Genomic DNA, 55264 nt, shown 5'->3' on the forward strand with positions numbered 1-55264 from the left:
CTCACCATCTGTGATCACCAAAATCGTCTCGCCACCTGGCTTGGTTTGCCCAGAGGCTTTGTGCTGAAAATATCGGTCAGTCGCATCTTTCAGCACAGCCGCAAGGTTTGTGGTCCCTGCTGGGTCATTTTCTTGAAAAATTTGTGCAACCTTACTAGAAGTCACATTGTCGTAGCGTTTGAAGCGGCTTGAAAATACATACACAGTAATGCCATCTGGGTCAAACTGTTCGCATTTTCTCGCCAATGCCAGGGTAGATTCCTGTGCGGCATCCCAACGACTTCTTCCACCCAATTGATCAGGAGTGGACATACTGCCGCTTTTGTCAATTATTAGTGTGTAATCTCGGTTTTGCACAGTAAAAGCCTCCTTCGAGGAAAAAAATCAAGGCAATAGGCTAACTTACTTCCTACAGTACTTGCCACTTAAGCAAGTCAAAACAAGCGTGGTAGCAAGACTCCTGATGCCTATCTGTAGGCAAATTAAATGTGGCATAGCTGACCATTGGTACTCGATTGTGCATACTTGAGGTAACCAATGGTCAAAGCTAGTTCTTAGTCATTGATGGCATTTAGCAACACTTCCGCCAAAGTCAGGTTCTCCATGTCATCCAGGGTAATTGTGTCAACAATATCAAATTTTGCTCCAGCTCCTTGGAGTTCATCATCCAATGCTTTGAGAAACCGAGTTGCTGTAGCATCACTACCAACCTGGATTAGCGAAATTGCTAGTTCTTCATCCCGATCCATATGCCGCGAGGCTTCAATGATCACTCGCATCACCGCTTTACGATCGTCCGGTTCCCCATCCGTTATAACCAAAATCGTTTCCCCATTTGGTTTTGTCTCCCCTGCTGCCTTGCGTTGAAAGTACTTGTCAGTCGCATCCTTCAGGACACTTGCAAGGTCAGTGGTACCCATTGGATCGTTTTCTTGAAAGATTTGGTTGACCTTATCGGAAGTTACATTGTCGTAACGTTTAAAACGACCAGAAAATAGATAAACAGTAATGCCATCCGGGTCAAACTGTTCACATTTTCGTGCCAATGCCAGGGTAGACTCTTGGGCTGTCTGCCAGCGGTTTCTTCCACCAGGTTGGTCTGGTGTTGACATACTGCCGCTTTTGTCAATGATTAGTGTGTAGTCGCGATCTTCCATAATTGAACCTCCCATTCAAAGAACAACCCCCTACAATCGTCAGCATTGCATTCCTGATCTAAGCCTATACGACTCTCCAACCAACCTGTCGGTTTCAATAGAGTGAGATACTCTTATGAACTATCAGTTCTTGCTAAATTGCTGTCATAGTTATCATCCTTGACGCTCCAATTTATGCAAGAAGCCTAATTTAGGAGAATTAAAAATAAAACGTCGATGCTGTTTGCGATCGGCTATCAGTTTTTTTCACTTCTAATGTTTGACGATTACCGATGAGTTTCTCGTAAAGCTTGCAGATAATCAATAGCTGCTTCTAGTTTGGAGGAATAGGAATAAGAAAAATCTTCAAACCACAGTCCTTCTTCTGAACGAGGATTGAGATTTTTTAGCCACTCTGTTGCTTCTTGAGTGAGTGCCTCCCGTTGCCTTTTCTTCCTCTGCTCAGCTCGATGTTGTTCTTCTCGAAGTTGTTGCTCTTTTCGGAGTTGTTCTTCTCTGAGTTGCTGCTGTTTTTGGAGTTCCTCAGCTTGCTGTTTTTCTTCAAACTCAGATTTAACCTGTGACAACAAACTGTCCTGGGCAGGAGATACCCAACTTTGTTGCAAAGGTTGAGATTGATAAGTCGGTGCAGCCGGTGGAGGCGATTTAAATTCTTCCTCGTTGAAGAGAGGCTTTTTCTTGGGTTTTATCCCTTGGTCTTGTTCCTGATACTCGGCTTTAACTTGTGCCAATAAATCATCTATAGATTCCATTGTTTGACCCTCAGTTAATAGAGATTCTCCTAATCAACAATTGCCTTGAGCAACACTTCCTTCAGGGTCATATTCTCCATATCATCGAAGGTAACTGTATCTACAATGTCAAACTTTGCACCAATCCCTCTCAGTTGATCGTCCAACGCCTTGAAAAACCTGGTAACTTTCGGATCAGATCCCACTTGAATGAAAGAAATAGCGAGTTCTTCAGCCCGCTCGATTCGCCCAGAAGCCCCAAGAATCGCGTCAGTTACACCCATCCGATTGTGTGGCTCTCCATCTGTAATCACTATGATTGTCTCTCCATTCGGCTTCGTCTGACCATCAGCTTTACGTTGAAAGTAGTTGTTGATGGCATCTTGCAAAACGTTGCCTAGATTGGAGCTACCCTGTAGTTCAACTTCCTGAAAAATTTGCTCAATCTTGTCAGAGGTCAAGTTTCTGTAGCGTTTAAAGCGGTGGGAAAATAAATAAACGGTGAGTCCATCTTGGTCAAATTTCTCGCACTGCCTTATGACGGCTAGAGTAGATTCCTGAATGGCAGCCCATCGACTCTTACCCCCTGGCTGGTCTAGGGTAGACATACTGCTACTTCGATCAATAATGAGCGTGTAGTCCCGATTTTTCAGCATATAGAGCCTCTCTCGATGAACTGCTAATTCTCTTGATACTTTTTTAAACCTAATCAGTGATGGCATTAAGTAAGACTTCTGACAAAGTCATGTCTTCCATGTCATCCATGGTTACTGTATCTACAATGTCAAACTTTGCCCCAGCACCTTGCAACTCATCATCTAAGATTTTGAGAAATTTAGTAGCTTGTGCATCTGTACCAACTTGAATGAAGGACAAGGCAAGTTCTTCATCCCGATCCATCCGTCGTGACGCTTCAATAATTACTTTCATGACGGCTTTGCGGTCGTCCGGCTCACCATCAGTCACTATTAAAATTGTCTCCCCGTTTGTCTTAGTTTGACCACTCGCCTTGCGCTGAAAATAGCTATTGGTTGCATCTAGCAGCACACTAGCTAAGTCAGTCCGTCCAGAAGGCTCATTTTCGCGAAAGATCTGCGGGACTTTATTAGAAGTGACGTTGTCGTAGCGTTTAAAGCGACCAGAAAACAAGTAAATCGTAATGCCATCTGGGTCGAGTTCTTCACATTTACTCGCCAATGCCAGGGTAGTTTCCTGCATAACTTCCCAGCGGCTTTTACTAGATGGCTGATCTCTAACGGACATACTGCCGCTTTTATCAATAATTAATGTGTAGTCACGCTGCTCTAGCAAAATAATTTACCCCCAATCTTCTCAGTCTGTCTCAAGGGTATCAAAACCTGAAATCTGAGCTAAGTCGCTTGGGGGTGATAAAGGCGGCAGTATAAGATGTTGAGCTAATTACACCAGCCTAAAAACTCGCCGCTGTAGTGGTAGATGTTAGGGAGTACCTGCTGACAAGAGTCCAGGTAACGCATTTTTAAGTGGTGTCCAACGGAAAGCGCGATCGCCTCCCATCTCCACAGCTATTTTCACTCGCGGTTCCTGTTTGGGCAATGTGGTTAAGTATTCCACTTCTTGCTGAGACAAAATCGAACCTTCAATAATCCAGAGTACTAGTCCTTTTGATTTAGGAGGCAGATTTTCTAATTGGTAGCCCACTACAGGCGGCAGATAATAAACTCGAATATCTTTCTTACCTAAATGAGGAGGACGAACACCGTGGACACCAGTTAGATAAGCGGCTAAGTCACCCAACCCTCTAGCGCTAAAGTTCAAGGTGGTATAGCCTGCTGCGCGCAACCGACGGCAGTAGCGCCCTTCAAATCCTCCTTCTAAGGGCACATACATTGCCAATGCGCCCGACTGCTCTATGTCGCGGATGAATGAGCTGCCTGTTGTAATAAGTGCCATCTCTACCTCCGATTCCGCCTTAAGTTTTATAAACTATCGTTAGCAGTTTATTATAGATGATGGGCAGATTACGCCCTTCAATCCCTCAACTGCGATCAATTTGCTGAAAGTAAAGTGACTCACTAGACAAAGACAGGAAAATTATTGTATAGTTTAAAATTGTGATAAAACGAAGGTTGCGTGGAAGCAACTGAGGTCAGGATACGCTCTGGTCTTTGAACCACAAGTTCAAAACTGGGAAGTCCTTACAGGCGTTATTTGTTCTACCTAACGGTAAAGGCAAATACCCTTAACGTAAGAGAATTTGCAAGGTTCTTTGACTGACAGCTTCTATACTTAGACCTAACTTGAACTTTCGCCACGTTAAGGATACTGGGGCTATTAAGACTTAAGTCCTGACGAGTTAAGGCGACAGGGTTAGTTAGTACTAACCCGTTAAAGCGGTTCGCACAATCTAGCTCTTAAAGATTGCAGGGCTACCAAAGGGCATATTTTTTTCTTCGGCTGAAGAGATTGCTGTCTGGAGGTTATATTGACAAGTTTGTGAGGTAGCGCGGATTCACTGAATACCGCTAGTTACTCTCACTGTAATGACTATATAAGAAGGAGAAACCTGTGTCTGTCGGTATCCTCGGCACAAAACTCGGCATGACCCAAGTGTTCGATGACGAAGGAAGAGCGCTTCCTGTCACTATCGTCCAAGCCGGTCCATGCACTGTGACACAAATCAAAACCAAGCAAACGGATGGCTACACGGCTGTTCAAGTTGGTTATCAAGAAGTCAAGCCCAAGGCACTGTCTAAGCCTGAAATGGGGCACTTTGCCAAATCCAGTGCGCCAGCACTGCGACACCTACGCGAGTATCGTTTGGATGATACGAGTGAATTTGAATTGGGTCAGGCAGTCAACGCGAGCCTGTTCAGTAATGGTCAAATCGTTGATGTCAGTGGAACAAGTATCGGTCGTGGGTTCGCTGGTTATCAGAAACGTCACAACTTTAAGCGGGGACCGATGGCGCATGGTTCCAAAAATCACCGCCAGCCTGGTTCGACTGGAGCCGGAACAACGCCTGGTCGCACGTTTCCTGGTAAGAGAATGGCTGGTCGATTGGGCGGCGATCGCGTCACGATTCGCAAGCTTGAGGTAGTGCGTGTAGATGCAGATCGTAACTTGCTTCTGATTAAAGGCGCAGTTCCTGGCAAGCCTGGGGCGCTTTTGAGCATCACCCCGGCTAAACAGGTTGGTCGATAGTCACGGCTCAAGGTTCAGCGTTCATGGCAATGAATCCGCAATGTGAACCATGGACAAAAAGAGAAATGACTAGGACTAAGGACTAAGGACTAAGGACGTAAAGTTATGGTTGATTGTGTAGTGCGGAACTGGCAAGGGGAAGAGGTTGGACAGGCAACCTTAGACTTGCGAGTTGCAAAAGAAGAGAGCGCCGCTCACATTGTTCACCGAGCGATGGTGCGGCAAATGACGAATTCTCGTCAAGGAACTGTCTCTACCAAAACTCGTGCAGAAGTGAGTGGAGGTGGACGCAAACCTTGGCGGCAAAAAGGAACAGGTCGGGCGCGTGCGGGTTCGATTCGTTCCCCCCTATGGCGGGGTGGTGGTGTGATCTTTGGACCTAAACCCAGAGATTTCAACATCAAAATGAACCGCAAAGAACGCCGACTGGCTCTAAGAACAGCGTTTCAGAGCCGTACTGAAGATTTAATTGTGGTTGAGGATTTTGCTGCCCAACTGCCACGACCAAAGACTAAAGAACTGATAGGAGCGTTCGCACGGTGGGGCATCACCGCAGAATCAAAAGTACTTTTAATTCTGCCTGAAGTAGAAGAAATGGTTTATTTGTCAGCGCGTAATCTTTCAACGGTTAAGTTGATCTCGGCAACCAGTTTGAATGTCTATGACATCCTTAACGCTGACAAAATCGTGACAACTAACACTGCCCTTGCCAAAATTCAGGAGGTTTACAGTGAGTAAGTACGACCCCCGCAACCTTGCTGATTTAGTGCTTCGCCCGATTGTTACAGAAAAGGCAACCCTGCTTTTAGAGCAGAATAAATATGTCTTTGAAGTAATTCTCAAAGCCACCAAACCAGAAATCAAAGCGGCGATTGAAAGCCTATTTGATGTCAATGTTACCAGCGTCAATACCCTCCGTCCACCACGCAAAAAGCGCCGAGTCGGCAAATTTGTCGGTTACAAGCCGCAATACAAACGTGCAGTTGTGACCTTAAAGACAGGAGACTCGATTACCCTGTTCCCAGAAGTATAGGACTGGGGTAGCGGACTTGGGAAAGTACCAAGTATGAGGCTCTAATCGCTTTCATCCCAATCCCTAATCACTACTGCCCAATTAGCAAGCCCCAGAGATAAAGCAAGTAAAGGATATTCGTTATGGGCATCCGTTCTTATCGACCATATACTCCTGGTACTCGTCAGGGTACTATCTCAGATTTTGCCGAGATTACGCGCAGTGAACCGGAAAAATCTTTAACACAGTCTAATCATCGCGTCAAGGGTCGTAACAATCGCGGCGTGATTACTAGTCGTCGTCGTGGTGGCGGTCACAAGCGTCTATATCGAGTGATTGACTTTCGCCGTGATAAGCACAATATCCCAGGCAAAGTTGCTGCTATCGAGTACGACCCCAATCGGAATGCCCGAATCGCACTGATTTACTATCAGGACGGAGAAAAACGCTATATTCTTCATCCCGATAAGTTAGCAGTAGGTACAACAATTCTGTCCGGACCCGAAGCACCTATAGAAGTTGGAAACGCTTTACCTTTAAGAAGTATTCCTCTAGGAACGAGCGTTCATAATGTTGAACTGAGACCGGGGCGAGGCGGGCAAATTGTTCGTGCGGCTGGAGCAACTGCTCAAGTTGTTGCAAAAGAAGGCAATTATGTAACGCTCAAGCTTCCCTCTAGTGAAGTCCGAATGGTGCGTCGGGAGTGTTACGCAACCATTGGACAAGTGGGCAACATTGAGGATAGAAACATTAGTTTGGGCAAAGCTGGTCGCAATCGCCATAGAGGACGCCGCCCAGAGGTTCGAGGAAGTGTCATGAACCCGGTGGATCACCCACATGGCGGTGGTGAAGGAAGAGCGCCTATCGGGAGATCTGGACCCGTGACACCTTGGGGCAAACCAGCCTTGGGCGCAAAAACTCGCAAGCCCAAGAAGCAAAGCAGTTCTTTAATTGTCCGGCGTCGGCGGAAAACCTCGAAGCGCGGACGTGGTGGTCGTCAGTCATAGAAGAGAAAGTTGTTAGTTTTTAGTGTTTAGACGGTTATCCTCACTAAAAACTAACAACTAACAGCTAACAACCAGGTAAAAAGTAGGTACGTTCATTATGGGTCGTTCTTTAAAAAAAGGTCCTTTTGTCGCTGATAGTCTTCTCACTAAGATTGAAGTTCTTAATGCCAAAGGTGAAAAACAGGTTATCAAAACCTGGTCACGAGCCTCGACAATTTTGCCCCAGATGATTGGTCACACGATCGCAGTTCATAACGGACGAACCCATGTCCCAATTTTTATCAACGAGCAAATGGTGGGGCATAAGCTTGGAGAATTTGCGCCAACTCGCACATTTCGTGGACATGCTAAAGGCGACCGGAGGGCTGGTCGTTAGAAGGTTTGAGCGGTCATTCCCTCACAGCTTTTTAGAGCGAATAAAACTATGGCAATAGATACTACAGCAGAAACAAAAGCGATCGCTCGCTACATCCGAATGTCTCCCTTTAAAGTGAGGCGAGTTCTTGATCAAATTCGAGGGCGTTCCTATCGGGAAGCCCTGATTATTCTAGAATTTATGCCTTACCGAGCTTGTGATCCCGTCTTGAAAGTCTTACGCTCCGCTGTAGCAAACGCTGAGCATAATGCTGGTCTTGACCCAGCGGGATTGGTCATCACTCAAGCTTATGCTGATATGGGACCCAGCTTAAAGCGTTTTCGACCAAGAGCGCAAGGTCGTGCTTACCAAATTCGTAAGCCAACATGCCATATCACAGTGGCTGTTTCTCCCCAAGTTGATGCAAAGTCATGAGTCAGTAGCGATACAAGTGACAACTAACGATTAACAACTGGCAACTGACAAGGAAAGGAAAGATTCGTGGGACAAAAAATTCATCCAATTGGTTTACGACTGGGTATCACCCAAGAGCATCGCTCTCGCTGGTTTGCAGACACCAAGCGGTATCCAGAAGTATTACAAGAAGACCACAAAATTCGTCAATACGTTCAGGAAAAACTCAACAACGCTGGGATTTCAGAAATCCGGATTGAACGCAAAGCTGACCAAATTGACTTAGAAATTCATACCGCTCGACCTGGCGTTGTCGTCGGTCGTGGCGGTAGTGGAATTGATAACTTGCGCGTTGGTCTTCAGCAAGCGTTGGGCAGTAATCGTCAAATTCGCATCAATGTCATTGAAGTCGCACGAGTAGATGCCGATGCCGAATTGATTGCTGAGTACATTGCACAACAACTAGAGCGAAGGGTTTCCTTCCGGCGGGTAGTGCGTCAAGCCATTCAACGAGCGCAACGCGCTGATGTTCAGGGCATTAAAATTCAGGTAAGTGGTCGGTTAAATGGAGCAGAAATCGCTCGAACCGAGTGGACTCGCGAAGGACGGGTACCTCTGCATACCCTCCGAGCCAACATTGACTACTCCTACCGCACAGCTAAAACAATTTACGGAATTTTAGGCGTAAAAGTTTGGGTCTTTAAAGGAGAAATCATTCCCGGACAAGAAGAACAGCCGACTCCTGCAGCGGCTCAACCTCGTCGTCGTCAACAACGGCGTCGTCAGCAATTTGAAGATCGCTCAAATGAGTAGTTATGAGTTGTTGATTGTTAGTTATTGATCATCTTTAACAAGCAACAAACAACAAACAACAAACAACAAACAACGAACCATGTTAAGTCCTAGAAGAACAAAATTCCGTAAACAGCAGCGCGGACGAATGTCCGGTGTAGCCACTCGTGGTAGTACGTTGAACTTTGGTGACTTCGCTCTGCAAGCAACAGAACCCTCCTGGATTACAGCACGACAAATTGAAGCGGGTCGTCGAGCGATGACTCGCTACATCCGCCGGGGTGGCAAAATCTGGATTCGTGTTTTCCCGGATAAACCCGTGACGCAGCGTGCCGCTGAAACCCGGATGGGTTCAGGTAAAGGTAATCCAGAATTTTGGGTTGCCGTTGTAAAACCGGGTCGAATCCTCTACGAAATTGCCGGAGTTTCCGAAGAAATTGCCCGTGAGGCGATGCGTCTCGCTTCTAATAAGTTGCCCATTAAAACGAAGTTCATTACCCGTGAAGGGGAACAGGTATAAGTCATGCCTCTGCCCAAGATTGAAGATGCCAGAAGTTTAAGTGATCAGGAACTGGCTGATGCAATTCTCGCTGCAAAGCGCGAACTGTTTGACTTGCGGATGCAACAAGCCACCCGACGTTTGGAAAAGTCGCATCTGTTTAAGCACACTCGACACCGCATTTCCCAGTTGATGACCGTTGAACGGGAGCGTCAACTTGCTGCGGCGGCTGAACCGTCAGCGACTGAAGTCCCACAACCTGATGCACAAGAGGAGTAACCCCAATGGCAGTTAAAGAACGAGTGGGTCTGGTTGTCAGCGACAAAATGACTAAAACCGTTGTTGTCGCTGTAGAAAATCGGACTGCCCACCCCAAATACGGGAAAATCGTAGTCCGTACAAAGCGCTACAAAGCTCACGATGAGGAAAATCAGTGCAAAGAGGGCGATCGCGTTCGGATTCGCGAAACCCGACCCTTAAGCCGTACCAAACGCTGGACGGTTGCTGAAATCCTCAGCAAGGCAACTCAAGCCTAAGCGTAGTTGTTAGTTTTTAGTTTTTGGAGAACTAACAACACACCAGCTAACAACTAACAACTAACAACTAAAAAGGAGGTTCACCCATGATTCAACAAGAAACTTACCTGAATGTCGCTGACAACAGCGGGGCACGAAAATTGATGTGCATTCGCGTGTTAGGCGCAGGAAACCGTCGCTATGGCGGTGTAGGTGATGTGATCATTGCCGTGGTGAAGGATGCAATCCCAAACATGGCAGTCAAAAAGTCAGACGTTGTAAGGGCTGTAATTGTTCGTACCCGCAAAGGGCTACGCCGAGACAGCGGTATGAGTATTCGCTTTGACGACAATGCTGCCGTCATCATCAACGCTGACGGAAACCCACGGGGAACCCGTGTTTTTGGACCTGTAGCGCGAGAATTGCGCGACAAAAACTTCACGAAAATTGTTTCCCTCGCTCCGGAGGTACTCTGATGGCAAGTAAACTGATGGGCGCGAAGAATACTTCAGTGCGCTACAAAATGCATGTTAAAAAGGGCGACACCGTTCAGGTGATTGCTGGTCGAGATAAAGGCAAAGTTGGAGAAATTTTGCAGACGTTACCAAGGAAAAGCGCGGTAATTGTCAAAGGGGTTAACATCAAAACTAAGCATGTCAAGCCTCAGCAGGAAGGTGAAACAGGTCAAATTGTCACCGTCGAGGCTCCCATCCACAGCTCCAACGTCATGCTTTACTCCAATAAGCAAAAGGTTGCCAGCCGTATCTGCTACACCTTTAACGATCAGGGTCGTAAGGTGCGGATGCTAAAAAAAACGGGTGAAATTATCGACTAATTAGCCATTTGTTATTTGTCAATTGATTTAGTAGTGAGCCAACCGACAACTAACGACTGACACGGATAAAACATATTTCCCTGACTAAGCCCAGGGGTGAAAAGGACAAAAATATGGCAGACCGACTGAAGACTCTCTATCAAGAAACGATAGTCCCAAAACTTAAAGAGCAGTTTGGATATGAAAATATCCATCAAGTTCCCCAAGTTATAAAAGTTACGGTTAACAGAGGATTAGGGGAAGCCTCTCAGAATGCCAAGGCATTGGAATCGTCTTTGAATGAATTGGCAATCATTACAGGTCAAAAACCTGTGGTAACACGAGCCAGAAAAGCGATCGCGGGTTTTAAAATTCGAGAAGGAATGCCTGTTGGTGTCATGGTTACCCTCCGTTCAAGGCGTATGTACTCGTTTCTTGATCGATTAATTAACCTAGCTCTACCAAGAATTCGTGACTTTCGTGGTGTTAGTCCTAAAAGCTTCGATGGTCGTGGTAACTATACCCTTGGTGTTCGAGAGCAACTCATCTTTCCAGAGGTAGAGTACGACAGCGTTGATCAGATTCGAGGCATGGATATTTCAATTATCACAACAGCACACACCGACGAAGAAGGTCGAGCCTTACTCAAAGAGATGGGTATGCCTTTCCGGGAGAACTAAGCTGTAAGCATAGGAAACAAAAATGGCGGCAAACGACACAATTGCAGATATGCTAACTCGCATTCGGAATGCGTGCTTAGTGCAGCAACAAACGACGAATGTACCAGCAACAAGAATGACCCGCAGTATTGCCAAAGTACTCAAAGACGAAGGCTTTATTGCTGATTTTGAAGAAACAGGGGAAGGTATTAAAAAATACTTAGTGGTTTCCCTAAAATACAAAGGCAAAAACCGCCAGCCCATTATCACAGCTCTGAAGCGTGTTAGTAAACCGGGCTTGAGGGTTTATTCCAACCGCCAAGAGTTACCAAGGGTACTAGGGGGTATTGGCATTGCTATTATCTCCACTTCCAGTGGCATCATGACCGACCGAGAAGCACGACGTCAAGGAATTGGTGGCGAAGTGCTGTGCTACGTGTGGTAATCGTTACGGTTCATAGCAGCAATAGGCAATGAACAACTAGCAACTGACAAAGGACAATCGCAGTCATGTCTCGTATTGGCAAGCGCATCATAGACATTCCCAGCAAAGTAACCGTGAAGATTGACGGTCAACATGTTGCTGTTAAAGGTCCTAAAGGAGAACTGGATCGAGTTCTGCCAGAGCAAGTAACAGTCGAGCAAGAAGGTGAGACAATACGGGTATTACGTCGGGATGAGTCTCGAATAGCTCGTCAGCGCCATGGACTGTCTCGCACTTTGGTCGCCAACATGGTTGAAGGGGTTTCCAACGGTTTTGAAAAGCGGTTGCAAATCCAAGGCGTTGGTTATCGAGCGCAAGTTCAAGGTCGCAACCTGATTCTAAACGTCGGTTATAGCAAACCCGTTGAAATTGTCCCTCCTGAAGGTATTCAACTGGCAGTAGAAGGCAACACTAACGTGATTGTTAGTGGGATCAACAAAGAAATCGTGGGTAATACAGCCGCCCGCATTCGTGCTGTCCGCCCACCGGAAGTTTACAAAGGCAAAGGCATTCGTTATGCCGGTGAAGTAGTTAGACGTAAAGCAGGTAAAGCAGGTAAGAAGTAAGATGAAACTGACTCGTAAAGAATCGGTACGGCGGCGGCATCACCGAGTGCGTCGAAAAGTAACGGGTACGGCAGAGCGTCCTCGACTAGCCGTGTTTCGCTCCAATCAGCATATCTATGTGCAGGTAATTGACGACAATCTACAACATACCTTAGCTGCTGCTTCTACTCTAGAGCCGACTTTAAAATCGAATGTAGAATCCGGGGCAACTTGTGAAGCGTCTGTTGAGGTTGGCAAGTTAATTGCTCAGCGAACCATTGAAAAAGGCATTTCAAAAGTTGTCTTTGACCGAGGTGGTAATCTTTACCATGGTCGCGTCAAAGCCCTTGCTGAAGCCGCTCGTGAAGCCGGACTCGAATTTTAAGTTGTTGGTCATGCATCATAAGTCAATAAATAGAGTAATTGACTACAACGAACAACTAACAACGAACAACTAACAACGAACAACTAACAAAACTATGGCAACTCGTAGAAAAAGTAGCCGCGCTAAAGAAAAAGACACTACTTGGCAAGAACGGGTTATTCAAATCCGTCGTGTCAGTAAGGTTGTCAAAGGCGGTAAAAAATTAAGCTTCCGTGCGATTGTCGTCGTGGGCAATGAACGGGGACAAGTTGGTGTTGGTGTCGGCAAAGCCAGTGATGTTATTGGTGCTGTCCGCAAGGGGGTTGCTGATGGGAAAAAGCAATTAATTGATGTGCCCTTAACCAAATCTAATTCCATTCCTCACCCATCCAACGGTGCTGCTGTTGGAGCTAAGGTGATGATGCGACCCGCAGCTCCTGGAACTGGTGTAATTGCTGGTGGTGCTGTGCGTACAGTACTTGAATTAGCTGGGGTTCGTAATATTCTGGCTAAGCAGTTGGGTTCTAATAACCCCTTGAACAATGCTAGAGCCGCTATCAACGCTCTTGATTCGCTACGTACATTTTCTGAAGTGGCTGAAGAACGAGGTGTTCCGATTGAGAACCTTTACGCCTAATCAGATTTAAGTTATTGGTCAGTCGCACAAGGACAACTGACGATTAACACCTGACACCTGACAACTGACACGAAAATTATGAGACTAAATGATGCAGTGCCCCAAAAAGGCTCCAAGAAACGCCGACGCCGTGTTGGTCGCGGGATCGCGGCTGGTCAAGGGGCTAGTGCTGGACTAGGGATGCGGGGTCAAAAATCACGATCAGGTCGGAGTACACGACCGGGTTTTGAAGGGGGTCAGATGCCGTTGTACCGTCGTCTGCCTAAGTTAAAGCACTTTACGGTCATCAACCCTAAACATTACACTACGATCAACGTGGGTAGATTAGCATCACTCCCGGCTGATACAGAAGTAACATTGACCTCCTTAATGGAGGTAGGTATTGTTACAACCAATGATGGTCCGCTAAAACTTCTCGGCGACGGGGAACTGAGCGTTCCGCTCAACGTTAAAGCGGCTGCCTTCACGGCGGGTGCCCGCAGTAAAATTGAGGCGGCTGGTGGTAGCTGTGAAGTGATAGAGGGTCGAAAGGTCTGGACTCGCGCCAGTGCCTAGTGCTAACCCACGCCAATATTCTGTAGAGGTAGCCCTTTATGGTCGTAAGTCGAGACAAAGCTCCAACTGCTCAAGAGACTTTTATGCAAATGGCACAAGCAGCTGGCCTTAGAGGTCGGCTGCTTGTGACCATTGGTCTGCTGATTTTAGCTCGCCTTGGTGTTTTCTTACCTGTACCAGGTATTGACCGGGAAAGCTTTGCCGCAGCCATTAAAAACAGCCCAGTTATTGGATTTTTGGACATTTTCTCTGGAGGTGGACTTTCTGCCTTAGGAATTTTTGCTCTAGGAATCTTGCCTTACATTAATGCCTCGATTATCCTGCAACTGCTAACCGCTGCAATCCCTTCTCTGGAGAACTTACAGAAGAATGAAGGAGAAGCGGGCAGAAGAAAAATCTCTCAAATTACCCGGTATGTTGCTGTCGGATGGGCAATAGCAAATAGTATTGGGATTGCTCTATGGGTAGAGCGCTTTGCCACTACTACTCGCGGGCCTCTATTTGTGGCTGAAACAGCACTAGCACTAACGGCTGGTTCCATGTTTGTGATGTGGATATCAGAGCTAATCACTGAGCGTGGCATTGGTAACGGTGCTTCGCTGTTGATTTTTGTCAATATTGTGGCGGCTCTGCCTACTACCTTAGGTCAAACCATTGAGTTTGCTCAGACGGGTGGTCGTGAAACAGTCGGTAAGGTAGTGATCTTGCTGCTGGTTTTCCTGGTGATGATTGTCGGGATTGTCTTTGTACAAGAGGGAACCCGCCGCATTCCAATTATTTCAGCAAGGCGTCAAGTAGGACGAAGGCTCTACCGTGAGCGGACAAGCTACCTGCCGCTGCGGTTAAATCAGGGCGGCGTTATGCCGATTATCTTTGCTTCGGCGGTTCTGATTCTCCCTGCCTCCTTAGCTCAGTTCACAGCTAGTAATGCTAATAACAAATTTTTAGCGCCAATCAACCAAGTTCTGGTTCAAGTTTCAAATTACATGAACCCGAATGGTCAGACCCCTTGGTTGTATGTCTTGGTCTATTTAGTCTTGATTGTGTTCTTCAGCTACTTCTACGCCTCTTTGATTGTGAATCCAGTGGATATGGCGCAAAACCTGAAGAAAATGGGAGCGAGTATTCCGGGTATTCGTCCGGGTCGAGCTACTAGTGAGTATGTTGAGCGGGTATTGAACCGTTTAACGTTCTTGGGAGCCATATTCTTAGGATTAGTGGCTGTAGTACCCACGGCTGTGGAGAGCGCGACTAATGTTCCAACCTTCCGGGGACTAGGCGCAACCTCGTTGCTGATTCTGGTGGGTGTTGCGATTGACACCGCTAAGCAAATTCAGACCTACGTGATTTCGCAGCGCTACGAAGGCATGGTCAAGGAGTAGACAGTTATTGGTTGTTAGTCATTAGTTACTTGGGACTCTTGCCTAAGTACTGTCCAACAACCAATAACCAACAACCAATAACCAATAACGAATGACACGATTAATTTTCTTAGGACCTCCAGGGGCAGGAAAAGGTACTCAGGCAAAACTTTTGGCTGAGGTGGTGAATATTCCTCATATTTCCACGGGTGAGATTTTACGAAGTGCGGTTGCCGCTCAAACGCCTCTGGGTCAAAAGGCTAAAGCCTATATGGATAAGGGTGAGTTGGTTCCTGATGAGTTGCTGCTAGATCTAGTGCGCGATCGCCTCAGTCAAGCTGATGCTCAAAGTGGCTGGATTTTAGATGGTTTTCCACGAAATGTTAGCCAAGCCGCTTTCTTGGATGACTTAATGCAGGAAACACACCAAACTTGCACTTGTGTCAACCTGGATGTTCCAGATGAGGTTTTAGTTAATCGCCTGTTAGGACGAGGACGCTCAGATGACACTCCAGAGGCGATTCGTACACGGTTAGAGGTTTATCGGAAGGAAACTGCCCCTTTAATTGATTTCTACGGTGAGCGATCGGTTTTGAGAGTTGTGGATGGTGATCGCTCTATGGCAGAAGTCACAAACTCTTTAAAACAGATCGTCAGCGAACAGCAGGGTCAGTAACTCAGCCGTTTTGCTTGCATATTTGATAAAATATGTTAAGACTCCCTGGATCAACATCCATCAGTCTGGAATGGGGGTGATTAACAGAATTGAGGTTTGAACACATTGGCTAAACAAGACTTAATTGAAATGGAAGGCACAGTGACAGAGTCACTGCCAAACGCGATGTTTCGTGTTGATCTCGATAATGGCTTTAATGTCCTTGCTCACATTTCAGGAAAAATCCGCCGTAACTATATCAAAATCTTGCCAGGCGATCGCGTTAAAGTCGAACTGACACCCTATGATTTAACGAAAGGTAGAATTACCTACCGCCTTCGTAAAAAATAGGATTAGAACGTTCTTATCTTTACTCAATGGTCTAATCAATTTAATATTGATTGACAATCAAACCTCAAAAAATGATATAATGCAGTGCTTGCAGTGTGGCCAAAAAAGGCATGAAAGTTAGAGCATCCGTCAAAAAAATTTGTGAGAAATGCCGGGTCATTCGGCGACGCGGTCGGGTTATGGTGATTTGCCAAAATCCCAAGCATAAACAGCGTCAGGGATAGCCCATAGGCTCTTAAGACTAATTTGTAGCACAAAACCAAGAAATAGGGAGAAAAAAGCGTGGCACGGATTGCCAGTGTAGACCTTCCTCGCGACAAGCGAGTAGAAATTGGTCTGACATATATCTATGGAATCGGTCTGTCGCGGTCTAAAGAAATTTTGGCAGCAACAGGAGTTAATCCAGATATACGGGTCAAGGATTTAAGCGATTCCGATGTAGCAGCCCTTAGAGGGGCGGTAGAAAATTATCAGGTGGAAGGCGACCTGAGACGCTTGGAGTCAATGAACATCAAGCGGTTGGTTGACATTGGCACCTATCGTGGGCGTCGTCATCGCTTAGGACTACCAGTACGGGGGCAACGAACTCGTACTAATGCCCGAACTCGCCGAGGTCGGCGTGTTGCTATTGCTGGTAAGAAAAAGGCACCCGCTAAGAAGTAATCCATTTGTTCTGTTAAACCAACACGAGTTTTATCAAGCGACATGGCGCGACCAACTAAGAAAACAGGTGCAAAAAAGCAAAAACGCAATGTACCTAATGGAGTGGCTTATATTCAGTCCACTTTCAACAACACAATCGTTACAATTGCTGATACCAGAGGTGATGTCGTTTCCTGGGCATCAGCGGGTTCCAGTGGTTTTAAAGGAGCGAAAAAAGGAACGCCTTTTGCCGCTCAAACGGCTGCCGATGGTGCAGCTCGTCGAGCAGTTGACCAGGGAATGCGTCAAATCGAAGTGATGGTCAGTGGTCCAGGAGCGGGTCGAGAAACGGCAATTCGAGCCATTCAAGGCGCAGGACTCGAAATTACCTTGATCCGGGATGTGACACCAATTCCCCACAACGGCTGCCGTCCACCCAAGCGGCGTCGAGTTTAAGCAGCTATTGGTTGGGATTCAAATATCTAACGCATAGTGTCAGCTGGGAAGTTTTTCACAAGAAACCAACCTGCTGGTGCTTCAGTTATTGAGACATTACACCTGATTTTTCAGGAACAATGTACAAGGGGGCACGACAAGAGTGCTTTCCGTGGGGTTTTATGAATAAGGGAGGTCACTCCGTGGCGCAGTTTCAGATCGAGTGTGTAGAGTCTAAAACACTGAAGAATCAGAGTCAATATAGCAAATTTGTCCTGGAGCCTCTTGAGCGCGGTCAAGGCACAACGGTCGGCAATGCCCTCAGGCGGGTTCTCCTGTCAAATTTGGAAGGGGCTGCCGTAACAGCCGTTCGGATTGCTGGGGTGAATCATGAGTTTGCCACCATTGAAGGTGTAAGAGAGGATGTCCTAGAAATCTTGCTGAACATGAAGGAAATTGTTCTCAAGAGTTACACCTCTCAACCCCAAATTGGTCGAGTCATGATTACAGGACCGGCAACTGTGAGAGCCGCTCAATTTGAACTCCCTTCAGAAGTGGAAATCGTCGATCCAGGTCAGTATGTTGCCACCTTGGCAGAGGGGGCAAGGCTGGAAATGGAGTTTCGGATAGAGAAAGGGAAAGGATATCGCTCTGTGGAGCGGGGTCGTGATGATGCAGCGGCAGTTGACTTTCTCCAGATTGACGCTGTATTTATGCCAGTGAATAAGGTAAATTACAGCGTTGAGGATGCTCGCATCGACGGTTCTCTGGAAAGAGACCGTTTGCTATTAGACATCTGGACTAATGGCAGCGTAACTCCCCAAGAAGCTCTGAGTCAAGCCGCTAGTACCCTAGTGGATTTGTTCAAGCCTCTGCAGGAGATGAACCTGGAGCCGATTGATAAGGAATATCCAGATGATGAAGATCCAACCAGTCAAATCCCAATCGAAGAATTGCAGCTATCAGTACGAGCTTACAACTGCTTGAAGAGAGCTCAGATCAATTCTGTAGCCGATTTGCTGGATTACAGCCAGGAAGACCTCTTGGAAATCAAAAACTTCGGTCAAAAGTCTGCCGAAGAAGTGATTGAAGCCTTACAACGGCGCTTGGGAATTACCCTGCCGCATGAGAAAGCAAAAACTACTTAAGTTTTGCTTGAGCGGCTATTGAATTTTTTGGAGTGTATATAGGAACAGAAGAAAATGCGTCACCGCTGTCGTGTACCACAACTAGGAAAGCCTGCTGATCAACGGAAGGCTCTAATGAGAGCTTTAACTACAGAACTGATTCGTCATGGTCGAATCACAACAACTAAAGTGCGGGCAAAAGCAATTCGTGCGGAAGTCGAGAAAATGATTACGCTGGCAAAGGATGGTTCGCTATCTGCACGGCGTCAGGCACTGGGCTACATCTATGACAAGCAGTTAGTTCATGCCCTGTTTGAGGGAGTTCAGGATCGGTATGGCGATCGCAACGGCGGATACACCCGCGTCCTGCGAACCGTACCGCGTCGTGGCGATAATGCCGAAATGGCAATTATCGAGCTAGTTTAGCTAGTTCGCTATTTGTTACTCCTCATGCAGTCCCCCCAGCTAACAAAGCAGCGTATTGCCCTGGTTATCCAATACCTGGGTACGCACTTTTATGGCTGGCAGCGCCAACCCAACCATCGCAGTGTGCAGGAGGAAATTGAAAAAGTGATCTCTGCCGTGGAGCAGCGACCCGTGACCCTACACGCAGCGGGTCGCACCGATACAGGTGTTCACGCTGCTGCTCAGGTAGCTCACTTTAATGCTACAGGACCAATTCCAGCCACAAGGTGGGCGGCTGTCCTCAATAGTAGACTGCCTGAGGATATCCTAATTCGTGCCTCAGCCTTAGTTAGTCCTAACTGGCACGCTCGTTTTTCCGCCAGGTGGCGTCGTTATCGATATACACTCTATACCGACAACCGACCCAACTTGTTTGTGCGACCCTTTAGTTGGCATTATTATCATGCACCGCTAGATGAATCCTTGATTCAGGAAGCGTTAACCCCGCTAATGGGTAAGCACCACCTGGCAGCCTTTCATCGGGCAAACTCAGGGCGATCGCATTCCTGGGTGGATGTTCAAGCCGTAGAATGCTACCGTAACGGGTCATTTATTCATATAGAAATTCAGGCAAACGGATTTTTGTATGGCATGGTGCGGCTTTTGGTAGGAATGCTGGTACAAGTAGGCACTGGGGAACTACACCCAAACAGTTTCACGGAACTTTGGGTCAACCAGCGACGGGAAGCTGTAAAATACGCAGCTCCAGCGAGAGGTTTGTGCCTATTGCGTGTAGGCTACCCCAACTCGCCTTTTCCTCCAGAAGTCTGGTTTGATACACAGCCAAAATTCCTCTTGCCGACTAATACCCCAAGCGAATACTGCCTCAATTAAACACATAACTCTTGAAGCGCTAAAAAAAGACCGATGGAAAAAACCTACCTCCCCCCCCTCAACTCCCTAGAACACAAGTGGTACGTCGTAGATGCGACTGATATGCGTCTAGGACGATTGGCTAGTGAAATTGCGATGATTCTTAGGGGAAAAAACAAACCTACCTATACACCCCACATGGATACGGGTGACTTTGTTATTGTTGTCAATGCAGAAAAAGTTGTCGTTACTGGCAAAAAACGGACTCAGAAGCTTTATCGACGTAACTCAGGTCGCCCTGGTGGGATGAAGACGGAAACCTTTGCCAAGCTGCAAGACCGTCTGCCAGAACGGATTATTGAACAGGCTGTTAAGGGAATGCTGCCTAAAAATTCTCTGGGTCGCCAGCTATTTACCAAGCTGAAAGTCTACGCTGGAGACAGCCATCCCCATCAAGCACAAAAACCAGAAATTAAAAAAATTCAAACAATTCCAGGAGAAAATTAATGCAAGCAGCAGAAACAAGCGGACGCGCTGTGTACTGGGGTACTGGTCGCCGTAAATCATCAGTTGCACGGGTGCGTTTAGTACCTGGTAGTGGTCAGCTAATTGTCAATGGACGCCCAGGAGACAATTACTTTAACTACAACTCCGGTTACATCTCAGCCGCAAAAGCCCCCCTAGAAACTCTAGGTTTAGAAAATGAGTACGACATTTTGGTCAATGCTCATGGTGGTGGATTGACTGGACAAGCTGATTCAATTCGTTTGGGCGTTGCTAGAGCGTTGTGCGAACTAGACCCAGAAAACCGCCCTCCTCTGAAAATAGAAGGTTACTTAACCCGTGACCCACGAGCTAAAGAGCGTAAGAAATACGGCTTACACAAAGCTCGGAAAGCTCCTCAATACTCCAAGCGATAAAGTGTCAACTCTCAGCTTCTCAGGGAGACTCAACCTTGTCTCGTAGGCTAAAAGCTGAGAGCTGGCAACTAAAAGCTAAAATTAAGAACAGATTGACAAAAGTTTAAAGTAGAGCAAAAACTATGCCAAAACCTGATATTCATCCACAGTGGTATCCAGATGCCAAGGTTTATTGCAACGGTGAGGTCGTAATGACAATTGGCTCAACCAAACCAGAAATCCACGTTGATGTTTGGTCTGGCAACCATCCCTTCTATACAGGGACACAGAAAATGATTGATACTGAAGGGCGAGTTGAGCGCTTTATGCGGAAATACGGAATGCTCGACGACAATGCCTCGGCGGATCAGTCCAAAGAGAAATAGCTATCTTGGTGAGCTTATAACCACCCAGTAACTGGCTTGCTGGGTCATTGTTTTATTTGTAAGCAACCAAGCTATTTTTTTGAGGGAGCGATCGCACGAGTCATGGCTGAAACCTACCTGCTAGAGAAATTACAATCTGTTGAACAAACCTTCAATGAATTAACGCGGCGTTTGGCAGATCCAGACATCGCGACCAATCCGCATGAGATGCAACGGGTTACAATGGCACGTTCCTCCCTAGAGGAAGTTGTCAATACCTACGACACCTGGAAACAGACTCAGGAAGATTTAGCAGGAGCGCGGCAAGTCCTCAAGGAAGCAAGCAGCGATCCAGAGATGCAAGAAATGGCTGCGCTGGAAGTTGACGAACTGCAAGCCAAACTAGAGCAACTGGAGACACGCCTGAAAATTTTGCTCTTGCCTCGTGACCCGAATGATGACAAAAACATCATGTTAGAAATTCGGGCAGGTACAGGTGGCGATGAAGCCAGTATCTGGGCAGGTGATTTGGTACGGATGTACTCGCGCTATGCGGAAACTCAGAACTGGAAAGTTAAGTTGCTGAGTGAGTCCCTAGCCGATATGGGCGGCTTTAAAGAGGCAATCCTTGAAATACAGGGTGATCAAGTTTACAGTAAGCTCAAGTTTGAAGCAGGTGTCCATCGAGTGCAACGAGTCCCTGTGACAGAAGCTGGGGGAAGAGTTCATACCTCAACGGCAACAGTGGCAGTCATGCCAGAAGTTGATGAGGTGGAAGTTCAGATCGATCCAAAAGATATAGAACTCAAAACAGCTCGTTCCGGTGGTGCTGGTGGACAGAACGTAAACAAAGTGGAAACAGCTGTTGACCTGATCCACAAACCGACAGGAATTCGAGTCTTTTGTACGGAGGAGCGTTCTCAACTGCAAAACCGAGAGCGGGCGATGCAAATTCTCCGGGCTAAGCTGTACGAAATTAAGCTACAGGAACAACAAGCCGCAGTGAAATCGATGCGGCTATCGCAAGTTGGAACGGGTTCTCGCTCTGAGAAAATCCGTACCTACAACTACAAAGACAATCGTGTCACCGACCACCGATTGGGTCAAAACTATTCACTCAGCCCAGTTCTCGAAGGCGACTTGGAGTCAATGATTCAATCTTGTATTAGCCAAGATCAACAAGAACGGTTGGAGGAATTAGCGGCTTCTACTAAATAATGCTCAGTCGCTCAAGTAATCTAACGTTGTAGTCAAAGTGAGAAAGCCCTGGTAGAAATACTGGGGCTTTCTCATTTTTGCATCAAGCCTAGAGTTAGCGGTCAGCTATCAGCAATCAGCCATCAGCTTTTTTGTTTTCCTGGCTAGTAGTGCTGCTTCACAGCTTTTAGCTGCACCTCATTTAACTAAGAACTGCTATGTTTTTAGGGCAACCAGAACTCTGGCAAAATCGTTTGACTCAAACCCCGCACAAATTGGTTGATTGTCCGGGCAAACTGGATATGGGGTTCATCAGACTCGACAGGTAGGATAGTCGCCTTGCTCCCATGCCCAAAGGATTCAATCACAAGATTTGCTGCCTCTAAACCCGTCACATACGCCTTCTCTTGCGACCATGAACCGTGGCGAGTGATAATCCAATCCCCGCTCATGAAGACATTTTTGATATTGGTTTTTGCCTTCAAGAGATACTGATAGCTACCTGGTGCAAAGTGAGTCACACCTTGAGGCACCCGGATAACACTGCTATCGATAACCTTTGCCTGTCGAAATCCTGGAATACAGGTAGCTAAATCTTCCTGAACTTTCTGCACAATTTGCTCATCGCTCAGAGGTAGCAACTGGTTAGCGTGATAAAAGTCAGCTTCAATCACGCTACCTGGTTCATTACGGTATTCGTCATGCAGTACATTCAGGTTAAAAAATGTCCAGCCTGTTGTCGGATCAAAACCGAAGCAGGCATTCGAGGGATGACGGATCGGAATTTTGCGGTCAAACCATAGCCGCGTTGCCAGCACATCAATTGCCCCCAGATTCGTCAACTCTCGGAACTCTCGGTAATTTTGCAGCGTTGGACTACCTGAGACAATCTTTTTCATGCCACTAACGCTAACGCCAAAAATCACTGCGTCTGCTTCAAAGACTTCATTACCACAGACAACTTCCTTTGCCTCGCCTGTGCTGTCGAGGAGGATGTCGCTCACCCGCTTGTTGGTCAGTACCTTGCCACCAAGTTTCTCAATGCGTTCAACCCAAGGCTTAAATATCATTTCCCCAACTGTTCCCCGGCACCAAACCACATCAAAGTTGGGTTGGTGAGCGAGGATGAAGTAGTAAAGCATCCCCAAGGCGGCGGCGGCTGAACACTGTTCCCCTGGAGCAAATAAGCCGACTAGCAGCATCGGCTCGAAGGAATCTTTGTAGAGTCGAGCAGAAACACCAAACTGTTTGAACAGTTCACGGGCGGTTACGAAGTCATAACGCCACCAAGCACTATCAGAATTGTCAAAATCGACTACAGCATAGAGCAGAGGTAAGGCAGAAAGGCGGTCAATCAGTGGCAACCGCTTGAACTGAGTGTAGAGAAAGGTTCCCAATGGTGTGGGAAGTAACGGCTCGTTTTGAAATATGGGCGATTCGACTTCCAGTCCTGCTGGTGAATATTGGGAGGATCGGGTAAATGGGGTGAAGGGATTTAGTCCCAACTTTTGCACTAGGGAAAAGATATTGCTGTAGGGATACCAAAAGCCATGAATACCGCCCTCTACCGAGCGTCCACCCGCTGTTTTCCAACCTGCCACTAATCCACCGGGGTAGGAACTAGCTTCTAAGAGCGTGACATCGTACCCTTGAGAGGTTAGGTGGTAGGCTGCGCCTAATCCAGCCCAACCAGCACCGACGACTACTACCCGTTTCTGTTCTGACGCTTCCGTCATCCTTTACCTCGTGATTCTCTTTTTTCAGGATGCCATGATTGATGGTGCGCTATGACGATGGAGTTGAGCGAGGCTGCCCATTGCTTCAAACACTATAAATTTAATGCGATCACCTCTATTTCTAAAGAAGCGATCGCACAAACTTTTCGATATCCGAAAGCGGAAGGTTAGTTACCTTTTGAAGCCTATTCCTCCTCTTCGTCACCTTGACTGGAGGGAAGCTCTTCCTCACCTTGACTGGAGAGAGGCTCTTCCTCACCTTGAACAGAGGAAGGCACTAATGCAACAGCCGCGATCGCATCATCTTCATCTAACCGCTGTACTCTTACCCCAGTTGCCATCCTAGATTGCGGTGAAATTGCACCAATCACTTGACGAATGATGATACCTCGACTAGTGACCATCATTAGCTCATCCCCTTCATTGACCACCATCAGCGACGATAGTTTGTCTTTGGGTAAACGGAACTTTGTTGCCAAAATTCCCATTCCTGCACGATTTTGCAGCCGGAATTGTTTAACAGGTACTCGCTTACCATAGCCACCCATCGTTACTACTAGCACCCAAGGGCCTTGTCCAGCCGTTTCTACCAACTCCCCACCACTGAGTTCTGCGCCATTGAGGTCTTCGATCTCCTCCTCTGACTCCGCCTCATTGACAGGTGCAAGACTAGCAACAACTTGACCCGGTAGAATGTCCATGCTGATCAACACATCATCGCGTTTCAGCTTCATTGCCTTAACGCCGCGTGTAGCCCGACCGAGGGGACGTAGTTGGTCGTGGTCAGTCTTGAAGTGAATCGCCATCCCCTGACGTGACCCAATGATGATGCTGTCTGCTTCTGTGGCAAGACGTACCCACCGTAATTGGTCACCTTCTTCTAGAGAGATTGCAATCAACCCATTGGCTCTGATATTACCAAAGGCATCTAGTGCTGTTTTTTTGATGTAACCCTTCTGGGTCAACATCACTAGATATTCATGGTCGGTAAACTCCGACACTGGCACAATCGAGGTGATTTTTTCATTACGGGGAATCGGCAACATCTGCACAATTGGCACTCCCCGTGCGGTGCGAGATGCTGCTGGGATTTGGTACGCTCTCAAACAGTAGACCACACCGCGATCGCTAAAGAACAAAAGGCTATCGTGATCACAGCAAGTCAGGAAATGCTCAACCCCGTCATCCTCTTTCATTCGAGTGCCTGCCTTGCCGCGCGTTGCTCTCGCTTGTGCAGCAAAGTCGTTAACTGGCATCCGCTTGATGTAACCTTGCTCAGTAAGCAGAATGACGGCTTTTTCATTGGCAATCAGGTCAATGTCACCAAGTTCACCTTCAACCTGCTGAATTACCGTGCGTCGTGGTGTAGCGTGGGTGGTTTTAAGCTGACCCACTTCCGTTTCAATAATTTCTAGGATGCGACTTCTGTTGGCAAGGATGTCCTGCAAGTCAGCAATCCGAACTTGTAACTCATTGTGCTCCGCATGAATCTTCTCTGCTTCCAGCGCTGTCAAGCGTCGCAACTGCATTTGTAAAATAGCATCAGCTTGCGGTTCGGAAAGACCATAGACTTCCATCAACCCGACTTTCGCCGTCGGTGCATCAGCGGCGCTGCGGATGAGTTCAATAATCGCATCCAGGTTATCAAGAGCAATCAATAACCCTTGCAGTAAATGGTCGCGTTCTTCTGCTTTCCGCAGTTCGTACTGAGTCCGTCGCGTAATCGTCTCAATGCGAAAATCTAAGAAAACTTCCAAAAACCGCTTAAGCGTCAGTAGCTGCGGTTCATTTCGCACCAACGCCAGCATATTCGCCCCAAAGTTCATCTGTAGGGGCGTTTGCTTGTAGAGGTTGTTGAGGACAACACGGGGATAGGCGTCGCGCTTGAGTTCTATGACGATTCGCATCCCGTCGCGATCGCTTTCGTCCCGAATATCCGAAATGCCCTCTAGCCGCTTTTCGTTGACCATTTCGGCAATCTTCTCAATCATCCCTGCCTTATTCGTTTGGAAAGGAAGCTCAGTGATGATGATTGCTTCTTTGTCAGGACGCCCACGATGTTCAATCGTTTCAATCTCAGCGACACCCCGCATCGTAATCGAACCGCGACCCGTAGTGAAGGCTTCTTTAATCCCAGTGGTTCCTAGAACCTGACCGCCTGTTGGAAAGTCAGGGCCAGGAACATACCGCATTAACTCTATATCTGTAATCTCTGGATTGTGGATGAGCGCCACTAAGCCATCAATCAATTCTCCCAAGTTGTGAGGCGGGATATTGGTTGCCATCCCCACGGCAATCCCGGAAGATCCATTGAGCAGTAACTGAGGCACACGCGCCGGTAAGACAGTTGGTTCTTGTTGCGAACCATCAAAGTTATCGATGAAGTCTACCGTTTCTGACTCAATATCCTGCAACAGGGCGTCTGTAGCTAAAGCACGCAAGCGACACTCTGTATAACGCATTGCGGCTGGTGGGTCGTTGTCAACCGAGCCAAAGTTCCCATGTCCGTTAATCAGAGGCGATCGCATCGAGAACTCTTGAGCCATCCGCACTAAGGCATCATAAACAGCAGTATCTCCATGAGGGTGATACTTACCTAGCACTTCTCCCACAACACGAGCACACTTCCGGAACGGTCGGTCTGGCATCAGACCTAGCTCATGCATTGCATAGAGAATCCGCCGATGTACCGGCTTGAGACCATCCCTAGCATCTGGCAGTGCCCGACCCACAATTACGCTCATCGCGTATTCCAGGTAAGACTGAGACATCTCGTTCCGCAGATTCGTCGGCACAATCCGCTCTTGGGAGGTACTCATAGAACGAAAAACTCCATTAAAATCAAGAATGTGGCAGAAAAAAGCCGAAAAGCTGCAAAAAATGCCGCTTTTCACTCGAATATTTGCCAAAAATTAGTAGTTTCTTTTAAAATTTTAACACAATTCCAAACCCCTCAGCCGGAGCAACGGCTGGGAGAAACGTTATATGGAATACAAGTGCTAATTCGCAATCCTATTCAATCGGCACTCTATACTAAAGTCTGAATTATGAGTCCAAAAGGGAGCGAGAGATGGCCTCCATCCGCGAGTTGCATAGACAGCTCATTCGCAAAGAACGTTCGGCTGTCGAAATCACCCAAGAAGCCCTAGACCGGGTTCAGGAGCTAGAGCCGAAATTACATAGCTTTTTGCACGTCACCTCAGAACACGCCCTAGAGCAGGCGCGTCAAGTGGATGCCAAAATCGCCGTTGGGGAAGAAATTGGGCTATTGGCAGGGATTCCGATTGGAATCAAAGACAATATGTGTACCAAGGGAATTCCTACCACCTGTGCTTCCCGAATTCTGGAAAATTTTGTGCCGCCTTACGAGTCAACCGTGACCCAAAAGCTCAAAGACGCTGGCGCAGTAATGGTGGGTAAAACCAATCTTGATGAATTCGCGATGGGCAGTTCTACGGAAAACTCTGCCTATCAAGTCACCGCAAATCCTTGGGATTTAGATCGGGTGCCAGGAGGTTCCTCAGGAGGTTCAGCCGCTGCAGTAGCAGCACAAGAATGTGCTGTTGCCCTTGGTTCTGATACAGGTGGTTCAATTCGTCAACCTGCCTCGTTCTGCGGTGTTGTTGGTCTAAAACCTACCTATGGTTTGGTTTCCCGTTATGGTCTTGTTGCTTATGCGTCTTCTTTGGATCAAATTGGGCCACTAGCGCGAACGGTAGAAGATGCGGCAATTTTGCTCAGTGCGATCGCAGGTTATGACCCCAACGATGCTACTAGCTTGAAAGTCGAAATCCCTGACTATGCCAAGATACTTCAACCCGATCTGCGACCCAGAGGACGGCTGAGAGTTGGCATCATAAAAGAAACCTTTGGTGAAGGCTTAGACCCTGCTGTTGAACAGGCTGTTACTAAAGCGATCGATCAGCTACAAAGCTTGGGTGCAGAAATTCATGTCATTTCTTGTCCCCGGTTCCGCTACGGGTTGCCAACCTACTACATCATTGCTCCTAGTGAGGCATCAGCAAATCTTGCTCGTTACGATGGTGTCAAATATGGCAAGCGTGTTCCTGACGCCGAAAATCTCCTCTCGATGTACACCAAAACTCGTGCCGCTGGATTTGGTGCAGAAGTCAAACGCCGGATTATGCTAGGCACCTATGCCTTGTCGGCTGGTTACTACGATGCGTATTACCTGAAAGCGCAAAAAGTTCGCACTTTAATCAAACAAGACTTTGAGGCAGCCTTTGAAAAAGTAGATGTCTTAGTCTGTCCCACTTCTCCCACAACAGCATTTAAAGCTGGGGAAAAGACAGAAGACCCTTTGAGTATGTATCTCTCTGACCTGATGACCATCCCCGTAAACCTCACAGGTTTACCAGGGTTAAGTGTACCTTGTGGCTTTGATGACAATGGATTACCGATTGGAATGCAGCTAATTGGCAAAGTGTTGCGTGAAGATCAGTTATTTCAAGTCGCCTATGCCTACGAGCAATCGACTAGCTGGCATCTACGCAAGCCTCAGTTCTAAGCTGATGTATGGCTCAGTAGGGAAAAAGAGGGGCATTAAGGAATCTTTCTTCCCTCTCCCCTGGCTTGGAGAAGGAATCGTTCTTCCCGCAAGCCCCTTCCCCTGACTTGGAGCAAGAAGTCTAATCTTGATCGAGCTTAGATAATTCGACGATCCATACACTAGGTGTAGGGTTTAGATTTAATTAGTAACGCTACCTATAGAATTTGGGTATCAGCCCATCGTCGTTGAAAAGCCTCGAAACGGCTGAGTTTTCCGATAAGCCTGAACAATCTAGATAAATCTATGTCTTTCGTTGGGTTACATATTCATAGTGACTACAGCTTGCTTGATGGAGCTTCTCAGTTACCACAACTGGTAGATCGAGCAGTTGAGTTGGGAATGCCCGCGATCGCACTTACCGATCATGGTGTCATGTACGGCGCGATCGAACTCATCAAAGTCTGCCGTGGTAAAGGCATTAAGCCGATTATCGGCAACGAGATGTATGTAATCAACGGTGACATCGAAAAGAAGGGGCGTTATCGCAAGTATCACCAAGTTGTTTTAGCGAAAAACACGCACGGCTACAAGAACTTAGTCAAGCTGACTACAATTTCTCACCTCCAAGGGTTTCAGGGAAAAGGCATTTTTGCTCGCCCTTGTATTAATAAAGAACTACTTGAGCAGTATCACGAGGGTTTGATTGTTACGAGTGCTTGCTTGGGAGGTGAAGTTCCCCAAGCGATTCTCAAAGGTGACATGAAGCTTGCGCGTGAAGTTGCTCAATGGTACAAAGAGGTCTTTAAAGAAGATTACTATTTAGAAATTCAAGACCACGGTTCTATAGAAGACCGCCTTGTTAATGTTGAGATTGTCAAAATTGCCCGTGAGCTAGGCATTAAAATCATTGCAACGAATGACTCTCACTTTATCTCCTGCTACGACGTAGAAGCACACGACGCTTTGCTGTGTATTCAGACTGGCAAGCTAGTGATCGAAGAAAAGCGGATGCGCTATAGCGGTACGGAGTATCTCAAGTCAGCGCAAGAGATGGCGCGGCTGTTCCGAGATCATTTGCCAGATGATGTGATCAAAGAAGCGATCGCAAATACTCTCGAAGTTGCCAATAAAATCAAACCCTATGAAATCATGGGGGAACCTCGTATCCCCAATTACCCGGTTCCTAACGGTCATACCGCCGATACTTATCTAGAAGACGTTACCTGGGAAGGACTACTAAACCGCGTTGGATGTCGCGTTCGCAGTGAAATTGACCCCATTTATCGAGAGCGACTGGAATATGAGCTAAAAATGATGCAACAGATGGGGTTTTCCACCTACTTTTTGGTAGTTTGGGACTACATCAAATATGCCAGAGATCAGGGCATTCCTGTTGGACCAGGTAGAGGTTCAGCAGCGGGTTCTCTTGTGGCTTATGCCCTAAAAATTACCAACATTGACCCAGTTCATCATGGTCTTCTTTTCGAGCGCTTTCTAAATCCTGAGCGGAAATCAATGCCAGATATTGATACCGATTTCTGCATTGACAGACGCGACGAAGTGATTGACTACGTTACCCGTAAGTACGGCAAAGAGCGAGTCGCACAAATTATTACCTTTAACCGCCTAACATCAAAAGCTGTCCTAAAAGATGTGGCAAGAGTGTTAGACATTCCCTACAAAGAATCTGACCAAATGGCAAAGCTCATCCCTGTAGTTCGGGGTAAGCCAACGAAGCTTTCGGTGATGATTTCTGATAAAACGCCAGCGCCAGAGTTTAAAGAAGCTTATGAGAAAGACCCCAGAATTCAGCGCTGGGTGGATATGGCAATGCGGATTGAGGGAACAAACAAAACGTTTGGGGTTCATGCGGCGGGTGTTGTCATTTCCTCAGAACCACTAGATGAAATTGTCCCTCTGCAAGTAAATAATGAGGGTGCAGTTATCACTCAGTATTTTATGGAAGACCTAGAATCACTGGGACTTCTGAAAATGGATTTCTTGGGTTTGAGAAACCTAACAACTATTCAAAGAACCGCAGATTTAATCAAGAAAAATCAAAATATTAGTCTTGATTTAGATCAGTTGCCACTTGATGAAATTAGGGCATTGAAGATTTTGGCAAAAGGGCAGATTAACAAAAAGCCCGTAGATATCAAAAAAACATATCAGGTTTTGGAGAAAGGTGAGTTAGAAGGCATTTTTCAATTGGAATCATCTGGAATGCGTCAGGTTGTACGAGACCTAAAACCAGATAGTATCGAAGACCTTTCTTCAATTTTGGCACTTTACCGCCCTGGACCTCTAGATGCTGGTCTAATTCCTAAGTTTATTGACCGTAAACATGGGCGAGAAAAAGTAGAGTATCAACACCCTCTATTAGAGCCAATTTTGCAAGAAACTTATGGCACACTTTGCTATCAAGAGCAAATCATGAAAATGGCTCAAGATTTAGCAGGGTATTCTCTTGGTCAAGCAGACTTACTTCGCAGAGCGATGGGTAAGAAGAAGGTTTCTGAGATGCAAAAACATCGAGAAACCTTTATTGATGGTTCGGCAAAAAATGGAGTTTCTAAACGAGTAGCTGAACAATTGTTTGAGCAAATGATTTTATTTGCTGAATATTGTTTGAGTTATGAAACAGAAGTCCTAACGGTTGAATATGGCTCAATGCAAATTGGTAAAATTGTTGAGGAAGAAATTGAGTGTACTGTGTACAGTGTTGATAACAATGGTTATGTGTACACGCAACCGATCGCACAGTGGCATAACCGAGGACAGCAAGAAGTATTTGAATATAGTCTAGAAGACGGTTCTATTATTCGAGCCACGAAAGACCATAAGTTTATGACAGTTGATGGTCAGATGCTGCCTATTGATGAGATTTTTGAGCGAGGTTTGGAGCTAAAACAGCTAGAAGGGTTAGAAAAGCTTTGAGATATCCTAAGAGTTAGGACTATAACACTGTCTTAGAACATTAGGAGTCTGTGCAGGTGAAACTAGGAGTATTTTGCCAAAATCTGGGAAATCCAATAGTGTACTATCCTAGGCTGGCTAAAGCTACTGGTGGAGTGGCAGCTTCTATTTTGTTTTGGCAGCTTTTCCAATGGCAATCTAAATTAGGCAATTATAAGTCGTGGGTAAGAGTTACGATTGATGAAATTGAAAAGGAAACGGGTTTAACTCCTACTGAACAGGAACTAGCACGGCGTGAATTAGTAAAGCGATCGCTTTTAAAAGAACGGTTAGTTACTGAGCATTTTGATACTCTAGAGTTTTGTCCGGACATTGATGCTCTTGAGAAGCAATTAAACGATTGTTGGATGGAAGCTTTTCATGTCCCTTCTTTCAATCCAAAGGATGAGGTTAGTTTACAAAAGTCTAGTTTTGATAAACCTGACTTGGTAAATAATCAAAATAATTTAGATTCAGTCGTAACAACAGAGACTATTGTAGAGGCGGTGAAGCCTACGAAAGTAGAGAAGAATGGCTATTCCGCATTGAGTCGTCATACACCAACAACAGAACAATCCGGCACTGGCTTTGATTCTTCATCAACACATACCGCTGTTGAAGTGGTTGATAACGCTTGTAAGACAACTCGAATCACTAAAACTGATCGATTTTTTCCAGTTCAACGTCAGCCAATTGCCGTGAAAGTTAGCCCTAATTATCAATTTAGTGGGCCTTGGGAGACTATTGAGCAATTTGAGGAGTTTCAGAGAGCTTTATTAGAGTACGCAAAGAATCTGGGGTTTAATAGCCCTTCTGGATGGGTATTTAAAATAGTTGATGACATAACAAAAGGCTTGGTGTCCCCGTTCTGGGATGAATTTGTCTCAGGAATTCCCCTAGGAGAAAGCCAAAAAGTTAAGCGTGACTGGGAAATTGAGCCAGGTGTTCCCTATCCTGCCTTTGAGGAGGAGCATACTCAGTATTATGTCCACAAAGGAGAACCGTTAGAGGTAGCTGTATCAAAAGCGCGTTCAGATCTGAGGAATCCAGTGATTGGGAAAGACTTGTGGGAAGGATTCTTGAGGAAATGCGATCGCATTGCTGATGATGCAATACGAGCAAAGAAATTAGGAGTAGCAACCCCCTATTTACCACCCTCCTTTAGTAATAAACCTCAAATCACCAAAGAAAGTGTAATTACTAAGCTTTCGGCTATTACACCTAAATTTTCCCTGGCACCGTCCAGTGCTGAATCCCTAGCACAGCGAAGTCTAGAATCACAGGAAATTAAGGATGAAAATCCGGAACCAGTCGCTGATGCTCCTAGCCTTTCTGCTTTGCAAGAAGTCTATAAAACTCCTATGGGTCGAACTTTAGTTCAAAAGCAAATTGCTGAACATCCAGAATGGGGATATGGGATTGTTGATGACCAAGTAGTAGACTTACTTCCCTTCTAGTGAGGTAAAAATGGAGCGAATTAGTAATATTGATGCATTTCTTTTAGGACGGTCTCCTCTTTCAGAACAGGAAAGAAACAAACTGCGTTGGGCAAGATATCAGCAACAGAAAGAGGATGGATATCAACAGTTAGCTGAACTGTGTAGTTTAGGAGAGTACGAGCTAGCTAAGCAACTTGCCAATCGAAATCCTAGTTGGGGGTATGAAGTAGTTAATGGAGCTGTCATGGAGAGGACTGATTAGCATTATAGTAGCTACTAACCCATCAGGAAAAAGTAACGTTAATCAAACAAGGCTAGTAACTCCCAAAAGTCCAGATGCTGAGTTTCTATCCAAAAGCTTGCTTCATTAGCTTGTTTGAGATGCAACAGAGAAATATCAGATAGACCTCTAGCTTCAAGCTCACAAAGAAGCATTTCCCAATTTTGCTCAAAAAAGGGAACCTGTTCAAGTTTCTGGCTTCTAATTTCTTCTGCCGACTGAATTTGATTAGGACTTCCGAATAAGCCAGGTAATTTTAAATCTCTAGAGAAGTTTCTAGCTTCCTTGTGGTTCATAGAAATTCAAAAAAGATTTAGCTGTATAGGTAGCTGCTCGATGTTGTTCCAAGGTAAGGGTGGAACTGGGGCACCTTGCTGTTCAAGCAACTGCTGGAAGTGACGCGCATTTCCAGGAGAATATTTCTCAATGGGGCAGTGGACAAAAAAGTAGATACGCTTACCTAAGCGCAACCACTGATCAACTAAAGTAATCCATTCTTCCATAAATGGCTGATTCACCTTTTGGTCAGGATGGCTGATAAAGCGCACTAGACTAAACGGTGCGGTAACAACAGGTTGCACTGGCACCTTTGGTTTTCGCGGTTCTACTGGTTGCTGTCCGTAGATAGCTGACCCACTGTAGGCAGGTCGGGTATCCAACACCACTCGTCCGACACCCAGTTGTTCCAAAACTGTATTGAGATTACTAGCGTAGGGTTCCTTGAACCAATCCGGGTGACGAACTTCAACGGCTAGCGGTGCTTCACTCCGTGGCCAAGCATCCAGAAAGGCAGTAAGGTCTTCTAGTAAAGCGGGTTCATAGCTAGGTGGTAGTTGGGCAAAGATTGGGCCCAGGTGCTTACCTAAACTCTGCATTTGCTCCAAAAACTCTAAGGCACCGGAAATTGAGGGTTGCAAGCAGCCGTTGTGAGTTAACTGGCGCGGCAACTTTGGGCAAAGTTCAAAACCAGGTCGCATCTGTGATGCCCACTGTGCAACAGTCTCCTGATTAGGTGCTGAGTAAAATGTTGTATTGCCTTCAACTGCGGTGAAACGTTGGCTGTAAAGGTTTAAAAATTCTGCGGCTTTACTTCCTTTGGGATAAAGGTCGCCAACCCAACTTTTATGACCCCAAACAGCGCACCCGATGAAAAAGCTCATATTAATAGGTCACAGCCTCTTTCATCAATCAGAACTTGCAGTTTACCACGACTTCCAGAAGTCAGGAGTTTTGAATAACTCTACAAAAGGAGGCTTTGAAAACGACGGCAAGTTGACCTTTAAGTATTTTTGGTTCAACCGATCAAGGATAGACTCAGCCTGATACACTTCCTCATCCGTACCCTCTACCATGACTAGATACTCGCTGCTTGAGTATCGTTCAAAATCAACTCCAGCTTCGTCTTCGGGAGTCCCCATCCCAGCTAAAACCCTAATTAATCCACCACTTGCAGCACCAATCCCAGTTCCCGCCACAGTCGCCAGTAGAGGCGTTCCCCAAGTTCCAACAGCTAAGACAAGACCAACTTCCGGCATCAATAAAAGACCCAAACCCGCGAAGCAGCCACCAACCGCACCCAACAGGCTACCTACGATTGTTGCTGCCATCGCCCCCATTTCTTCTTGAGAGTTGTCCTCATCCAAGTCATTGAACTTAGTGTTACTAAGCTTCTCTTCGTAGTCTGCGTCTTTAGATTCTAAAGGAACAATAGAAATATGAGGAGTTGGAACTCCAGCACGCTTTAGTTCGTTGAAAACCTGTTCTGCATCTGGGCGGTTAGCAAATGTACCAACAGCGCATCTGTGTTGACCTAAAACCATTTCTTCCTCCTTCTGCAATATGCACAGGCATTATGCAGAGGCGAAGTGACTGTGCATTTAGTTACAGTACAATTAGGTGCATTCTTGAATAAGTGAAAGCCTCTACCAATCTCTTTTTAGTCAAAATCTAACCAAGCAAATCAAAGTCGCCAAGATTCTCAATGTATCTATAAAGTTTTTGACAAATTTAGATCTTGTCTTGCAGAATTCTTTAAGCTTGATTACGTCTGTAACTTGACAGTACCCAACTCTCGACCGCTTAACCTTACTCAGGCTCAACTTGAAATTTGGGCAGTTCAGGCGCAAATCCAAAGCAAGTGGGGTCAACTACCAGAATATATTCCTCTACTTGCCCAAGCTAACCCGTCCTGGTTCGCTCTACAAATCCAGTGTACTAATGGTCAAGTTCATCAGTTTGGCAACATTACGCTGTCGTTTCCGTTGATGAGTGTCGTTAAACCGTTTGTGTTGCTATTTTTGCTGGAGCAATTAGGGGCAGAAGCTGTGTTTTCGCGTGTTGGCAGTGAGCCTTCTGACGAACCATTCAATTCTCTTAAGCAACTACAAGCAGATCAAGGATTACCACGTAATCCGATGCTTAACAGTGGTGCGATCGCCTTATCTTCGCTACTACCTGGTGAAAATGCTCACTCTCGTTGCGAAAGTCTTTGCCTGTGGCTCAATCATCACTCGAACTCTCAGCTATTTTTAGATGAGTCGATGCTGAGTTCTGTGCGTTCTGTACCCAATGAACGCAATCTTGCGATCGCAACGTTGCTATCTCAGTCTGGTTATCTAGATGACGTAGAACTTGCTTTAGATACCTACAATCACGTCTGCTGTTTGTCTGGAACCATTGCCGATTTAGCCAGTTTGGGGATGCTGTTAGCCCAAAGTCAAGGAAAAATCCAGCTAGAACACTGCCGAACCGTTAATACTTTAATGACTACCTGCGGCTTGTACCAAGCTTCTGGACGCTTTGCTGTAGAGGTGGGACTTCCTACTAAATCAGGAGTAAGTGGTGCAATGGTTTCTGTCGTGCCATCTCAAGGTGCGATCGCGTGTTACAGTCCTCCTCTCGATCAAGAGGGTAACTCTGTAGCTGGAGTATTTTTCTTGCAGCAACTTGCCCAAGCTCTGAATTTGAAGGGTTAGGAGGTGATTAAACACAATGGAAAATTATGGCTAGTGGAGTGTTATTAGTATTAATCTAAACTCCAGTAAAATAGAAGACTCGATATTTTAAGTAATCACTAATCACTAGTGGTTATTATCGCTATCCTCTAATTCAAAATGACTGCTATAGCTGATGAGCGCTAGAACACTGTTTGATAAAGTTTGGGATTTACATACTGTTGGTATTTTGCCTTCAGGTCAGACTCAACTATTTATTGGTTTACATTTAATTCACGAAGTTACCAGTCCTCAAGCGTTTGCGATGCTGCGAGAACGTGGACTGAAGGTGCTGTATCCCGATCGCACTATTGCTACCGTTGATCATATTGTTCCGACAGAAAACCAGGCTCGTCCTTTTGCTGATGTCTTAGCAGAAGAGATGATGCAATCGTTGGAGAATAACTGTAAAGATTACGGCGTAAGATTTTATAATATTGGCTCTGGCAGTCAAGGCATCGTTCATGTGATTGCACCTGAACAGGGTTTAACCCAGCCAGGAATGACAATCGCTTGTGGGGATTCTCATACATCAACTCATGGCGCATTTGGCGCGATCGCATTTGGCATTGGCACCTCTCAAGTCCGTGATGTCCTAGCCTCCCAAACCCTAGCGCTATCTAAGCTTAAGGTTCGCAAAATTGAAGTCAATGGCAAATTGTCCCCTGGCGTTTATGCCAAAGATGTAATTCTCCATATCATCCGTACCCTTGGTGTGAAAGGTGGCGTTGGCTACGCCTATGAATTTGCTGGTACTACCTTCGAGCAGATGAGTATGGAAGAGCGAATGACTGTCTGTAATATGTCCATTGAGGGTGGCGCTCGTTGTGGGTATGTGAACCCAGATGAAGTGACATTTGAATACCTCAAGGGCAAAGATTTTGCTCCCAAAGAGGCAGAGTGGGATAGGGCGATTAGCTGGTGGAACAGCCTCCGCAGTGATGAGGATGCTGTTTATGATGATGTCGTCACCTTTGATGCGGCTGAAATTGCACCCACCGTCACTTGGGGAATTACGCCAGGGCAAGGAATTGCAGTGAATGAAGTGGTTCCTGTTGCCGATACCCTACCAGAATCAGAAAAAGCGATCGCGCAAGAAGCCTATCGCTACATGGACTTCACGCCAGGAACACCAATTCAAGGTACAAAAGTTGATGTCTGCTTTATCGGTAGCTGTACCAATGGACGCATCAGCGACTTACGAGAAGCTGCCAAATTTGCCCAAGGTAAGCACGTGGCCCAAGGAGTCAAAGCCTTTGTTGTCCCTGGTTCAGAACGGGTGAAAAAGGAAGCGGAAGCAGAAGGACTCGACAAAATCTTTGTGGAAGCGGGGTTTGAGTGGCGAGAACCAGGATGCTCGATGTGTCTTGCGATGAATCCTGACAAACTTCAGGGTACCCAGTTGAGTGCATCTTCCTCTAACCGTAATTTCAAAGGGCGTCAGGGTTCGTCTACGGGACGCACACTGCTAATGAGTCCGGCAATGGTGGTTGCGGCTGCGGTGAGAGGTGAAGTAGCTGATGTTCGAGAGTTGTTGTAACCATTAACTCCTAAATGACGATTCTCAATGAATATAAGCAAGAAATTCTTGACTTCTACCAGGCAAGAACTAGCTATGACAATGATTTCACTTATCGTCGAGCTATCCCTCTCGTTGAGTTAGCGCAACTACAACCAGGACAACATATCTTAGATGTCGCAACAGGAACAGGTATAGTTGCGATCGCGGCATCTGAGATTGTTGCTGAAGGTAAAGTAATTGGAGTGGATTTTACTCCAGGAATGCTTGAGCAAGCGCGACGGAAAATTGAAGCCGCAGGGTTAGAAAACATTGAATTGATTGAAGCCGATGTCGAAGCGATTGCTTTCGAGGATGAACGTTTCGATGCGATTTTCTGTGCTACAGCAATTGTGTTACTCAGTAATATTCCTGCGGCGTTACAAAGTTGGTATCGCTGGCTCAAAAATGGTGGAGTTGTCGCCTTTTCCTGTTGGTCTACAACATCATTTTTTACGCCTGTCATTACTAAAGTCTGCGCCAAGTACGGCTTTTCGCTGCCAAATCTTCACGAGCCGCTTGGAAGTCCTGAAAAGTGTTACACCTTGCTTCAAGAAATAGGGTTTCATGATATCGCGATAAAAACTGAGCAATATGGCAGTTACCTTAGTCTCGATGAAGCGAAAAACTACTGGAAAGGCAAATGGCTTTATGCAAATGGTCATCCTCTGTTGCATCTATCAGAAGAACAAATCGAGCAATTGAAGGCAGAATTCCAGGCAGAAATTGAAACATTAGCGACAGAGCAAGGCGTTTGGCACGAAAATACAACGTTTTTTGTAATTGGTAAAAAGTAAGCGAAGAGGACTAGATTAATGAGTCAAGTACAAATAGTTTCAGGTCGGGGAATTCCTTTAGTAGGCAATGATATTGATACAGATCGCATTATCCCCGCTCGTTTTTTGCGCTGTGTCACCTTTGATGGTTTGGGAGAACAAGCGTTTGCCGACGATCGTGTGCAAGCGAAAGGGGAACATCCCTTTGATCAGCCACAGTATCAAGGAGCGAATATCTTAGTTGTTAACGGCAACTTTGGCTGTGGTTCCTCACGAGAACACGCGCCTCAAGCTTTGGCAAAATGGGGAATCCAAGCGGTTGTGGGAGAGAGCTTTGCCGAGATTTTCTTTGGTAACTGTGTTGCGATCGGGATTCCTTGTGTAACGGCTGAACCTATTACACTCAAGCAGTTACAGGCAATCCTCAAAGACAATCCCCAAGCTTCGATAACTGTGGATTTAGACGCAATGCAAGTCCATTGTGGAGACTTCCAAGCTTCTGTATCGATGGGTGAGGGTTCACGGCAGATGTTAACAACAGGCACCTGGGATACTTGTGGACAATTGCTTGCTCAAATTGACCCGATTCGAGCTACGGTGGCTAAATTGCCGTATGTAGATTGGGGAAGTCGAGTTGTGGCAACATCTAATTCCTGAAAGCCTGATTTTGTCGTCTAGTAACTTCTGTAGGGGCGCACAGCTGTGCGCCCCTACCCTACAGGATTCCAAGAGATATGGGAATCGATACCAATGGGCATTACTAAGTCCGTACAGCGTGTTGAAGTGCGTAAGTCCTCATCTGTAGCCTGAGAGCCAGACATTAGAAATCTTCTAGTAGCCACTCCGAGGCACGTTCACCCAACTCAATCGGAATACTAACGGCTTTACCCAAGCGTGGACGCTCACGAGTTTCCCGAATATAGTTTTGCACTTGTGTCGCGCTTCCCCAAGCGTGCAGATAATTAGCAACTGTATTGAGATGCTCTAGGTACTCGGCTTCCGAGAGTGGGAAAGACACCTGTTCTAAGTACTTCCACATGACTTGAACGAAGATTTTTCCCTGAGTTCGTCGTATTTGAATGTCATAAGAGTATCCCCACTTGTTGAGCAGGAGTTGGCGCAAGTCCTGTCCTGTCATAACCCTCTTTGCCTAAGTTTTTGTTTACATTTCGTCACAAATACGACGCTTTTTAACTTTATGATACGGTGTAAAAGAATGTAATAATACCTATATCTGAAGCCGTAAATCCTTTGACTGAAAGGATTTTGGCGACCCTGTTGACAGTTAGATTACTCTACATTATGAGAGCAGGGTTTAAGAAGTTCTGGAAATATTTCCAGAGTTGTTAAAAAAAATATACCCTTAGGCGTTCAGTTATGGCTCAAGTTTCTGGCTCAGCAGATGTTCCCGATATGGGGCGTCGTCAATTTATGAACCTCTTGGCGTTTGGTACGATTACCGGAACAGCTTTAGGAGCGCTCTATCCAGTTATTAAGTTCTTCGTTCCACCTTCGGCAGGCGGTGGTGGCGGCGGTGTCACGGCTAAAGATGCGTTGGGCAATGACATCGTTGTCAGCGACTTCTTAGCCAATCACAGTGCTGGCGATCGCACTCTGGCTCAAGGCATCAAAGGTGACCCGACCTATGTTGTTGTTACCGAAGACCAATCGATTGGCAACTATGGTTTGAACGCTGTCTGCACCCACTTGGGATGTGTGGTGCCTTGGAATAGCAACGAGAATAAGTTCAAGTGTCCCTGTCATGGTTCTCAGTACGATAACACTGGTAAGGTAGTACGGGGACCAGCACCTCTGTCTTTGGCATTGGTTCACGCCACTGTCACCGAAGACGACAAGCTTTCCCTCACGCAGTGGACAGAAACTGATTTTCGCACTGGCGAAGACCCTTGGTGGGTTTAATTCAATTCGGACTTAGGGCATCGGGACTGGAGATTAAGGATTGGGGAAGAAGTCTTGAACAAAGCAGAGCAAGTATTGACGATATCCTTTTCCTTAACGCTCCAGCCTCGATGCTTTAATCCTTGTCTCTTCCATCCTTAATACCCAATCCCTCTTCGAGTTTTTTGCTTTAAAAGATGAGAACACCTTCTTTATCGGTGATGTACAACTTCCTCAACAAGCGGGTAATCACCAGAACCGTTGTGCTGGCTTTGGCAACCCTGGCATTATTCTTCGTTAGTGATATTACGCTTCCTCAGTCAGCTAGTGCATACCCCTTCTGGGCACAGGAAACCGCGCCAGAAACTCCCCGCGAACCGACGGGACGGATTGTTTGTGCCAACTGCCACTTGGCAGCGAAACCTACAGAAGTCGAAATTCCCCAGTCCGTTTTGCCAGATACGGTATTTGAGGCTGTGGTGAAGATTCCCTACGACCTAAACGCACAACAGGTTTTGGGTGATGGCTCCAAAGGCGGCTTAAATGTCGGTGCAGTGGTAATGTTACCAGAAGGCTTCAAGATTGCCCCTGAAGACCGAATTCCTGAGGAGATGAAGGAAAAGGTTGGCGGCGTTTACTTCCAACCTTACAAAGAAGACCAGGAAAACGTTGTCATCGTTGGTCCACTACCCGGTGAACAGTACCAAGAAATTGTTTTCCCTGTCCTATCTCCTGATCCAAACACGGATAAAACAGTTCGCTTTGGTAAGTATCCTGTTCATATCGGCGCTAACCGTGGTCGTGGTCAGGTTTATCCGGCTGGTAACAAGAGCAATAACACCATCTACAATGCCTCGAAAGCGGGTCAAATTTCTCAGATTAGTAAGCTGGAAGATGGTGGCTATGAAGTCACGATTCAAACAGCAGACGCTGGGGCAGTTGTTGATGCAATTCCCGCAGGTTTGGAGTTGATTGTATCTGAAGGGCAGGACGTTACTGCTGGTGAAGCTCTGACGAATAATCCTAATGTTGGTGGATTTGGTCAAGCGGATGCTGAGGTTGTCTTGCAAAGTCCAGCACGAATTAAGTGGTTAATGGTATTCATCAGCGGGATTATGCTGTCCCAAGTGTTCCTGGTGCTGAAGAAGAAACAAATTGAGAAAGTTCAAGCGGCTGAAATGAACTTCTAAGTTCTCGGCTAAATTACAAGTTGTAGGACAAGCTGAACGGCTTGTCCTTTTTTATTGAATCGTTCAATTTTTTGCCTAAGTTAACGCGATCGCATTATTGCTTTTTTCGGTTATCCGTTAGCTATCTCGAATTGCTGCTGCTGTTGCCAATGTTTCTGCACCTTGTTGCATGGCTTCAATATCGGACGCTGACCAAGAACGAGTATCCTGGCAGTGATGGGCGACGAGTAATCCCCACAATCGACCATGATTAAGGACTGGCACGACTAAGTTGGCGCGAACCTGCATATTTCGTAAGAAGTCTCGGTGGCAAGCTTGGATGGGTTCTGTTTCTATATCTGCGATCGCTCTTACTCGTCCGGCTTGGTACATGGCGGCGTATTCACCATTGAAACACTCATCGGGCCCGGTTGTTCCGAAGATAGAGAACTCGCTAGAACTTAAGGACTCGAATGTAACTCGTCCTTCCCATTCGCGGTAAAAGTAGTATAAGACTACGCGATCGACCTGAAGAGAATTTCTTAATTTGTCGGTGGTTTCTTGGACTACTGTATCTCTTGCAAGAGTGGCAGCAAGGCGGTTAGCAACTCTTAGCAAATTTTGATCGGACATCAGCTCTGTGGGGACTCCTAGAGTAGTTTGTTGAACTTCTCTAATCATATAGAGTAGCTTTTGCTGTTTGGCTGAACCTCGGTTAGGGGAATATTTTAGTGTTAAGTTAGGTTGTATTCTTGAATACAAGAAAGTTTAGACTGGACGCGCTACTACGGTAGCTGATTAAGAGCCTATTCAATTAACTGGTTCCATTAGTTGACGAAGTTGCTAATTGACCCAAGCGCTTTAAGACCCTCAGAACGCAATACAAATCATTCCCAGGATTGAAGATGTAGAATAATCGAGAAAAGGCGTACTGAGGAGTCGGTTGTTTGACTAATTTGAGGAAAATGAAACTAGCCCCATTGGTAATTAGTCCGTAGATTGGTTTTTCGAGAGTAGGATTTGCCATCATATAGGCAAGTATCTGTGGTCTCCCGACTTCTATAGAAAACGCTGCTTTTTTTGACTCGATGACCAGTACCCAGAGCTGTTCTAATAAAGTCAACACATCCATCTCCCCCCTGATAATCAATCCATCATCTTCTGCTGAAATTTCTACAGCTTTCTCGGATTTGATGTGAAAGGGAGGTAAATAAAAGTCTGCTAAGTCCAGTAGGGGAGATAGCACGACCATTTTGACGGTATTTTCTAGCAGAGGAGGGTACTTGAGTAAATGGGAATAACTCGCCTTAACGCGGTCAAGTCGTTGCTTTTGGGAGTCGCTGATTTCTGGTAAGTTATCTTGCCACTCTCGGAAGAATTGGTCATTTTCAACGAAAGTTAGACCAAATTTTGTTTCTAAGTCATGTAGAGTGATGTCTCTAGCTGGAATGGTTTGAACCATAATCAATGCGGTAATGGAGAATGGTGCTTGCTTTCATTGGCTGGGTGAGAGTAAATCTACTAACTTTGCCTAATCCTCGGAATTTTCCTCACCTGAATTTTTGGTTGAGAATTTCATGCTTGCCCAAGTTAAGCTGTTTTCCTTCGTTGCGATCTGCGCTGACGCTCGAATCGCTAATGCTTCGCAAACGCAGCAGCGCTTCGCTATCGCTCTTACTCGTCCGGCTTCGTACATGGCGGCGTATTCACTATTGAAACACTCATCGGGTCTGGTTGAGCCGAAGATAGAAAACTCGCTAGAACTCAAAGACTCGAATGTAACTCGTCCTTCCCATTCGCGGTAAAAAGGGTTCTACTTGTTTGAAGTAAGAGTGGTTTGCCGTTGCTGCCAAATTTCTTGAAGTCTTGTAATTGCGTCTTCGGTGTAGCGGGTTGCTTCTTTGAGAATGGCTGTCCATAGGGTTGTGAGAGTTGGCAAGTTTTGGCAACCGCGAATTAGAGTACGACAAGCAGCAATCCACTGTTCTAATTTCCGGTAACTGATGAAGTAGCCGCCTCTTCCTTCGAGATGAACCCAAAGCACATGTTGCCATTTTTGCCAGTTAATGATGCGCTTGGGGTTAATCTTTAGATGTTTTGCGATTTGCTTGAGGCTGATTACGAAGGTGTTTGGGTTAATGCGATCTGCGCTTCGCAGCAGCGCTTCGCTATCGCGTAGAGGCGGCATGGTTCTTTCAATCTCTGGATAAATCACTGATGTTCAGTTACTGATGAACTGATGAGGCTTTAGTCTCTGGGAATGCTGTGGCGCAAAACGCTCATTACTTCGCCTGGGGTGGATGTTGGTTGCAGGGGACTCCAGGCGGTAACTTCGGCAAAACCGAGGCTGTAGAGGTGACGAATCGTACTGTGGACTCCGTTGGGAGAACCGATGAGCATCACTTTGATGTGTTCTTTCTTTGGGCGTGGTGTTGTGGGGAAGTCGGAGGAGGCAGGAGGAGTGGGGGCTTCGTTGGAATCTGGGAGAAATTCTTCCATTGGGTTTGCCTGGTTTTTGATTGAATAAGTGTCGCAAATTTGCGACAAACTCATCCTATATTTTTTGTCGCAATTCTGCAACATTTACTTCGTTATGAGCCTCTGACAAAATCTGAGGCATGGGAAAAGCAGGGCAAGCCCTTAAGCAGGTGTTAGAAACCTATGGCATTAGCCAAAATCGGCTAGCCGTGACGATGGAAGTTCGACGCTCGAATGTTAACCGTTGGGTCAATGAGGAGACAGATCCAGCGGCTGATGCCGTCCTTGAGATTCGGGATGGGCTTGAGAAGCTTAACCCAGATGCAGCGGAAGAATTTATCAGGTTGTACTTGGGACGATGACCACGTTAATGACTAATCTTCTTCATCTAACTCATTTCCTTCAGCAACAGATGAAGCCTCACTCTGCTCTTGAAGTAAGCCCTTCGGCTGTAGGAATGGAGGTAAGCCAGCTTCAAAAACCGCAGCAAATCTACCACGTACTAGTTCTTCTTTGCGGTGTTCACTAAGTTGATCAGCATCTTTACCATAGAAGGCATTTGTATCAAAACCTCTGTAGAGTGTGTCAAAACACTTCTTACAATCAGGCCACTGCGTAGTATTCTTATCTGCCGAGAAGAAGTTGAGAAGCTTTCTAGTAGATGTATGCCAATTATTATTAGCTGCATCTAATTCAATCTTTCGTGAACCAAAATACCATAGACATAGAAGCGAGAAGATTTTATCCTCAACGGTTTTAGCAACCTTAATTTTGTCGTTTCCTGGATTCAACGCTACAAATGTCCATAGACGTAAAGGATGATCAGATAGAGGTGCATCTACCTTGAGTACTTCCTTATCATATAGTCGATCCAAAAATGTTAGTAAATCATTAATGTCACCTAAATGTTCGTCTCTATATTGGAATTCTACTATCTTTCCAATACGAACCATAGCTTTCTGAAAAATGGCTTTGAATGCCCATTGCTCATCTTTCATCTTAGCTATCTCTTCTTGTGGCTTAAGAATTTCTCTTATATGCCACTCGCTGTCTCTGGTAGTTTCTTGTTCGCGAATAATAGCTTTGTGTTTACTAGTTTGAGCTTGAAAACTACCAAAAGCCCCCTCGATTAAGTTATTTTCACGAGCATAAGTTAACAAATTTTTATAGGGTTTAAATTCCAATAGCAATTTAAGTAACCAAGGGCGGAAGTTTACCTTAAAACCTTCTACAGCAGATTCAAGATAGTTATCAGGCAACCGAGAGAAGGGAGTATGGGGTTCTTTATCGTCATCACAACAATCTTCTTCATAATATCTAGAGAGTTGTCTGTTTTCGTATTCTACCTCTTTACCATCAATACCTAAGGCAGAATTGACACTTTTGATAAATGCCATAACTTGATTTTTCTCCATTGGATCACGAGGGGGATTGAGATCCAATAAATTTGAGACTAGAAGATCAAGATTGACGAGAGAATTTAAATAATAAGAAGTATCAAATCGATTTGAGTCATCCTGCCAACGAACTAGTGAAAGTGGAACAAGGTTATTGCTGTCTTCAGCGGTTTTTTCCGTTAGGATAGTTCTGACACAACGAGCATTAATACTTCTGTCGTCAAGTATCAATTCTCTGGCTCTATCAACTGTTTTTGCATTCTTGTTAAGATCAGTAAATAGCTCTCTAGATATTCCCCTTATTGAGTAATCGGTCTGATTTTGGTTGTTTTTAAATCCTGCTTCAGAATGCAACAAGATGAAAATAACAGGGACTTTTGTAAAGCGCTCAGTACTACGTAGATTACCACCTCTAAATTTTGGATCTTCTCGAAGAGTCCTCAATGCCCATAGCCTATGTTGTCCATCCACAGCAACGGCAAGTACACGATCTTCATCCCATCGAAGTCTAGCTGATAAGCCTATTGAAACAAACTGTACACCTCCAAAATTTGCAATTTCGGCTCCCTCTTGATTCCACTGAGCATCTTCAATATCAGAGCTATCCCAGGGAATTGATGGTGAATCAATAGGTTCTGACTCATCGAAGGTATCTAAAATCCTTCCCTCAGAACTTTTTGGCATCAAAACAATAGTAATAGCGTTAAAAAATTTTAGCTTTTTGGGGTCTAGTAAATATCCTTTGATAATGTCATTTTTGACTCTCGTTTCATCGATCTCACGTTGAAATAATTCCTTGAGTGACCACTGAGTTTCTAAAGTAGGAGGAACTTGCTCTGCTATTCTTAACTCATCAATTGCTCGATCAACTTCAAGGAGAGCGGTAAAGTAAGGTAAAGATACACCTTCAGATAAGGTATAGGTTCCAGTTAAGCCATAAATGGGCTTGTTGAACCTTGCTTGACTTTGACCTTTTGAGATTATAAACATAACTCTTATCCGTATCTCAGAGTAAATGATGGTAGAAATAGTCTAGATAGAATATCTTCAACTAATTGTTCTGATTCTGCTTCAGGAAGCTCAGACTCAAAATCGCTATTCTGCTCATTGTATTGGCTTGATAATTCAGGAGGCATCCCTACAAGCAATAATCGACACTGATCAATGTTATGACCAGCTAAATTAAAACGTTCTCTTAGCTTACTTCCTTCTCGTAAATGGCTACGAATGCGGTTGTACAGGTTCGTAGCTTTACCTATGTACATAGGTTGCTGAAATAAAAGTGAATTTTCTAAGAGAGTTAGAACAAGTTGACGAAAAGTTTGATTAGATGCAAATTTTCGGAGCGAATCTTCTTTATAAAAGTAAGTTTCTGGTTTTAAGAAAACTCTATACATTGGTGGTAGCTGACCTTCTCGTTCAGCACAGTGCTCCTTGCAAAGTTCATTTAAAACCGCTTCAACAAATGCTTCAGGATCATCAAAAGCACTCCGATCAAAACTAAAGCGACGATACCATACATAGATGCCACTAAAATCTTGAGGAACGCGACTCAAAATGGCATTTGTACCACGAATTTTCGATAAGTCGTAAAGTATAACGTTATCGCTAATTTCTTGCACAGCGTTATGTGTATATAACCACGGCAAAAGACACATACCTCCGATAGCTATTCCTTATGCTTTACCGTTTATAGCATCGAATTCTGAAAATTTTATAAATTTCACTGGATTTACATCGAAATAGTATGTATGTTGTTTTTCACATACATCAATTATTTATTTACCGAGTATATTAATGGTGCTTCCTTTCGAGTATGTCTTTCCAGCTATCAGGGGCATACAAGCAGGACGTGAGTATTACGTTTCCATGTGCCCTGTAAGATTAATTCCAAAGCTGTTCTCCTTTGATGATGAGGAGATACCAGCAGAGATGAGAGCGCAGCGAACGTTGAATCGAGCAAGAATACCAGAAATTGCTCAATATATTCTGGATAACCCGAATGGCTATGTCTTCTCTGCCATCACTGTTTCAATCAATGCAGATATTAGATTTGAGCCAACTGAAGCAGGAGACGTTGGGCTGCTTAAAGTTCCAATGGATGCCAGATTTATCATTAATGATGGACAACATCGACGCGCAGCATTTGAGATGGCGTTGAAGGAAAACCCGGAGATTGGCGATGAAACAATCTCTGTGGTGTTCTTTCTAGATATAGAGCTGAAGCGATCGCAGCAAATGTTCACCGATCTCAACCGCTATGCTGCTCGTCCCGATCCATCGCTCAATATTCTCTACGATCACCGCGATCGCAAAGCCGTTCTATCCAAGGCAGTGATGAAAGCCGTGAAAGTCTTTGACAAGCTAACGGACACTGAACGGAGTAGCCTACCACCACGTTCCAGTAAATTGTTTACCCTAAGCGCTATCTATACCGCAACTAATTTACTTCTTGGTAATCCTAAGGATGTTGATTTTGACAAACAAACCCGCTTAGCATCACAATACTGGAACGCTGTAGCTGCCCAAATGTCTGATTGGCAAGATGTTTTACACAAAAAAGTTTCTGCTGGTGAATTACGCCGAGATTACGTTCACAGCCATGCAGTAACACTGGTTGGATTGGGTGGTGCTGGTGCTGCTCTGCTTTCCCTGTATCCCAAGGATTGGGCAGATCGGCTTAAACCTCTACAGAGTATAAACTGGGAACGCTCTAATCCGGCTTGGGAAGGGTCAGTCATTGTTGGCGGCAGCGTCCACAACAATCGAACTTCCAGAAGTTTTATGATTGGCTACCTCAAAAAGGCTCTAGCCTTACCCTTAACGTCCGAAGAAGAGAAGCTGTTAGGAACTATTCACCGATGAACGTCATTCAAGAAGCTGACAATCAAAGTTCAGCCCAACCCGTTTTGGCAGAGTCTGTTAGACAAGATGTTAAGTGGCTAACGGCTGAAATTCAAGGACTGTACTGTTTAGATGAAGTTCCTTGGGTTGTTGGTTATTCCGGTGGTAAGGATAGTACTGCTGCGCTTCAACTTGTTTGGAATGCCATTGCTGCATTACCCAAAAAAAAGCGAACTAAACCAATTCATATTATTTCGACGGATACATTAGTTGAAAATCCCATCATTTCTGCTTGGGTACGCCAGTCTTTGGAACGGATGGAAACATCGGCTCAGGCTAAGAATTTACCGTTTCAACCCCATCCGCTAAAACCTTCGCTAGAAGATACTTTTTGGGTTAACTTGCTGGGTAAAGGGTATCCGGCTCCTCGTAATAAATTTAGATGGTGTACGGCACGTCTCAAGATTAATCCTGCTAACCGCTTTGTGCGAGACATTGTTCGTGCAAATGGCGAAACGATCTTAATTCTTGGCACTCGCAAAGCCGAAAGCCAAAAGCGAGCTTCTACAATGGCAAAACACGCACAGGGGCGAATACGCGATCGCCTGAGTCCTAATGCCAGTTTGCCTAATTCTCTAATCTACACACCGATTGAAGACTGGAGTAACGATCAGGTTTGGCTGTATTTAATGCAATGGGAAAATCCTTGGGGATACAGCAACAAGGAGCTATTCCAAATTTACCGTGGAGCTTCTGCTGATAACGAATGTCCTTTAGTCATTGATACTTCAACCCCCAGTTGCGGCAGTTCTAGATTCGGTTGTTGGGTTTGTACATTGGTCGATCGTGACAAATCAATGGAAGCAATGCTTCTCAACGATGAATCTAAAGAATGGATGCAAGCTCTCTTAGATTTTCGAGATGAATTAGATTTTCATACTAATGAGAAGCTAGAACAGGAGCGGCAAAATCGAGATTTTCGCCGTATCACTGGAAATGTTCAACTCTTTGAGCGCAATGTAGAAGGCTCAAAAGAGAAAGAAGTAACAAATGTTCCTGGACCTTATATTAAAGCCTATCGAGATGAGCTATTGATAAAACTTCTGAAAACTCAACAGGAAGTCCGTCAAAAAGCTCCACCAGAAATGCAAGCTATCGAACTGATTTCCCTCGAAGAACTCAGCGAAATTCGACGCATTTGGCTAGAAGAAAAACATGAATTCGACGATTCTCTCCCCCGCATCTACCACGAAGTCACTGGCGAATTCTTCCTCGATCCACGCCTCAATGCAGGCAATGCCTACCTAGGTGTTGATGAATGGAGTATCCTTACAGAACTGTGCGAGGACTCCATGCACCTCGAACTAATGAATCGGCTTCTCGATACCGAACGCCAGTTTCAAACCATGTCCCGCCGCGTTGGACTCTACGAAAAACTGGATAAATGCTGCGAAATCAATTTCGACTCCAAAGACGAAGCTCTCTTAAATGCCCATCGCACTCGCAACCTCAAACAAGCTGCAACCCAAGGCGATGTTGATACTATCAGACAACTGACAACAGACAAAGCCAAACCATCCAACCCAACAAATGCGATAGCTGGCGCTGCGGCAAAGCAGATCGCTCAACCCAACTCTTGGGCAGCATTAAAGTTTGGCAAAGCCGACTCCTCCTCACTCCATGCGTCCGAAGCCAAAGCAGACTACAGCCGCCTTGAAAATGCGATCGCTGACACTGCTGCAAAGCCGATCGCTCCTCAGCCCCAAACAGAAAAAGACTACAGACCGAATGGGATTCCCCACATCATCCTCACTGAACTGGTTTTGCAGAATTTCGGTCCCTATCAAGGTCAACACACCATCAACCTCACTTCCCCCAACAACAACCAGCCAATCATCCTATTCGGAGGCATGAACGGTGGCGGCAAAACCACCCTCATGGATGCCATCCGTCTAGCACTCTACGGACAACGCGCCCTATGCTCCACCCGTGGCAAGCTATCCTACAGCGACTTCCTCAAAGAATGCGTCAACCGCCAAACCGACAACGAACCCACAAGCATTGAACTTACCTTCCAGCAAACCCTCAACAACGCACCCGAACCGACCAAATTTCGCATCCATCGCACCTGGAACCGACAACCCAAAAACGGACGCGACACACTGAACATCTTTAAAGATGACTCTCCAGATGCCGCTCTCACCAATGCCTGGGATGAACGAATCGAAGACCTGCTACCCCTCGGCATCTCCAATTTATTTCTGTTTGACGGAGAACAAGTCAAAGAACTCGCAGAGCAAGACGAACTACCACCCATCGTAGTTAGTGCTATGCGATCGCTCCTCGGCTTAGAACTACCCGATCGCCTCTCCACCGATCTAGACGTACTCATTGCCCGCAAACGCAAAGCAAGCGCTAAACGTCAGGACTTACAAAAACTCGAAGAAATCGAACATCGCTTAGAGTCCCTTACCCAAGAAAAGCGGACAGCCAAGCAAAAATTAGCTGCCATTCAACCTCGACTAGAAGCCGCTCAAAACAAGCTAAACCAAGCAGAAGAAGCTTTTCTGACCCAAGGAGGCAAGATTGCCGCCGAACAGTCCAACCTAGAAACCAAGGTTCAACGCCTACAAGAAGAAGTAGAAAGCGATCGCCAAACCTTGCGCGATTTAGCTGCCGGAATTCTGCCCCTCGCGATGATTCAACCCTTGCTGCAACAAGCTCAATCCCAAGCCACACAGGAAGTTCAGCACCAACAAAAAGAAGCTGCCCGCGACCAGATACAAACTCACGACCAACGCCTCCTGGACTTCCTACCCTCGCTCAAACTCAAAGTCACCCAACTCAAACAGATTCAAGCCTTTCTAGCGGCTGAGCAACAAGCCCTCACCCAAAGCCAGATCGATGTTTGGTTAGGTGCCAGTGCCAATCACGTCCATCAACTTGCCAGTCTATTGGAACATGGATTACCGAGCCAGTACTTTAGTGACCTAACCCCCCTAACCCCCCTTCCCTACAAGGGAAGGGGGGAACTGGACTCCCCTCTCCTTGCAGGAGAGGGGCAGGGGGAGAGGTTAACCGAGAAGTCTTGGCTATCCAACCCAATCCAGCAAGCCCAAGAACGAATCCAGCACTTACAGAATTGCCAAGCCGAAATAGATGCCACAGAACGCTATCTAGCCACAGCCGCAGCCCCCGAAGTCTACGAAAAGCTCAAACATCAGTTCCAACAAGCACAAACTGAAGTCATTCACCTCTCAACCGACCACCAACAGGCTCATCGAGAGTTGGAGGAAATCAAAAAAGCGATCGCCCGTGTCAAGCAAGAACTTGTAGACTACAGCACAGTTGCGATCGAGCAACAGACAACCGAACACACCCTCAAAGCCGCAGCCAAAGCTCAAGAAACCCTAAAAGAGTTCAAAAAACGCCTCAAACTCCGCAAACTCAACCAACTAGAAACCCTAGTAACCGAGTGCTTCCTCTACCTGCTCCACAAATCCAACCTGGTGCATCGCATCCAAATTAATACAGAAACATTCTGTCTATCCCTATTTGATTACGAAGGACAACCCGTTCCCAAACATCGCCTCTCAGCAGGAGAAAAGCAACTGCTAGCCATCTCCCTCCTGTGGGGACTCGCCCGTGCATCCGGTCGGCAACTCCCCGTAGCGATCGATACACCTCTCGGTCGCCTCGACTCCACCCACCGCAACAACTTGGTCGATCGCTACTTCCCGCAAGCCAGCCATCAAGTCATCCTGCTTTCCACCGACACCGAAATCCGAGAAGAAGAAGTAAAACGGTTAAGGGATAATAATGCGATCGCCCAACAGTACCTCCTGGAATACAATACTGAGCAACACCACACCCAAGTTAAACCCGGCTATTTCTGGTGATACCGTTTTCCCAAGAAGCAGCGGTTCAGATCCCCGACTTCCCTAAGAAGTCGGAGATCTCATCTTCAATTAAAAATCTCATTTAGCCAATTTATCATCGTCTCTTCTTCTTCAAAATCAAACAACCTCTGTGCCAACTCTTCCACCCGTTCAATTGGTAAACGGCGAACCTGCTTTTCTACATCAAGAGAAACCGTTCCAAAACGGTGATTGATTTGGCTCAATACAATTCTTTCAACTCCCTGTCGCAGTCTCCTTTGCTCTAGCCAACTTCTCAAATCCGTTTCACTAGCTAACTTAAATAACGCCTCACCTAATAACTCGATTTCCACAATTGACAACCTGCGGATTTCCTCTTTTACAGATTGCGGAATTCCTCGAAAACGGTCATTGAGCTGGTACAAAACCAAAGCCGCTTCTCTTGCTAATGCCTGCTGAAATCCTTGCTGAAATCCCTCCTGTAGCCCCTGTTGCAAACCCCGTTCAATTCCCTTCTCCATCCAACTGGTAACAATCTCCATAACTCGCGCCTCTTCCTCCTCAGATAACCCCATTCTATTCAGTTCAGCTTCAAAGACGACTTCCTCAGCTTCATTCAACCGTAAGTAAGTATCAACAAATCCCGAAATTAACTGCATTTTTGCTGAGTTTAACCGTAACGTAGCCAGCAAGCGCAAACATTCTGCCTTCACCTTGGGTCTATCTTCTGGCTGAATTTTCATCTTCGCCATCAACGCCGCCGCTACAGGATTTTGCGAAGAGAGAAAATCCCGCCAATTCAGACGATTGAGCTGAATCGCTACATAACTGAAATCCAACACCTTCCGGTCAGGAAACTCAACTTGATAGCGGTTGGGTTCCAGCCGTTGTGGAGTATCAAAAGAAAAAATAACCACTGGATAAATCGGTAAAGCATACTTCTCGTCTAAACGAGCAAAGTAATGAAACATCCGCCGTTCAAATCCAGCTTGGGAATAAGATTGATTTTCGAGATGAATTAAAAAGCAAGTCTCTTGACCCCGAAACCGCACTTGAGCCAACAAATCGACTTCTCGACGCTCTCCAGACGTGATATTGGTGAAGATTTCCTGATTTAAGAAAGAAATCGAGTCTCTTTCAATATAGCCACCAACATCGGGCAAAAATAGCTCGATAAATTCACTAAAAAATATCGAAAGTAATTCCTTAAATAAGCGATCGTGGTCAATCATTTTCCAGATTTCCCGCCAACTCCCCTCACTTATCCTTCAGCCCATACTTTGCATCTGAGAGTTTCTTGAAATATTTAGGTTCAACTGAATTTTTGCGATTCACTCCCTCACAGCGTCGTTCAATTGCTCCACGAACAATTGCGCTTGGCTCCTTCGCATTGAAAGGATACAAGTTCTTATCAAGGATAGCCTGCGTAATATCAGAGATAGTCAATGGCTGCTTAGCTGCTTGCAATACCTCAATCACCGCTTGAGCAACTGTTCGTTTCTCCATGAATTCCTTCACTAACTGACAAGTGCAAACACTGCGCTTCCCTACCCGGAGGAAACCTCCAGACAGCAGCGCACTCAAAATTTATCAAATAACAATAGCTGAATACTGCCATCTGGCAAAATTTCAGGTAACCACTCATCCCCTCTCGGTTCAGTCCCGTCCCACTTTTCCGGGTAAGTTTTAGCAGCAATCAACTCTTCAATCCGGGCAAGTTCTTCATCATTAATCAAGCTAATAGTAGGACAATTCTCTCTTCTAGCCGCCTGATTCACTTCCTCCTGAATTGCTAATACCTGCTCAAGCATCCAGCGCCGAGACTCCAGCGTGATTGGTCCCAGCCGATTTTGCTTAGCAGCTAGCGTTCCATCTTTTTTAACTTCTCCATGTTTCCGGTGACGGTATTGCGGCTTTTTAATTTCTCGGTACAGAGGGCGCAACTTACGCAGCGGAGCTAGGTACGCCCACTGCGCCTCACTAACTACTGCTTCCAGCGCTCGATCTTCTTGTACCAAAGGACAGCCAATGCAGCCAGTTCTCAAGCTCAGTGGCTCCTCCGACTCAGTCCCTTCATTCGTCATCCCATACACTGCCGCAATCTCCTCTGTTGGGAAACCTAAGGCTGGAGCATCAAACATGAGCCAGTCCCAGACATGACAAATCCGCCAGTGAAGGATGGGAGCTAAAGTATCTGCTACCGCCTGAGACGAAGATTGCTGAAACCAACCTTGTCCACATTCACCCCCATCTTTTGTACAGCTAATCGCAATCCGTTGGTCACGAGCTGCACTCTCACCAATTCGCACACCCGTGAGCATAAGCAGCTTCTCACCGTGCTGCTGGCGAACCTTTTCCAGTTCCCGCTCCATGCTCATCACCTTCAGTTTGGGGGTACACCAACGGAAGGTGTTACTAGGAGGTGGTACACCCCGCCCTAGCATATAGACAAAGTAGCGATGATCCAGTTCGGGCAGGACTATACGGGTATCAATCCCTCTTTTGCCGAGTTCCTCGATGATGCCTAGTGCCGCAGCATGAAGGGGGGGCAACTCCTGTCGGGTATCAGCATAAAGAACTGTTAGACTTTCCGGCTTGGGAATGCGCCCTGTCTCAATCAAATGAAGCACCAGCGTTACAGTTGCCGAAGAATCTTTTCCACCACTGAAGGCGATCGCCCAGTGCTTGTACAACGCCCCGTAGTGCGATAGAGACTCAGCAGAAAGATCAATGCTCTTAGAGAGCGTCAATCGATCCTCTTCAAATAAGCTTGGTGTCCTCAAAGTCTCCGTACCCCATCGCCATTACATGACATTCCCTTACCCAAGGTAGCTTGAATGCTACCCTGCAAGAGCAAAGACTCTCCAAACACTGTGAAAATTTAAGATACCACTAAGTTAAGCGCACAATACGTGTTTAGCTTCGCTTAACGCCTAACAGCCATGACAACATTCCCAACCCTGCCGCAAAACTTCGTTACCAATACCTGGGTTAAAGCCACCTGGGAAGAGTTTATGGAAGTGAAAACTAGGTGTGGAGCCGCTTACCACACTATTGTTTACAAAAATCTACTTAAATCAAAACCATCTTCAGGGGATTCTTCTCTAAATCTCTCAGAACTCAAAATCAACAAAATCCGCTCTGTATAATCTACAGCGCCCCGCAATTCATCTCGCAAAATCTCCAGACCACCATTCGCATACTCTTCAAAAATATGAATGCGTTTTTCCTCTGAGGTTTCATCAAGAAGGGAGATAATTTTGGGGTCTTTAGTTTCTTTGATTGCTAATAACTTAAGCACTAAGTCATATCCCCGTGA

General features: G+C 45.9%; 68 protein-coding genes (2 of these 68 only partly in view). 46 read left to right on the top strand and 22 right to left on the bottom strand.

Features of this window, described 5'->3' with window-relative positions; genetic code table 11:
- The 6 genes from H6F98_RS27605 to H6F98_RS27630 form a co-directional block, all read right to left on the bottom strand.
- On the bottom strand, positions 1–357 hold the 5' portion of the coding sequence (locus H6F98_RS27605; protein ID WP_192221932.1) for a VWA domain-containing protein. Its footprint begins 246 nt before the window's first position; 357 of the gene's 603 nt are visible here — the first part of the coding sequence; the start codon lies at positions 355–357; the stop codon falls past the left edge of the window.
- Positions 358–554: 197 nt separating this feature from the next.
- The gene (locus tag H6F98_RS27610; RefSeq protein ID WP_192222036.1) at positions 555–1160 is read right to left on the bottom strand and encodes a VWA domain-containing protein; all 606 of its coding nucleotides are present in this window, start codon (positions 1158–1160) and stop codon (positions 555–557) included.
- A gap of 263 nt (positions 1161–1423) precedes the next feature.
- A complete protein-coding gene (locus H6F98_RS27615; protein WP_192221933.1) occupies positions 1424–1909 on the bottom strand; it encodes a salt stress protein, Slr1339 family in 486 nt (161 codons plus the stop codon).
- 29 nt (positions 1910–1938) lie between these two features.
- Entirely contained in the window at positions 1939–2544 is a 606-nt protein-coding gene (locus tag H6F98_RS27620; protein WP_192221934.1) for a VWA domain-containing protein, read from the bottom strand.
- 49 nt (positions 2545–2593) lie between these two features.
- The gene (locus tag H6F98_RS27625; RefSeq protein WP_192221935.1) at positions 2594–3199 is read right to left on the bottom strand and encodes a VWA domain-containing protein; all 606 of its coding nucleotides are present in this window, start codon (positions 3197–3199) and stop codon (positions 2594–2596) included.
- Between the two features lie 147 nt (positions 3200–3346).
- On the bottom strand, positions 3347–3820 hold the full coding sequence (locus H6F98_RS27630) for an NAD(P)H-quinone oxidoreductase subunit N (protein WP_192221936.1): 474 nt from the start codon (positions 3818–3820) through the stop codon (positions 3347–3349).
- Between the two features lie 615 nt (positions 3821–4435).
- On the opposite strand from H6F98_RS27630, the gene rplC reads away from it, so the two are divergent.
- The 31 genes from rplC to prfA all read left to right on the top strand — a co-directional run bounded on the left by rplC (position 4436) and on the right by prfA (position 22054).
- Positions 4436–5071 carry a 50S ribosomal protein L3 gene (rplC, locus tag H6F98_RS27635; protein ID WP_192221937.1) on the top strand — a complete coding sequence of 212 codons (636 nt, stop codon included), beginning with the start codon at positions 4436–4438 and terminating at the stop codon, positions 5069–5071.
- A 105-nt stretch (positions 5072–5176) separates the two neighbouring features.
- The gene (gene rplD / locus H6F98_RS27640; protein WP_192221938.1) at positions 5177–5809 is read left to right on the top strand and encodes a 50S ribosomal protein L4; all 633 of its coding nucleotides are present in this window, start codon (positions 5177–5179) and stop codon (positions 5807–5809) included.
- Positions 5802–6104, top strand: a complete 303-nt coding sequence (locus H6F98_RS27645; protein WP_192221939.1) for a 50S ribosomal protein L23 — start codon at positions 5802–5804, stop codon at positions 6102–6104. Before rplD ends, H6F98_RS27645 begins: the two co-directional genes overlap by 8 nt.
- A gap of 122 nt (positions 6105–6226) precedes the next feature.
- Positions 6227–7090: a 50S ribosomal protein L2 gene (rplB, locus tag H6F98_RS27650; RefSeq protein ID WP_192221940.1), complete on the top strand. Its 864-nt coding sequence runs from the start codon at positions 6227–6229 to the stop codon at positions 7088–7090.
- Positions 7091–7187: 97 nt separating this feature from the next.
- Positions 7188–7466 (top strand): 30S ribosomal protein S19, encoded by a 279-nt coding sequence (rpsS, locus tag H6F98_RS27655; protein WP_192221941.1) that lies wholly within the window; start codon positions 7188–7190, stop codon positions 7464–7466.
- Between the two features lie 48 nt (positions 7467–7514).
- Positions 7515–7880, top strand: a complete 366-nt coding sequence (gene rplV, locus H6F98_RS27660; RefSeq protein WP_192221942.1) for a 50S ribosomal protein L22 — start codon at positions 7515–7517, stop codon at positions 7878–7880.
- Between the two features lie 66 nt (positions 7881–7946).
- The gene (gene rpsC / locus H6F98_RS27665) at positions 7947–8672 is read left to right on the top strand and encodes a 30S ribosomal protein S3 (protein ID WP_192221943.1); all 726 of its coding nucleotides are present in this window, start codon (positions 7947–7949) and stop codon (positions 8670–8672) included.
- Between the two features lie 79 nt (positions 8673–8751).
- Positions 8752–9171, top strand: a complete 420-nt coding sequence (rplP, locus tag H6F98_RS27670) for a 50S ribosomal protein L16 (RefSeq protein ID WP_192221944.1) — start codon at positions 8752–8754, stop codon at positions 9169–9171.
- 3 nt (positions 9172–9174) lie between these two features.
- Positions 9175–9429, top strand: a complete 255-nt coding sequence (rpmC, locus tag H6F98_RS27675; RefSeq protein WP_192221945.1) for a 50S ribosomal protein L29 — start codon at positions 9175–9177, stop codon at positions 9427–9429.
- Between the two features lie 5 nt (positions 9430–9434).
- Positions 9435–9686 carry a 30S ribosomal protein S17 gene (rpsQ, locus tag H6F98_RS27680; RefSeq protein WP_192221946.1) on the top strand — a complete coding sequence of 84 codons (252 nt, stop codon included), beginning with the start codon at positions 9435–9437 and terminating at the stop codon, positions 9684–9686.
- An 86-nt stretch (positions 9687–9772) separates the two neighbouring features.
- Complete coding sequence (gene rplN / locus H6F98_RS27685) at positions 9773–10141, top strand: 50S ribosomal protein L14 (protein ID WP_192221947.1); 369 nt, start codon at positions 9773–9775, stop codon at positions 10139–10141.
- Complete coding sequence (gene rplX / locus H6F98_RS27690) at positions 10141–10500, top strand: 50S ribosomal protein L24 (RefSeq protein ID WP_242058727.1); 360 nt, start codon at positions 10141–10143, stop codon at positions 10498–10500. Before rplN ends, rplX begins: the two co-directional genes overlap by 1 nt.
- Before the next feature lie 113 nt (positions 10501–10613).
- On the top strand, positions 10614–11159 hold the full coding sequence (rplE, locus tag H6F98_RS27695) for a 50S ribosomal protein L5 (protein ID WP_192221948.1): 546 nt from the start codon (positions 10614–10616) through the stop codon (positions 11157–11159).
- 22 nt (positions 11160–11181) lie between these two features.
- Positions 11182–11583 (top strand): 30S ribosomal protein S8, encoded by a 402-nt coding sequence (gene rpsH, locus H6F98_RS27700; RefSeq protein ID WP_192221949.1) that lies wholly within the window; start codon positions 11182–11184, stop codon positions 11581–11583.
- A gap of 65 nt (positions 11584–11648) precedes the next feature.
- On the top strand, positions 11649–12188 hold the full coding sequence (gene rplF, locus H6F98_RS27705) for a 50S ribosomal protein L6 (protein ID WP_192221950.1): 540 nt from the start codon (positions 11649–11651) through the stop codon (positions 12186–12188).
- Position 12189: 1 nt separating this feature from the next.
- The gene (gene rplR / locus H6F98_RS27710; RefSeq protein ID WP_192221951.1) at positions 12190–12552 is read left to right on the top strand and encodes a 50S ribosomal protein L18; all 363 of its coding nucleotides are present in this window, start codon (positions 12190–12192) and stop codon (positions 12550–12552) included.
- A 94-nt stretch (positions 12553–12646) separates the two neighbouring features.
- A complete protein-coding gene (gene rpsE, locus H6F98_RS27715) occupies positions 12647–13168 on the top strand; it encodes a 30S ribosomal protein S5 (protein ID WP_192221952.1) in 522 nt (173 codons plus the stop codon).
- Positions 13169–13246: 78 nt separating this feature from the next.
- Positions 13247–13723 carry a 50S ribosomal protein L15 gene (rplO, locus tag H6F98_RS27720; RefSeq protein WP_192221953.1) on the top strand — a complete coding sequence of 159 codons (477 nt, stop codon included), beginning with the start codon at positions 13247–13249 and terminating at the stop codon, positions 13721–13723.
- Between the two features lie 38 nt (positions 13724–13761).
- Positions 13762–15105, top strand: coding sequence for a preprotein translocase subunit SecY (secY, locus tag H6F98_RS27725; protein ID WP_192221954.1), 1344 nt, complete (start codon positions 13762–13764; stop codon positions 15103–15105).
- Between the two features lie 91 nt (positions 15106–15196).
- The gene (locus H6F98_RS27730) at positions 15197–15760 is read left to right on the top strand and encodes an adenylate kinase (RefSeq protein WP_192221955.1); all 564 of its coding nucleotides are present in this window, start codon (positions 15197–15199) and stop codon (positions 15758–15760) included.
- Positions 15761–15865: 105 nt separating this feature from the next.
- Positions 15866–16090, top strand: coding sequence for a translation initiation factor IF-1 (infA, locus tag H6F98_RS27735; RefSeq protein WP_008191178.1), 225 nt, complete (start codon positions 15866–15868; stop codon positions 16088–16090).
- A gap of 110 nt (positions 16091–16200) precedes the next feature.
- On the top strand, positions 16201–16314 hold the full coding sequence (gene rpmJ, locus H6F98_RS27740; RefSeq protein WP_192221956.1) for a 50S ribosomal protein L36: 114 nt from the start codon (positions 16201–16203) through the stop codon (positions 16312–16314).
- A gap of 58 nt (positions 16315–16372) precedes the next feature.
- Positions 16373–16753: a 30S ribosomal protein S13 gene (rpsM, locus tag H6F98_RS27745; protein ID WP_192221957.1), complete on the top strand. Its 381-nt coding sequence runs from the start codon at positions 16373–16375 to the stop codon at positions 16751–16753.
- A 42-nt stretch (positions 16754–16795) separates the two neighbouring features.
- Entirely contained in the window at positions 16796–17188 is a 393-nt protein-coding gene (gene rpsK, locus H6F98_RS27750) for a 30S ribosomal protein S11 (protein ID WP_192221958.1), read from the top strand.
- A 182-nt stretch (positions 17189–17370) separates the two neighbouring features.
- Complete coding sequence (locus H6F98_RS27755) at positions 17371–18315, top strand: DNA-directed RNA polymerase subunit alpha (RefSeq protein ID WP_192221959.1); 945 nt, start codon at positions 17371–17373, stop codon at positions 18313–18315.
- Between the two features lie 54 nt (positions 18316–18369).
- Entirely contained in the window at positions 18370–18720 is a 351-nt protein-coding gene (gene rplQ, locus H6F98_RS27760) for a 50S ribosomal protein L17 (RefSeq protein ID WP_192221960.1), read from the top strand.
- 24 nt (positions 18721–18744) lie between these two features.
- The gene (truA, locus tag H6F98_RS27765; RefSeq protein WP_192221961.1) at positions 18745–19593 is read left to right on the top strand and encodes a tRNA pseudouridine(38-40) synthase TruA; all 849 of its coding nucleotides are present in this window, start codon (positions 18745–18747) and stop codon (positions 19591–19593) included.
- Between the two features lie 33 nt (positions 19594–19626).
- On the top strand, positions 19627–20079 hold the full coding sequence (rplM, locus tag H6F98_RS27770) for a 50S ribosomal protein L13 (protein ID WP_192221962.1): 453 nt from the start codon (positions 19627–19629) through the stop codon (positions 20077–20079).
- Entirely contained in the window at positions 20079–20492 is a 414-nt protein-coding gene (rpsI, locus tag H6F98_RS27775; protein WP_192221963.1) for a 30S ribosomal protein S9, read from the top strand. Before rplM ends, rpsI begins: the two co-directional genes overlap by 1 nt.
- Before the next feature lie 122 nt (positions 20493–20614).
- Positions 20615–20857, top strand: a complete 243-nt coding sequence (rpmE, locus tag H6F98_RS27780; protein WP_192221964.1) for a 50S ribosomal protein L31 — start codon at positions 20615–20617, stop codon at positions 20855–20857.
- Positions 20858–20959: 102 nt separating this feature from the next.
- Positions 20960–22054, top strand: a complete 1095-nt coding sequence (prfA, locus tag H6F98_RS27785) for a peptide chain release factor 1 (RefSeq protein ID WP_192222038.1) — start codon at positions 20960–20962, stop codon at positions 22052–22054.
- A gap of 203 nt (positions 22055–22257) precedes the next feature.
- Here prfA and H6F98_RS27790 read toward each other — a convergent pair whose 3' ends face one another.
- Positions 22258–23769 carry an FAD-dependent oxidoreductase gene (locus H6F98_RS27790; protein WP_192221965.1) on the bottom strand — a complete coding sequence of 504 codons (1512 nt, stop codon included), beginning with the start codon at positions 23767–23769 and terminating at the stop codon, positions 22258–22260.
- A 185-nt stretch (positions 23770–23954) separates the two neighbouring features.
- A complete protein-coding gene (gene gyrA / locus H6F98_RS27795) occupies positions 23955–26588 on the bottom strand; it encodes a DNA gyrase subunit A (protein WP_192221966.1) in 2634 nt (877 codons plus the stop codon).
- A gap of 30 nt (positions 26589–26618) precedes the next feature.
- Between gyrA and H6F98_RS27800 the strand changes: the two genes are divergently transcribed.
- The 5 genes from H6F98_RS27800 (at position 26619) to H6F98_RS27820 (ending at position 32935) form a co-directional block, all read left to right on the top strand.
- The gene (locus tag H6F98_RS27800) at positions 26619–26813 is read left to right on the top strand and encodes a hypothetical protein (protein ID WP_192221967.1); all 195 of its coding nucleotides are present in this window, start codon (positions 26619–26621) and stop codon (positions 26811–26813) included.
- A gap of 26 nt (positions 26814–26839) precedes the next feature.
- Positions 26840–28297, top strand: a complete 1458-nt coding sequence (gene gatA, locus H6F98_RS27805) for an Asp-tRNA(Asn)/Glu-tRNA(Gln) amidotransferase subunit GatA (RefSeq protein ID WP_192221968.1) — start codon at positions 26840–26842, stop codon at positions 28295–28297.
- A 285-nt stretch (positions 28298–28582) separates the two neighbouring features.
- On the top strand, positions 28583–31216 hold the full coding sequence (locus H6F98_RS27810; protein WP_192221969.1) for a DNA polymerase III subunit alpha: 2634 nt from the start codon (positions 28583–28585) through the stop codon (positions 31214–31216).
- Positions 31217–31314: 98 nt separating this feature from the next.
- Positions 31315–32691: a hypothetical protein gene (locus H6F98_RS27815; RefSeq protein WP_313929954.1), complete on the top strand. Its 1377-nt coding sequence runs from the start codon at positions 31315–31317 to the stop codon at positions 32689–32691.
- A gap of 10 nt (positions 32692–32701) precedes the next feature.
- Positions 32702–32935 carry a hypothetical protein gene (locus H6F98_RS27820; protein ID WP_192221971.1) on the top strand — a complete coding sequence of 78 codons (234 nt, stop codon included), beginning with the start codon at positions 32702–32704 and terminating at the stop codon, positions 32933–32935.
- A 38-nt stretch (positions 32936–32973) separates the two neighbouring features.
- On the opposite strand, the gene H6F98_RS27825 is transcribed toward H6F98_RS27820, so the two are convergent.
- The 3 genes from H6F98_RS27825 to H6F98_RS27835 are packed head-to-tail and all read right to left on the bottom strand — an operon-like array spanning position 32974 to position 34773.
- Positions 32974–33249: a hypothetical protein gene (locus H6F98_RS27825; protein WP_192221972.1), complete on the bottom strand. Its 276-nt coding sequence runs from the start codon at positions 33247–33249 to the stop codon at positions 32974–32976.
- A 6-nt stretch (positions 33250–33255) separates the two neighbouring features.
- On the bottom strand, positions 33256–34113 hold the full coding sequence (locus tag H6F98_RS27830) for a DUF72 domain-containing protein (RefSeq protein ID WP_192221973.1): 858 nt from the start codon (positions 34111–34113) through the stop codon (positions 33256–33258).
- Between the two features lie 42 nt (positions 34114–34155).
- Positions 34156–34773 carry a hypothetical protein gene (locus H6F98_RS27835; protein WP_192221974.1) on the bottom strand — a complete coding sequence of 206 codons (618 nt, stop codon included), beginning with the start codon at positions 34771–34773 and terminating at the stop codon, positions 34156–34158.
- Between the two features lie 234 nt (positions 34774–35007).
- Here H6F98_RS27835 and glsA point away from each other — a divergent pair, with 234 nt between their 5' ends.
- The 4 genes from glsA to leuD all read left to right on the top strand — a co-directional run bounded on the left by glsA (position 35008) and on the right by leuD (position 38937).
- The gene (gene glsA, locus H6F98_RS27840; RefSeq protein ID WP_192221975.1) at positions 35008–35928 is read left to right on the top strand and encodes a glutaminase A; all 921 of its coding nucleotides are present in this window, start codon (positions 35008–35010) and stop codon (positions 35926–35928) included.
- 154 nt (positions 35929–36082) lie between these two features.
- Entirely contained in the window at positions 36083–37486 is a 1404-nt protein-coding gene (gene leuC, locus H6F98_RS27845; protein WP_192221976.1) for a 3-isopropylmalate dehydratase large subunit, read from the top strand.
- A 14-nt stretch (positions 37487–37500) separates the two neighbouring features.
- Positions 37501–38301, top strand: a complete 801-nt coding sequence (locus H6F98_RS27850) for a class I SAM-dependent methyltransferase (protein ID WP_192221977.1) — start codon at positions 37501–37503, stop codon at positions 38299–38301.
- A gap of 18 nt (positions 38302–38319) precedes the next feature.
- Positions 38320–38937: a 3-isopropylmalate dehydratase small subunit gene (gene leuD / locus H6F98_RS27855; protein ID WP_192221978.1), complete on the top strand. Its 618-nt coding sequence runs from the start codon at positions 38320–38322 to the stop codon at positions 38935–38937.
- A 163-nt stretch (positions 38938–39100) separates the two neighbouring features.
- On the opposite strand, the gene H6F98_RS27860 is transcribed toward leuD, so the two are convergent.
- Complete coding sequence (locus H6F98_RS27860) at positions 39101–39418, bottom strand: DUF3067 family protein (protein WP_192221979.1); 318 nt, start codon at positions 39416–39418, stop codon at positions 39101–39103.
- Positions 39419–39657: 239 nt separating this feature from the next.
- Between H6F98_RS27860 and petC the strand changes: the two genes are divergently transcribed.
- Positions 39658–40200, top strand: coding sequence for a cytochrome b6-f complex iron-sulfur subunit (petC, locus tag H6F98_RS27865; RefSeq protein ID WP_192221980.1), 543 nt, complete (start codon positions 39658–39660; stop codon positions 40198–40200).
- A 176-nt stretch (positions 40201–40376) separates the two neighbouring features.
- On the top strand, positions 40377–41369 hold the full coding sequence (gene petA, locus H6F98_RS27870) for a cytochrome f (protein WP_192221981.1): 993 nt from the start codon (positions 40377–40379) through the stop codon (positions 41367–41369).
- A gap of 117 nt (positions 41370–41486) precedes the next feature.
- Here petA and H6F98_RS27875 read toward each other — a convergent pair whose 3' ends face one another.
- Together H6F98_RS27875 and H6F98_RS27880 are read right to left on the bottom strand one after the other, a co-directional pair.
- Positions 41487–41981, bottom strand: coding sequence for a GAF domain-containing protein (locus H6F98_RS27875; protein WP_192221982.1), 495 nt, complete (start codon positions 41979–41981; stop codon positions 41487–41489).
- 181 nt (positions 41982–42162) lie between these two features.
- Complete coding sequence (locus tag H6F98_RS27880; RefSeq protein WP_192221983.1) at positions 42163–42810, bottom strand: restriction endonuclease subunit R; 648 nt, start codon at positions 42808–42810, stop codon at positions 42163–42165.
- A gap of 115 nt (positions 42811–42925) precedes the next feature.
- On the opposite strand from H6F98_RS27880, the gene H6F98_RS34680 reads away from it, so the two are divergent.
- On the top strand, positions 42926–43153 hold the full coding sequence (locus H6F98_RS34680) for a hypothetical protein (RefSeq protein WP_192221984.1): 228 nt from the start codon (positions 42926–42928) through the stop codon (positions 43151–43153).
- An 8-nt stretch (positions 43154–43161) separates the two neighbouring features.
- Here H6F98_RS34680 and H6F98_RS27890 read toward each other — a convergent pair whose 3' ends face one another.
- Together H6F98_RS27890 and H6F98_RS27895 are read right to left on the bottom strand one after the other, a co-directional pair.
- A complete protein-coding gene (locus H6F98_RS27890; protein WP_313929955.1) occupies positions 43162–43563 on the bottom strand; it encodes a hypothetical protein in 402 nt (133 codons plus the stop codon).
- Between the two features lie 32 nt (positions 43564–43595).
- A complete protein-coding gene (locus H6F98_RS27895) occupies positions 43596–43847 on the bottom strand; it encodes a hypothetical protein (protein WP_192221985.1) in 252 nt (83 codons plus the stop codon).
- A gap of 119 nt (positions 43848–43966) precedes the next feature.
- Between H6F98_RS27895 and H6F98_RS27900 the strand changes: the two genes are divergently transcribed.
- A complete protein-coding gene (locus tag H6F98_RS27900) occupies positions 43967–44188 on the top strand; it encodes a helix-turn-helix transcriptional regulator (protein ID WP_192221986.1) in 222 nt (73 codons plus the stop codon).
- 12 nt (positions 44189–44200) lie between these two features.
- Here H6F98_RS27900 and H6F98_RS27905 read toward each other — a convergent pair whose 3' ends face one another.
- Positions 44201–46213, bottom strand: coding sequence for a DNA sulfur modification protein DndB (locus H6F98_RS27905; protein WP_192221987.1), 2013 nt, complete (start codon positions 46211–46213; stop codon positions 44201–44203).
- Between the two features lie 5 nt (positions 46214–46218).
- Complete coding sequence (locus H6F98_RS27910; protein WP_199349000.1) at positions 46219–46845, bottom strand: GIY-YIG nuclease family protein; 627 nt, start codon at positions 46843–46845, stop codon at positions 46219–46221.
- A 175-nt stretch (positions 46846–47020) separates the two neighbouring features.
- Here H6F98_RS27910 and dndB point away from each other — a divergent pair, with 175 nt between their 5' ends.
- The gene (gene dndB, locus H6F98_RS27915; protein ID WP_192221989.1) at positions 47021–48088 is read left to right on the top strand and encodes a DNA sulfur modification protein DndB; all 1068 of its coding nucleotides are present in this window, start codon (positions 47021–47023) and stop codon (positions 48086–48088) included.
- Positions 48085–51966: a DNA phosphorothioation system sulfurtransferase DndC gene (gene dndC / locus H6F98_RS34685; RefSeq protein ID WP_396813711.1), complete on the top strand. Its 3882-nt coding sequence runs from the start codon at positions 48085–48087 to the stop codon at positions 51964–51966. The genes dndB and dndC overlap by 4 nt, the downstream gene beginning before the upstream one ends.
- Positions 51967–52031: 65 nt before the next feature.
- Here dndC and H6F98_RS27930 read toward each other — a convergent pair whose 3' ends face one another.
- From H6F98_RS27930 to H6F98_RS27945, 4 genes are all read right to left on the bottom strand, one after another.
- A complete protein-coding gene (locus H6F98_RS27930) occupies positions 52032–53177 on the bottom strand; it encodes a DUF4351 domain-containing protein (protein WP_192221990.1) in 1146 nt (381 codons plus the stop codon).
- 25 nt (positions 53178–53202) lie between these two features.
- On the bottom strand, positions 53203–53451 hold the full coding sequence (locus H6F98_RS27935; protein ID WP_192221991.1) for a winged helix-turn-helix domain-containing protein: 249 nt from the start codon (positions 53449–53451) through the stop codon (positions 53203–53205).
- 74 nt (positions 53452–53525) lie between these two features.
- On the bottom strand, positions 53526–54695 hold the full coding sequence (locus H6F98_RS27940) for a phosphoadenosine phosphosulfate reductase family protein (protein WP_199349002.1): 1170 nt from the start codon (positions 54693–54695) through the stop codon (positions 53526–53528).
- A gap of 308 nt (positions 54696–55003) precedes the next feature.
- Positions 55004–55264: the 3' portion of a DNA phosphorothioation-associated protein 4 gene (locus H6F98_RS27945; protein ID WP_192221993.1), read on the bottom strand. Its footprint extends 204 nt past the window's final position; only the last 261 of its 465 coding nucleotides appear in the window; the start codon falls outside the window, past its right edge — the gene reads right to left on this strand; its stop codon occupies positions 55004–55006.

The sequence above is a fragment of the Microcoleus sp. FACHB-SPT15 genome (assembly GCF_014849525.1).
GTDB lineage: Bacteria > Cyanobacteriota > Cyanobacteriia > Cyanobacteriales > Coleofasciculaceae > Symplocastrum > Symplocastrum torsivum.

Bases quoted from the DNA above. Each gene is read 5' to 3' on its own strand.
- H6F98_RS27820 (WP_192221971.1), top strand. From the start codon at position 32,702: ATGGAGCGAATTAGTAATATTGATGCATTTCTTTTAGGACGGTCTCCT.
- rplE (WP_192221948.1), top strand. From the start codon at position 10,614: ATGGCAGACCGACTGAAGACTCTCTATCAAGAAACGATAGTCCCAAAA.
- H6F98_RS27830 (WP_192221973.1), bottom strand. From the start codon at position 34,113: ATGAGCTTTTTCATCGGGTGCGCTGTTTGGGGTCATAAAAGTTGGGTT.
- rplV (WP_192221942.1), top strand. From the start codon at position 7,515: ATGGCAATAGATACTACAGCAGAAACAAAAGCGATCGCTCGCTACATC.
- petC (WP_192221980.1), top strand. From the start codon at position 39,658: ATGGCTCAAGTTTCTGGCTCAGCAGATGTTCCCGATATGGGGCGTCGT.
- secY (WP_192221954.1), top strand. From the start codon at position 13,762: ATGGTCGTAAGTCGAGACAAAGCTCCAACTGCTCAAGAGACTTTTATG.
- H6F98_RS27835 (WP_192221974.1), bottom strand. From the start codon at position 34,773: ATGGTTTTAGGTCAACACAGATGCGCTGTTGGTACATTTGCTAACCGC.
- H6F98_RS27935 (WP_192221991.1), bottom strand. From the start codon at position 53,451: ATGGAGAAACGAACAGTTGCTCAAGCGGTGATTGAGGTATTGCAAGCA.
- rpmE (WP_192221964.1), top strand. From the start codon at position 20,615: ATGCCAAAACCTGATATTCATCCACAGTGGTATCCAGATGCCAAGGTT.
- gyrA (WP_192221966.1), bottom strand. From the start codon at position 26,588: ATGAGTACCTCCCAAGAGCGGATTGTGCCGACGAATCTGCGGAACGAG.
- H6F98_RS27900 (WP_192221986.1), top strand. From the start codon at position 43,967: ATGGGAAAAGCAGGGCAAGCCCTTAAGCAGGTGTTAGAAACCTATGGC.
- H6F98_RS27790 (WP_192221965.1), bottom strand. From the start codon at position 23,769: ATGACGGAAGCGTCAGAACAGAAACGGGTAGTAGTCGTCGGTGCTGGT.
- rpsS (WP_192221941.1), top strand. From the start codon at position 7,188: ATGGGTCGTTCTTTAAAAAAAGGTCCTTTTGTCGCTGATAGTCTTCTC.
- H6F98_RS27930 (WP_192221990.1), bottom strand. From the start codon at position 53,177: ATGATTGACCACGATCGCTTATTTAAGGAATTACTTTCGATATTTTTT.
- rplX (WP_242058727.1), top strand. From the start codon at position 10,141: ATGGCAAGTAAACTGATGGGCGCGAAGAATACTTCAGTGCGCTACAAA.
- H6F98_RS27850 (WP_192221977.1), top strand. From the start codon at position 37,501: ATGACGATTCTCAATGAATATAAGCAAGAAATTCTTGACTTCTACCAG.
- truA (WP_192221961.1), top strand. From the start codon at position 18,745: ATGCAGTCCCCCCAGCTAACAAAGCAGCGTATTGCCCTGGTTATCCAA.
- H6F98_RS27630 (WP_192221936.1), bottom strand. From the start codon at position 3,820: ATGGCACTTATTACAACAGGCAGCTCATTCATCCGCGACATAGAGCAG.
- H6F98_RS27905 (WP_192221987.1), bottom strand. From the start codon at position 46,213: ATGTTTATAATCTCAAAAGGTCAAAGTCAAGCAAGGTTCAACAAGCCC.
- rplF (WP_192221950.1), top strand. From the start codon at position 11,649: ATGTCTCGTATTGGCAAGCGCATCATAGACATTCCCAGCAAAGTAACC.
- petA (WP_192221981.1), top strand. From the start codon at position 40,377: ATGAGAACACCTTCTTTATCGGTGATGTACAACTTCCTCAACAAGCGG.
- rpsH (WP_192221949.1), top strand. From the start codon at position 11,182: ATGGCGGCAAACGACACAATTGCAGATATGCTAACTCGCATTCGGAAT.
- H6F98_RS27730 (WP_192221955.1), top strand. From the start codon at position 15,197: ATGACACGATTAATTTTCTTAGGACCTCCAGGGGCAGGAAAAGGTACT.
- dndB (WP_192221989.1), top strand. From the start codon at position 47,021: ATGGTGCTTCCTTTCGAGTATGTCTTTCCAGCTATCAGGGGCATACAA.
- H6F98_RS27615 (WP_192221933.1), bottom strand. From the start codon at position 1,909: ATGGAATCTATAGATGATTTATTGGCACAAGTTAAAGCCGAGTATCAG.
- H6F98_RS27810 (WP_192221969.1), top strand. From the start codon at position 28,583: ATGTCTTTCGTTGGGTTACATATTCATAGTGACTACAGCTTGCTTGAT.
- rpsQ (WP_192221946.1), top strand. From the start codon at position 9,435: ATGGCAGTTAAAGAACGAGTGGGTCTGGTTGTCAGCGACAAAATGACT.
- H6F98_RS27880 (WP_192221983.1), bottom strand. From the start codon at position 42,810: ATGGTTCAAACCATTCCAGCTAGAGACATCACTCTACATGACTTAGAA.
- gatA (WP_192221968.1), top strand. From the start codon at position 26,840: ATGGCCTCCATCCGCGAGTTGCATAGACAGCTCATTCGCAAAGAACGT.
- H6F98_RS27620 (WP_192221934.1), bottom strand. From the start codon at position 2,544: ATGCTGAAAAATCGGGACTACACGCTCATTATTGATCGAAGTAGCAGT.
- rpmC (WP_192221945.1), top strand. From the start codon at position 9,175: ATGCCTCTGCCCAAGATTGAAGATGCCAGAAGTTTAAGTGATCAGGAA.
- rplB (WP_192221940.1), top strand. From the start codon at position 6,227: ATGGGCATCCGTTCTTATCGACCATATACTCCTGGTACTCGTCAGGGT.
- H6F98_RS27825 (WP_192221972.1), bottom strand. From the start codon at position 33,249: ATGAACCACAAGGAAGCTAGAAACTTCTCTAGAGATTTAAAATTACCT.
- leuD (WP_192221978.1), top strand. From the start codon at position 38,320: ATGAGTCAAGTACAAATAGTTTCAGGTCGGGGAATTCCTTTAGTAGGC.
- rpsI (WP_192221963.1), top strand. From the start codon at position 20,079: ATGCAAGCAGCAGAAACAAGCGGACGCGCTGTGTACTGGGGTACTGGT.
- leuC (WP_192221976.1), top strand. From the start codon at position 36,083: ATGAGCGCTAGAACACTGTTTGATAAAGTTTGGGATTTACATACTGTT.
- rplP (WP_192221944.1), top strand. From the start codon at position 8,752: ATGTTAAGTCCTAGAAGAACAAAATTCCGTAAACAGCAGCGCGGACGA.
- rplM (WP_192221962.1), top strand. From the start codon at position 19,627: ATGGAAAAAACCTACCTCCCCCCCCTCAACTCCCTAGAACACAAGTGG.
- H6F98_RS27860 (WP_192221979.1), bottom strand. From the start codon at position 39,418: ATGACAGGACAGGACTTGCGCCAACTCCTGCTCAACAAGTGGGGATAC.
- rplO (WP_192221953.1), top strand. From the start codon at position 13,247: ATGAGACTAAATGATGCAGTGCCCCAAAAAGGCTCCAAGAAACGCCGA.
- rpmJ (WP_192221956.1), top strand. From the start codon at position 16,201: ATGAAAGTTAGAGCATCCGTCAAAAAAATTTGTGAGAAATGCCGGGTC.
- rpsE (WP_192221952.1), top strand. From the start codon at position 12,647: ATGGCAACTCGTAGAAAAAGTAGCCGCGCTAAAGAAAAAGACACTACT.
- dndC (WP_396813711.1), top strand. From the start codon at position 48,085: ATGAACGTCATTCAAGAAGCTGACAATCAAAGTTCAGCCCAACCCGTT.
- rplR (WP_192221951.1), top strand. From the start codon at position 12,190: ATGAAACTGACTCGTAAAGAATCGGTACGGCGGCGGCATCACCGAGTG.
- H6F98_RS34680 (WP_192221984.1), top strand. From the start codon at position 42,926: ATGCTTGCCCAAGTTAAGCTGTTTTCCTTCGTTGCGATCTGCGCTGAC.
- prfA (WP_192222038.1), top strand. From the start codon at position 20,960: ATGGCTGAAACCTACCTGCTAGAGAAATTACAATCTGTTGAACAAACC.
- rpsK (WP_192221958.1), top strand. From the start codon at position 16,796: ATGGCGCGACCAACTAAGAAAACAGGTGCAAAAAAGCAAAAACGCAAT.
- rplD (WP_192221938.1), top strand. From the start codon at position 5,177: ATGGTTGATTGTGTAGTGCGGAACTGGCAAGGGGAAGAGGTTGGACAG.
- rplN (WP_192221947.1), top strand. From the start codon at position 9,773: ATGATTCAACAAGAAACTTACCTGAATGTCGCTGACAACAGCGGGGCA.
- H6F98_RS27875 (WP_192221982.1), bottom strand. From the start codon at position 41,981: ATGTCCGATCAAAATTTGCTAAGAGTTGCTAACCGCCTTGCTGCCACT.
- H6F98_RS27895 (WP_192221985.1), bottom strand. From the start codon at position 43,847: ATGGAAGAATTTCTCCCAGATTCCAACGAAGCCCCCACTCCTCCTGCC.
- rplQ (WP_192221960.1), top strand. From the start codon at position 18,370: ATGCGTCACCGCTGTCGTGTACCACAACTAGGAAAGCCTGCTGATCAA.